Raw genomic sequence first — 55,338 nt, 5'->3', positions numbered from 1 at the left:
CGAAAACAGCACGATCAGCATCAGGCCGATCCAGAAGCTCGGGATCGAATAGAACAGCAGAGAAAACACGGACAGAAGTCGATCGGGAATACGACCGGCAAAGGCTGCCATGACCGAACCGAGTATGACGCCGAGGATGATGGCGATGCCGAGCGCCACGACCATCAGGGTCAAGGTGCCCGGCAGGCGCTGGCCGATCAGTTCGGCGACCGGCATGCCGTAACGCGGTGAAAAGCCGAGGCTGAAATGGGCGAGATTGTTGAGATAATCGCCCAGCTGCACGAGAACCGGATTATCCAACCCGAAGCGCGAGCGAATGGCCGCCATGCTTTCTTCGGTTGCCGATCCCGCCTCCCCGGCCAGCACGTCGGCGGCATCGCCCGGCGCAAGCTGGAGGAGAAAAAAGTTCAGAATAACGATTCCGAGAATGGTCGGGATGGCCTGCAGCAATGTTCGTCGCAGGGTGCGCCCTATTCGCAAGAGTGCCGGCATGAACTCCGCCTGTCTGGATTGGAACGATCGGGGCGAATGGTGTCGATCAATCGCACTGTGATTTTGATAGTTGACTAAATCTATAGGCTTTGTCAAACATCAATTAGCAAACAAAACTCACGAATGAACGTTTTTAGAAATGAACGTTTCAAAATTTCTTCTTTTCTGCCGATAATGAGCACTGGATACTCAAAATGCCGAAGAACAAGGCAAGTTTCATTGCGCAGGGCAGGCCCGCCGCGAAATGCAATTCCGCCATATCCATTCCCGGGAGAATTCAATGACGCCTGAACGAAACGCCATTTCCGAGATCTGGTACACCCGCTGTCCGGTGCCGACGCCGGTGGGTCTGGCGACCCAGTTGGGCCTGCTGCAGGGTGCTTTCGCCAGGCAGGGCGTCACGCTGAATTCCATTATCGACAGCAAGGACCGCGCCGTCCGCTCCAGCCATTTCGATCATCATCTGGCTTATTCCTTCCGCCATGGCGGCAATGTTCCGCCAATTCGCGCCCGCTCCGAAGGCAACCCGACACGGCTGGTCGGCATTACCTGGACGGACGAGTTTCAGGCGATCATCACCCTGCCAGGTTCCGGCATACGCACCACGCGCGATCTCGTCGGCCGCCGTTTCGGCATTGCCAGACGACCGCCCGGCATTGTCGATTTCATGGCGGCCACCGCCCTCAAGGGACTGGTTTCGGCGCTCTCGCTCGAGGGACTGTCACACAAGGATGTCGAGATCGTCGATATCCCGCTTGCCGATTCCGTTCTCGATGGCCGCGAAGGGCCGCAGCTTTACGGACTGCGCAACCGGCTGGCATACGGCCCGGAGATCGCTGCCCTTCTCAAGGGCGAGGTCGATGCGATCTATGTGAAGGGCACGCCCGGCATCAACGTCGCCAATCTTTTCGCCACCCACACGGTCAGCGAATTCGGCTTTCATCCCGATCCGAAAATCAGGATCAATTCCGGCTCCCCACGCATCCTGACGGTGGACGAACGGCTGGCGGAAGACCGGCCGGATCTGGTCGCGACGCTGATTGAGACGTTGCACGAGGCGGGACGCTGGGCGGAAGAACACCCTGACGAGGTGCGCCGTTTCGTGGCCCGCGAAGTCGGCGCTTCCGAAGAGGTTGTCGCGGCGGCGAATGGCCCGGACCTGCACCGCCATCTCGGCATCGGACTGGAACCTGAATTGATCGAGGCTATCGGTCACTACAAGGATTTTCTGTTCGAATGGGGCTTTCTGGCCAGTGATTTCGATGTGGATCAGTGGGTCGATCGCCGCGCCTGGGTACGCATCGATACCGCCCGCCGTGGCGTGAGGACCGGGTCATGACTGCTTCTCTCCATCATTCCGAGGAACGGGCCTCTGCCGTGCAGAAGGCCGCCGCGCTCGGCCGAACGTTTGCCGAAACTGCTGGCGCACACGACCGCTCGGGCGACTTTCCCTTCGCCAATTTTGACGCGCTGCATGCGGTGGGCCTTCTTGGCCTCGTCACGGCGCCGGAGCATGGCGGGCTTGGCGGCGGGTTGACGGACGCACTCGGCGTGATCTCGGCAATCGCCCGTGGTGATCCGTCAACCGCGCTGGTTCTTTCCATGCACTACAATCAGCATTACGCCATTCGCGCATCCGGCAGCTGGCCGGAGCACCTCGTCAAGCGCGTCACGCAGGCCAACCGTGAGGGTGTCGCGCTTCTGAACGCCGCGCAGGTCGAGCCGCGCGTAGGGTCGCCATCGCATGGAGCACCGCCCGAAACGGTGGCCCGCAAGGTTGGCAATGAATGGCAGATCAGCGGCCACAAGAATTATGCGACCGGCATACCCTTGCTGCGCTGGGTGTCGGTTCTTGCGGTCACTGATGAAGCCGAACCGCGGCTCGGCTCGTTTCTCGTGCCAACCGATGCCGCCGGCATCACCGTCGAAAAGACCTGGAACGCCACCGGCATGCGCGCCACCGGCAGCGATGACATCATCCTGAAGGACGTTGCCGTGCCGCTGGAAGACGTCATCGATCTTGCCCCGGCAAGCGAAGGTCTGAAGCGGGATCCGAAGCTTGGCGCCTGGTATTTCACGCTGGTTCCGGCCGTCTATGACGGTGCGGCAAGAGCTGCGCGCGATTGGCTGCTGGATTTCGTCACCAGTCGCGTGCCGGCGAGCCTCGGGGCACCGCTTGCCACCGTGCCGCGCATTCTCGATGGTCTTGGCCAGATCGAGGTGCTGCTCGCCACCAACCAGCGGCTGCTCCGCTCGATTGCCGAGGATTTCGATGCCGACCGGCCGTTCGGACCCGATGCGGCAGTCGTCAAACATATCGTTATCGAAAACGCCGTGACGGTGACGATGCTGGCACTCGATCTCGGCGGCAATCCCGGCATCAGCCGCGACAATCCGCTCGAGCGCCACCATCGCGACGCGCTGGCGGGACGCGTGCATGCACCGCAGAACAACCTGTTGCGCACCATGCTAGCCCGTCAGGCGGTGGCGCAGCTTGGTGCTGCTGCAAGTGTGCCGCACCCTCGCAAGAATGAGGAAGCCCCTCGCCTTACCGTCGTCAAAGCCAGCTAGGAGGCCCGCATGCCCACCGCGCCCACATCCATCTGGTACACGCGCTGCCCCGCCCCGACACCCTTGTCGATTGCCTATCAGCTCGGCTGGATCGACCAACGGTTTGCCGCCTCCGGCATCGAGGTGGCGTCGATCCGAGACAATCCTGACCCTGCCGTGCGCCAAAGCCATTTCACCCACGCGCTCGATTTTTCGTTTCGTCAGGGCGGCAATATCCCGCCCATCTGGGCGCGCGCCGGAGGCCGCGAGACACGGGTTGTCGGCATTACCACGACCGATGAATTCCAGGCTGTCATCACCTTTCCGGGCACCGGCATCAAAACCGCAAGCGATCTCAAGGGACGCCGCATCGGGGTGCCTCGCGATTCCGAGGCTGTGATCGACTTTCAGCGCGCGACAGCATTAAAGGGCATTGTTTCCGCGCTGTCTCTGGCCGATCTTTCCGCCAGCGATGTGGACCTGCACTATCTCGATACGACGCAAACCAGCCTGCTTGGAGAGCGCGGCCAATCATCCCTGCACGGACTGAAACGGCGTTACCCCTATGGGCGCGAACTGCTGGCGCTGGCAGCCGGCGAGATTAACGCGTTTTTCGTGAAGGGTGCGGAGGGCCTCGTGCTGGCCAACCAGATCGGTGCCGTGATCGTGTCCGAATTCGGCTTCCATCCCGACGCCAGAATCCGCATCAACAATGGAACACCGAGACCACTGACGGTCGACGCCCGGTTTCTTGACGAGCATTTCGATCTCGTGGTGGCGCTCGTCTCGACTGTCGGCAGGGTTGCTGACTGGGCAGAAGCCAATCCGGGCGATACGGTTCGCTTCATCGCCAATGAGATCGGCGTCGGTGAGGATGCGATCCGGGCCGCCAACGGGCCGGACGTGCACCGCAACCTGAAGCTCGCGCTCGAAGAAGAGCAGATCACCGCCTTCGCACATTTCCAGCGTTTTCTACGCGAGTGGGGCTTTATCGCCCAGGAATTCGACGTGTCGGGCTGGATTGATGTCCGCCCCCTTGAGGCGGTGGCCGGCAGGTCGGCAGCATGACGGCGGCACCCATTCTTGTGACCGGCGCCACCGGCAGGCTGGGCAGGCTGATCGTCGAAAGGTTATTGGCTCGCGGCCAGCCAGTGCGGGTTTACGCGCGACGGCCCGAAGTCGCTAAAGCGCTTTTCGGTCAGCGGGTGCAAATGGCGGCCGGTGCATTCGAAAACACGGACGCGCTCGAGAAGGCGCTTTGCGGCGTCGAACACTTGCTGCTTCTGTCGCCGATCAGCGCAGAGCTGGCCAGCCAGCAGATTGCCGTGGCAGACCGTGCCGTCGCTGCCGGTGTCAAACGGATCGTGAAAATTTCGGGATCCAACTGGACAATCGGCACCGGTGGACGTTCCATCTCGGGCGACGCCCATGCGGCCATCGAAACCCATCTGCAAAGCCTTGCCATCCCGTCGGTGTCGCTTCGTCCGAATGCCTGGATGCAGGTGTCGCTCGCCAACACGATCCGGCGTGTTCTGGCGCATCAGCCGATCCTGGCTGCCAATGCGGATGCCGGTATCGGCTATATCGATGCGCGCGACATCGCCGATCTTGCTGCGCAGCAACTCTCGGCCGAAACCGTGTCAGGACCGGTGCTTGATCTCAGCGGTCCAGCCAGCGTGACACCACATCGGATCGCCGCTCTCCTGTCCGAAAGGATCGGCCGGCCAGTGCCGATCACGCCGCCTCCAGCGTTTTCTGCGTCTTCCGATTTCGAACATCGCGCCATCGGCGAATTCGCGGCACTCATCGCAGAAGGCCGGGCCGCCTACACTACCCCGACCATATCCGATCTTCTGGGCCACTCCCCGCGCAGCGTCGAAAACTTCATCTCGGAAACAGTTACCGACGCCGCCCTTGCGGAAGGATAGGCCGCTTAACACTGCTGCCGCCAGAAAACGGTGCCGGCAATCGATCTTCAATAAGGACATGACCAACGATGACTGCTGCCGCACGCACGCTCAATCTCAATGTCGGGATCAACACGACCGGCTATCTGGCGAATGCCTGGAAATATCGCCGCGGCGATCGCCACGACATCAACGATCCAGACTATTATCTGCGGCTGACCAAGCTTGCCCATCGCGGCCTGTTCGACGCGGTGTTTTTCTCCGACCATCCGGCGCTGATGACCGATCCGAACAGCCGACCGTTCCACACGATCGATCCGCTCATCCTCTGTACAGCACTGGCGGCGCAGGTACCCGATATCGGTTTTGTCGCCACCATGTCCTCCACCTATAATTCGCCGTTCAATCTGGCGCGGCGCACCCAGTCGACCGACATCATTTCCGGCGGTCGCCTGATCGTGAACATCGTCTCGTCATTCAACCCGAACGTGGCGGCAAATTTCGGCTCCGACCCGCTGCCGCCGCGCAGCGAACGGTATGCAAAGGCCTCCGAATTTCTCGATGTTGCCAAGAAACTGTGGGCAAGCTGGGACCCGGCCCGCGAAGGGGATGTGCCGGATGACCGTTTCTGGGATCCGACGGCCGCCCACACGATCGACCATGTCGGCGACTTCTTTACCGTCAAGGGCCCGCTCAACACGCCGCGTGGCCCGCAAGGGCATCCGGTGATTGCGCAGGCCGGAGCCTCCGAAGGCGGCATCAACCTCGCCGCCCGACATGGTGAGATCATCTATTGCAACATTCTCTCGCGCGGGGCGGGGCAGGCGTTTGGCAAGAAGGTGAAGGACCGTGCTGTCGCGCTCGGCCGCGATCCGGCCGGCATTCGCATCGTGCCGGGCCTCGTCACCATTCTCGGAGAGACCCGCCAAGAGGCGCTGCGCAAGCACGAACTGTTCAGCGGCGCCGGCTCGGAAGATGGTCTGATTGCCCGTTTCATCAAGGAACACGGGATCGACCCGGACGGGTTCGACCCGGACGCGGTGCTTGACGCCGAACGTTTCATTCCTGATCCGAACCGCTTGCAGGCTGTCGGCATGGGGCTTGGCCTGTCCGATCTTCTGTCCCACGAAAAACTGACGGCGCGGCAGGCGGTGCGGCGGGCAGAAGGCAATCACCGGCTTCTTCTCGGCACACCGGAAGAGGTGGCTGACGGCATAATAGACCTGTGGGCCGATGGCACGGTCGATGGCTACACGCTGCAGCCGCCGCGCGCGCCTGACGACATCGAGGAATTCGTCGAAAAGGTCGTGCCGATCCTGCAGGATCGCGGCGTCTACCGCACGTATTACGAAGCCGGAACCGTGCGCGAACGCTACGGCCTGCCCTTTCCCATCGCCCACTGAGAAATCCTGAAAACGAAAGGCCCCGGGATGGTTTCCCATCCGGGGCCTTTTTCAACTGTGCGGTCCGCCTCGCAACAGCTGTGGTTTGAAAGCAGAGGGCGACTCAGGCCACTTCGCTGCTTGGCCCATACGGGCTGATGATTTTTCGATAACCGACAGCAACAGGCCTTTTGCCCGATACCGCAAACTCGCCGACCACACGGTCGTGATAGATGCGCGGATTGTGCGAGCTGATGGTGCGGGCGTTGCGCCAGTGCCGGTCCAGTGCCTGCGCACGTTTTGCGGCCGAGGCACCCAGCGCATCGAACAGCACCGTCGTTGCCTCCAGTATCAGTTTCGAAACGACCGTCACCGACTGACTGGTTTCGATCTCGACCACAAGATGCACATTGTTTTCGAGCGGATCGACACCCTCGAGATTGGCCTCATAGGAGCGTTGCAGCGCTTCGGCAACATTGATGACGATGGCACCGGCCGCATAGGCCGGACCGCGTACCCGGCCGACCACTTCCAGCACTTGGGGATCTTCGGCGCTGGTCTTGCCGTTTCCGCGCGGATAACTGCGCGAACGGGATGCCACATGGCGTGCAAGCTCGTCTGCAGCCGCCCGGCCAATGCCGGCAAGGCTTGCCAGATGCACCAGCTGGAAGAAGGACGGCGTATAGGGAAAGCGGCCATAATCCGGCTTGACGTGAAACTCTTCCAGCCGCACTGCCTTGAAACGCGCCGTGCCGCTGCCACTCAGCGCCTGTCCAAAGCCGTCCCAGTCATCGAGGATCTCGACGCCTTCCGCTTTGGTCGGCACAAGCGCCGCGATCGGGCCACCGGTCACATCGACGGCGGCGAGATTGATCCAGTCCGCATAGATCGAACCCGTCGTATAGAATTTTTCGCCGTCCAGCTTGTACCCCTTGCCATCCCGCACGATGCGCGTCGCATAATCGCCCGGACCCGAGCCACCGAGTTCGGAAAAACCGCTGCCGATCATCTCGCCACGCCCGACACGCCCCAGCCATTCGCGACGCCAGTCGTTGTCGGGTGCGTTGAGCAGATCCTCGGTAAAGCCCTGATGGCTGCGGAAGATGTTAGTGATGTTGGGATCGGCGGCCGAGAGTTCGATCAAAAGACCGAACAGTTCTGGCAGCGTCACACCGCTGCCGCCGTAGTCTTGCGGCACGCGCAAAGTGCCAAAACCGGCATCCCGCAGCAGGCGCACCTCTTCGTAAGGCAAACGCCGCTGTTGGTCACGGTCGATGGCGCCTGCGGCGATCTGGTCGAAGATGGGGCGAAATCGCGCCGCGATCTCCTCATAGCGGGCCGTAGGCGCCCTGCCCCATGCCTGATCGGTTTTTGTCATGGAAAATCCTCCAATGGTGTTGTCGGAAACAGCCGGCTCAGGAGACCCCGAGCCAGCCGAGCAATTGTGTGCGCAGGGCGTCGAAATCCGCGCCGCCGGCGGTGCGGGGCCGTGGCAGGTTGATGATCGCCTCATGGGCGATCGTGCCATCGCGCATCACCAGGATGCGATCGGCGAGCAGCAGCGCTTCTTCCACATCGTGGGTTACAAGCAGCACGGCCTGGCGATGTTTTTGCCAGAGGGCGGCCACCAGCGCCTGTGCCTTGAGACGCGTCAGCGCGTCGAGCGCGCCAAAGGGTTCATCGAGCAGAAGAAGGTCGGGATTGCGCACCAGAGCACGCGCCAGCGAGGCCCGTTGCGCCTCGCCGCCGGACAGATCCTTTGGCCAGGCATCGCCACGATGCGACAAGCCAACCTCGGCAAGCGCCGCCTCGGCGCCTTTCCGGCCGGTCTTCAAACCGGCGACAACATTGCTCCAGACGCGTTTCCACGGAAACAGTCGCGGCGACTGGAAGGCGACACCGCGTCGCGGCGAGACGAAGACGTCGCCTTCGATCTCCTCATCAAGGCTGGCGAGAATGCGCAAAAGCGTGCTCTTGCCGCAGCCGCTGGCCCCGAGAAGAACGACGAACTCGCCGCGCCGGATATCCAGATCGAGTTTCTCGATGACCGTGCGTCCGGCAAAGCTGCGTTTCAGGCCGCGCACGCGCACCGCCGGTGCGGCCAGATCGTTGGGATGGATCGTCATGGCTCACACTCCATCGAAATTCTGCCGCCAGCGCAGCAGGACGCGCTCCAGCAGGCGCACGACAAGATCGGCGCTTAGGCCCAGAAAGGCGTAGATGATCAGGCACAGGATGATAATATCGACCCGGTAGACCTCGCGGGCATGGGTGATCAGATATCCGAGCCCGCCCTGCGCATTGACCGTTTCGGCAAACACCAGCGCCAGCCAGGCAGACCCCAGCGAATAGCGCAGGCCAACCAGCAGGTTCGGCAACGCACCCGGAAGAATGACCTGAAAGATCAGCGCTGCCCGCGAGAAGGACAAGGTCTTTGCCACCTCGACCAGCGTGCGGTCGACATTGCGGATGCCGGCAAAGGTGTTGATGTAGAGCGGAAAGGTGACGGCAAAGGCGACGAGCGTGATCTTTGGTGTTTCGTCGATGCCGAGCCAGATGATCAAGAGCGGCACGAGACCAGCCCATGGCAGGGTGCGGGCCATCTGCATCGGCGCGTCGATAAAATCCTCACCGATTCGCAACAGACCGGACACCAGCGCAAGGCCGATACCGATCACGAAGCCGAAACTGAAACCCGTCGCCACGCGATAAAGCGACAGCGACACGGCTTCAGCAAATTCGCCGCTGGCAATCAGTTCGCCAAAGGTGATCCAGAGAGCGTGTGGTCCCGGCAGCAAGTCTTCGGAAATCCATCCGAAATGGGTTGAGCTCCACCAGAGGAAGGCCAGAACTGCCGGCCCGAGCGCCTTTCCGACGCCCGGCGGCAGGCGCGATTGGCCCCGCCCACTGGACGGCACCAGCCTGACGAGGTCCGGATGGCCTCCTTCGTGACTGACCGGCTCCGCGCGGTCGATCTCCGGAAAGCTTGAAACCGCGGCCATCAGTTGGTCTTCGCCAGCTTCTTGTTTTCCGCCTCGATGACCTCACCAAAGTCCCTGGCGACATAATCCTCGACCTTGAAGTCCTTGCGGAACTGGCCACCCTCATGGAAATAGGTCACCTGCTTCTGCCAGCCGGCAAGCGCCTGCGGATCGGTGGCCGGCGCATGCTCGACGCGCGAACGGCTGGCCTGCAGATGGGCGGCCTCGAGCGAGATTTTCGACAGTTTCGACACCTGCTGCGCCCATTCGGCCGGATGCGCGTTCACCCAGGCCTGCGCGCGCACGATGCGGGCGGTGATATCCTTGAGTGCCGCCTTGCGAGCCGGATCCTCCAGCGAGGAGGTCGGCACGTAAACGACACCGGCGGTATCGATCACCCTGCCGAGCGGCTGCAGAATGCGCGCGCCATGCTGCTGCTGCGCGATGGCGGTGTTGGGATCCCAGACAACAAAAGCATCGACCTGGCTGTTGACCAGTGCCGAAAGACCATCGGTGGTGTTGAGATTGAGGATCAGCTTGGGATCGAACGGCAGGCCGGCCTGCTGCAAGGCCGTGGCGAACTGATAATGTTGCTTGGTAAAGTAAGGAAGCGCGACCTTGCGGCCCTTCAGGTCAGCCACCGTCTTAAGGTCGGAATCGCCGCGCACCAGAACGGCGCTGCCGCTTTCCTTGCGCTCCCAGGTGGCGGCGACGATCGTCACCTTGACGCCGTTGGCGATCGCTGCCAGCACGCCGGTATCGCCGCCAGCGGCGATGTCGACATGGCCGGCGCGCAGCGCTTCGACCAGCGGCGGAGTGGAATCGAAATCCGCCCAGTTGATCTTGTAGGGAAGATTATCGACTTCTCCGGCGGCAATCAGCTGGCGGTGAAGGCCGGTCTTGTTGGGGGTGCCGACGGTCAATGTCACGCCACTGAGATCCGGTGTATCCTGTGCCTTCGCGCCGGATGTGGCGGCAATGGCAAAGCTGGAGGCCAGCGTCAGTGCCAGGCCAAATTTTTTCGCCGCTTGGCTGAAATCGCGCAATATCGTCATGCTAAGCTCCAGTGCTTGAAGGGGAGCAAGACCGGGGCTCACCCGCGCATCTCGCTGACAGACAGCCTAGGAAAACGCCGAATTGCGGTTAAGCAAGAATAGTCTATTATGTTTATGTATTTTAAAAACACCTTCCCCACTCGTGCCACATGGTGAGCCGCCTGCGCCTTCGATGAACACCCCGCCTGCCCTAGGCTCAGGTGGTCAACTCACGAAGAGGAACCTCACCATGAGCACGAAGACCATCTCAATCGAGACTTTCCGCACCTGGCTGGCCGATGGGCAGGAACTGGCCGTTCTCGATATCCGCCAGCCCGAAGAGGTCGGTTACGCCTCCCCGCTGTTCGCTACCAACCTGCCGGCGGCGAAGGTCAAGGGCGACATCGGGCGTTTCGTGCCGCGGCCGGTCACCCGCACCGTTCTTCTGGATGGTGGTGACGGACAGGCGCAACGGCTGGCGAGCGAACTGGCGGCGCAGGGACGCGGACAGGTGTTTGCGGTGGAAGGCGGCATCCCGGCATGGACGGCGCAAGGCGAACCCGAAAGCCTGCCGACCTTCGATATACCCGGCCGCGATTTCACGCTCGCCGTCAGGGACGAGCGCAACACGCCCGTCATTTCCGCCGAGGAATTGAAGGCACTGAAAGACAAGGGCGAGGACGTCATCGTCATTGACACGCGTACGGTGGAAGAGTTTGCCCGTGATCATGTGCCGGATGCGATCGGCATTCCGGGCGCCGAACTGCTCCTGCGCTTCAAGGACGTCGTTCCCTCGGAAAAGACGAAGGTCGTCGTCTCCTGCGCCGGAATTCCGCGCGCCATTCTCGGCGCCCAGACGCTGATCGATGCCGGCATTGCCAATGACGTTTCCTATCTCGACGACGGAACCAAGGGCTGGACCCGCGCCGGTCTTCAACTCGAAACCGGCAAGACCCGCACCTATGACGAACCAAGCGATGCCGCCCGCGACTTCGCGCGGGTACATCTCTCCCGTTTGACCCGTGACGACAGCTTTCCGGAAATCGACCTCTCAACCGCCCGGTCCTGGGCCGCCGATGCCGATCGCACCACCTATCTTCTTGACGTCAGGACGCCGGAGGAATTCGCGGCGGGCCATCTGCCCGACACGTTGTCGTCCGAGGGCGGACAGCTGCTTGGCGTGACCTATCGCACCATCGCGGTTCGTGGCGCACGGGTCGTGCTGATCGACGACCGGCTCGGCGTGCGGGCACGCACCGTCGCGCACTGGCTGCAAAGGCGCGGTTTCGAGATCGCCATCCTGCTTGCCGATTTCGACCGGGAAGAATTGAGTCGCGTCGCCTGACAGGCGCCTGATCCGGTTCGCCGCAGTTATCGCCCTGGCGGACCGGACACCCTCTGCGGCGAGATGGATATTTCCTGACAAAGCGCAAATTCGAAACACCGTTTCCTTGTCCGATGCGCCATCACCAATCTACTGTTTTTGTATATTTTGAGAGCACCCGCAAATCACGGGGGCCTCGCACCTCATGGGGGCTCATATGCCGATCCTTTCCCGCCGCCACCTGCTTGCGCGCTCCGCGCTTCTGCTGGCGGCAACGTCCTCGTCCGGTCTCGCCGTTGCCGGCCCGCCCGCCGCTGCCGACAGTGCCGAGCCGCAACGGGGTGGCACTCTGGTGGTCATGACGGCCGTGCAGCCGCCGCAGCTCGTTCCCTTTTCTCCGGACGGTTCGCGCAGCATCGGCCCCAAAATCATCGAAGGCCTGCTGCGTTACGATTTCGACCTGACACCGAAACCGGCGCTCGCGACCGAATGGACCGTTGCACCTGACGGACTGACCTACACGTTCAAGCTCCGCAAGGGTGTGAAGTGGCATGACGGCCAACCGTTCACCGCCGCCGACGCGGCATTTTCGATCGGACTATTGAAGCAGATCCATACGCGTGGCCGCGCAACATTCGCCAATGTCGAGAAGCTGGAAACCCCGGATGAGCACACTCTGGTGCTGCGCCTGTCAAAGCCAGCTCCGTATCTGCTGAACGCCCTGGTCGCAAGCGAGTCACCGATCGTTGCCAAGCACATTTATGAGGGCAAGGATGCGGCGGCCAACGGTGCCAACAACCGACCGATTGGAACCGGACCGTTCCGCTTCGTCGAACTGGTCCATAGCAGCCACCTCGTGCTCGAGCGAAACCCAGATTACTGGGATGCCGGCAAGCCTTACCTCGACAGCCTGATCATCCGCTTCATTTCCGATGCCGGCGCCCGCGCCATCGCGATCGAAACGAAGGAAGTCGACATTGCCGGCGGCACATTGATCCCGTTGAGCGAAGTCGAGCGCATCAAGGCACTGCCGCATATCGTGATCGACGACCGCGGCTCCGTCTTCGATTCCGGCGTCAAGCGTATCGAGTTCAACCTCGACAATCCCTATTTCAAGGACCTGCGGGTTCGGCGCGCCATTGCCCATGCACTGGACAAGACGGTAATCCGGAACGTCATCTGGTACGGGTTCGGGCAGATCGTCGCCGGCCCGATCAGTCCCGATCTTGCGCCGTTCCGCACGGAAGGCCTGCCCACCTACCCGTTTGACCTGAAAGCCGCCGAGGGGTTGCTCGACGAGGCCGGTTTTCCGCGCAAGACCGGCGGCATCCGTTTCTCGGTCATTCACGATTACCGGCCATCGACCGAAGGCGACAAGCGCACGGCGGAATACGTCAAGCAGGCGCTGGCCAAGATCGGCATCGACGTCACCGTGCGCAGTCAGGATTTCGCAAGCTACGTCAAACGCGTTTATACCGACCGCGACTTTGCCTTCACCACCAATTCGATGACCAATACATTCGACCCGACCGTTGGCGTCCAGCGGCTTTACTGGTCGAACAATTTCAAGCCGGGCGTGCCTTTCTCTAACGGCGCGCACTACGTCAACCGCGAGGTCGACGCGCTTCTGGAAAGTGCCGCCATCGAGATCGACGCCGGTCGTCGCAAAAAACTCTGGGACGAGATCCAGACCAAGGTCGTGACCGACCTGCCGGACATCAACCTCCTGTCGGATTTCGATTTCACCTATCTCAACCGCCGTGTCGTCAACGCCATCACCGATGCCTCCGGCATTTCCGGTGATTTCGCCACGACCTGGGTGAAACAGTGAAAGATGCTGCCATGACCACCGCAACCCTGACCAGACAGATCTATTACACCCGTTGTCCTGCCCCGACCGCGACAGGCGTGGGTGCCGGACTTGGCGTCCTGCAGAAAGCACTTGAGGCCAGCGGCTTTGCGCCAAGCGCACTTCAGGACGTCACCGACCCGGAGATCAGGCGCCACCATTTCGAACATGGCATCGCCAACCTGATACGCGAGGGCGGCAATATCCCGGCGATCTGGCCGAAAAGCCGCGGCGCGCGCACCCGTCTTCTCGGCATCACCTGGCTGGACGAGATCCAGGCGATCGTCGTGCGGCCCAATTCCGGTTTCCAGAGCATCAGGGATCTGGCAAGTGCCCGGTTTGCCGTGCCGGTCTCGGCCGGTGACCGGCTCGACGTTGCCGGGATTTCGGCTTTCCGCGGAATAGATCAGGCGCTCGGCACCATCGGCCGGCAGCTGTCAGATGTGAACCTTGTCGAGGTCGCGCATCGGCCGACACCACCCGGCGAACGCGGTGGCGAACATTTCGATGATGAACTCGAGGCGCTCGAGAATGGCCGTGTGGACGCGGTCTGGCTGAAAAGTGCTGTCGGCGCAGCGGCGATCATTTCCGGTCGTGTTCGGCCCGTCCTGCGGCTCGATCACGTCGTTAATCCGCTCGTCAGGGTCAACAACGGCACACCGCGCACGCTGACCTTCCATGAGGATTTCATTGCCGACCATCCGCAGGCGGTGCGCGCTGTGCTTTCGGCCGTAACGGAAGCCGTGCACGCGATCGGCGAGGATCGCCAGAAACTCTGGGCGATCCTCGCCGGAGAAACAGGACAATCGGCGGCCGATGCGGAGATCGCCTTCGGCAGCTTTTCGACCGCCAACCTGCTGCCGACGCTTGCGGAAAACAGGCTGGAAGCGCTGCAGCATCAGGCCGATTTCCTTTTCCGGCAGGGGTTTATTCCCAACGACGTCGATGTTCGCCAATGGGCGCTGCATCAGGACGATAACGCATGATTGGTCGCACGGCGGGTTATCCCTGCGCCGCCTGGTGCACCCCAGTCAGCAAGATCGCTAGCACTCCGCCCAAAGTGAGGATGCAATGACGAGACCGCGCCGCGACAACCAGCAACAGGCCAGCCTGGACCAGATCGATCGGGAGATACTGGGGATTCTCCAGAAGGATTCGACAGTCACAGTTTCCGACATCGGCGAGTTCGTCGGGGTTTCTGCCACGCCCTCCTGGCGGCGCATACAACGGATGGAGGACCGGGGCATTATTCGCCGTCGCGTTGCCATTCTTGATGCCGACAAGGTTGGGGCCGGCGTCACCATTTTCGTTTCGATCTGCGCCGCCACCCACTCCGAAGACTGGCGACGACGTTTCGTGGAAGCGATCGAGCACATACCCGAGGTAACCGAGGTCTATCGAACGAGCGGCAACACCGACTACGTCCTCAAACTGGCAGTGCCTGATCTGCCGGCCTACGACGCGTTCTGCAGAAAGCTGGCATCCCGAGTGGAGCTGAGGTCGGTCTCTTCGATGTTCGCCATGGACCGGATCAAACAGACCACGGAACTGCCACTCGGATATGTCGTGCCAGCGCAGCGTGGGCGATGAGGCATGGCACGCCGCTTTTCAGCGATGGTCATCAGAGTTTTTTCAGGAATGCAATCAGCGCATTGCGTTCGTCTTCCGTGAGCACGAACGGCGCCAGCAATGGCGACACGGACGCCATATTGCGCGCAACCGGATCGGCCTCCTCGGCCTGATCACGAACCCAGGGCGAGCCGCCGCCACGCTCGTAAAGGCGGATGACCATATCCAGATCCGCAAAGGCGCCATTGTGCATGTAAGGGGCCGTGCTTGCCACCGCGCGCAGGCTTGGCGTGCGAAACCGGCCGGCATCCGACGGATCGCCCGTGACTGAGAACCGTCCAGTATCGGCGGCCGCTTCACCGGGCATGGCGAGGCCGGTATTGTGAAACGCTTCGTCGGTGAGCGCTGGTCCCGCGTGGCACATGCCGCAACCGGCCTTACCTGAAAATATCCGCCGTCCGGCCAATTGCTGCGACGTCAGGCTTGGCTTTTCGGCCGCAGCTGCATGGCGGGAGGCTTCATCGATATCGCGAATGTAGGCTGCAAGTGCTTCCCCGATGCGCGTCAGGGTTATCTCCGGCGATCCGAAAGCCCGAGCGAAATCGCTTTCGTAGTCCTCCGCCAAGCGAATGCGGACGACCAAAGCGTCTGCGGAAACATTGCCCATTTCATCCGGGTCGAACAGCGGTCTCTGCACCGCGGCTTGAAATTCGGCCTCCGCTCCATCCCAGAAATAGGTGGCGCGGCGCGATACCGACAGCAATGTCGGCGTGTTGCGCCGCGTTTGTATTCCGCTATCGCCAATCGATCTCGCGCGACCATCCGTAAAGGACCGCGATGGCATGTGACAACTCGAACAGGCCGTCTTGCCACCTTTGGAGAGGGAGGGATCGGTGAACAGGCGCGCACCCAGTGCGGCAAGCGAGATTTTTTCCGGCGGAGTTCGGCTCTCTACCGCATCCCGTGCCACGATCGGAGTGACGCCGATCAACAGAATTAAAGTGGCAAGCCGTGATCCAAGCAATCGCCTCTTCGGCATGATGTCAGCGAACGGCAATCAGATCGCGGATTTTTCGAAACTGCGATTCCTGATGCTCGCCATAAGCGACCTTGTCGAAAAACCGGCCATGCCGGTCCATCAGGAAAATCAGCGCTGTATGGTCCATCGTATAGTTTCCGCCGCTGGTCGGCACCTTTCTGTAGGTGGCCTTGAAGGCCCGCGCCATGACGGCCACCTCTTCCACCGTGCCGGAAAGCCCGACGATGCGTTCATCGAACCAGCCCAGATATTCCTTGAGGCGTTCCGGCGTATCGCGCTCGGGATCCACGGTGACGAAAACCACCCTGAAATCCTCGGCAACGGTTCCGAGTTCGGACAGGCTCACCGAGATTTCGCCAAGCGTGGTCGGGCAGACTTCCGGGCAATGGGTGAAGCCGAAAAACAGCGCATAGGGACGACCGGCCAGATCCTTTTCCGTAAAGGTCCGGCCATCCTGGGCCTTCAGCGTAAACGGCCCGCCGAGATCCACGTCCTGCGCCTTTACTACCCCGGCAAGCGCGACCAACATTATGGCGCCCCAAAGGCCGATGACAACTCTTTTAACGGTCAGCCGTGACAATCCGGAGCCTCCTGATCGAGATAGACTTCGAAGGCGACATTGGCGGCCCAGCGGCCAATGCGGGTCTTCCACCCTTCCTTCGTATTGAAGCCGGCCACAGCCTGCCCAACTGCATTCGCCAGCGCCTCCGGCACCTGTGGCGAGACCGTGACGGCCAGAGTGGCTGGCGCTTCAGGCGGCAAGGTGGCCGAAAATTTCTGCCAGTTCTTTTCCGCAAACAGCTTGTCCAGCACGGGCTGTTCATGAATGGCTGCATCGCAGTCACCGGTGCGGACCCGCATCATGGACCGCGCCGGCGCCCGCTCTTCGCGCACCTTGGCGCCGAGATCTTGCGCCAGTTTTCTCGACCGCTCGTTTGCCTCCGCAATGCATACGGTTTTGCCGCGCAGATTTCCCCATTGGCGAATGCTGGTATCGCTGCGCATCGCAACGCTCAGTCCGGCCGTCGCACCGGCCGCAAAGGTTTTCTGGTTTTCAGCTGGCGGGCCGGTTTCGCTGCCGATTGTCAGATCCACAAGCCCCTCCGCCAGCGCTTGTTGGCGATCGCCGGCAGCAACGCGGACGAACTCGACTTCGCGCACCAACCTTTTGCCGATCTCCCGGCCAAGATCGATCTCGAAACCTTCCTCCGTATAAAGCCGCGTGTCGGTGACACGCGGTGTCGGAGGAATATAAGAAACGCCGATCTTCAGGACTTGCCCGGCGCTGGCATGTGTGCCCGTCAAAAGCGGGGTCGCGACCACCAGCATGGCAAGAATACGGCTGACCGAGGCGCCTGAGCCAATCGCAATACGCGGCATTTGCTCTGCCGCGGGCAAGGGATTTCTGTTTGTCATCCGCCGATCCTAACGTCAGGCGAAGGGCATCTAAGAGAATTATTCTTCCAGCATGACAAAGAATAAATTTGTTCGGGCGCTCGTATTCGAACAGATGCGCGCGACGATGGTGACCATTCCAAAATACGGATCACATCCGAAATGATCCGCCTCATGCAACCCTGACGAATAGCAAAATAATTCATCGACTTTTTTCGTCGATGGTTGCGCGTCTGCCGTGAAGATTGACCATCCCGAATGCAGCCAACACTCTCCGCGCCATTGAATAGCCAATGGATCAGGAGAAACCACATGTCTCGCAGCAAATTTTCCTTACGCTTCCGTGCCGCCGCGCTGGGTGCCGCAAGCCTTGTCGCAATCGCGTTCGCCCTGCCTTCCGAAAGGGCAAGCGCGGAAACGGAGAAGCTGACGCAGATCAATCTGCAACTGCGCCCATGGACAGTCGTGGCGGAAAAAAAGGGGTTTCTGAAGGAGGAATTCGACAAGGTCGGCGTACCGAGCGTCAACCTTATCGCATCAGGCACGGCCGAACTGATCGGCGCTGAAGCCGCCGCCGTCAACAATGGCGGCATCGCGATTGCCCAGCGCATGATCTATCCGGCCACGGTGCATCGCGCCAATGGCCTCGACGCGGTGATCATCTGGGAATCGGAGCCCTCCGACAAGTTCCGCACGCCGATCCTTGCCCGCGTTAACGACGACAGCATCAAGGACGTGAAGGATCTGGAAGGCAAGAAATTCGCCTCCAGCCGTGTCAGCTGCTATTTCACGTCGCCATTCGAGATATTCAACAAGGCCGGCATTCCGCTCGACAGTCGCCTGAAGGTGGGCAAGGTGCGTTATCAGTCGATCGACAATTCCGCCGCCACCAACGCCGCCCTTTTGAGCGGTGCGATTGACGCCACGGCCGCGCATCTGGCTGTCAACAGTGCTGCAGCACTCTATCTGTCCGGCGAGGTCAAGGTCGTCGGCCGTTCACCCGATGATGGTGTTTATGTCAATGGCGCGGGTCGCGTCTCCTATTTCGCCAAGCGCGATTTCGTCGACAAATATCCGGAAGCGGTAAAGGCGTTCCTGATTGCCCATGAACGCACCAAGGAATGGATTGCCGCCAATATCGACGAGTCGGCGGAAATCATTGCGGAAGGCACGCGTGTGCCGGTGCACATCGCCAAATTCCAGATCACCGATCCGTCCACCTACGAATTCATGAAGGGTGAGCACAGCGCCGATAATGCCCGCAAGAGCATCCGTGATTTCCAGGCCTGGTATGTCGCCAACGGCGACGACATCTTGACCGAGCGCGCGCTGAGCAATGAACAGATCCACGCATTCGTCGATGAGCGTTTCTTCGCCGGCGGCTCGCATTCCATCTACGAGTGATCGACAGGCGCGGCGCCATCAGGTGCCGCGCCTTGCCCTTCCCCAAGGGTAGAGCGAGTTTTCGCCGCCCGGATCGAAATCGACCGAGGACAAAATGACGAATTTGAGTATTGCGACGGATCTTCAGGCCGAGCTCGTCGGAGCCGAGCGGCGGCGCCCGAACTATTTTGGCTTTCTTTCCCATTTTAATGGCATTGGCCTCATCCTCCCGGCCATCGTTCTCGGCTTCTGGCAAGCGTCGGCCAGTTTCGGCTGGGTACCGCCGGTTTTTCTGCCGGCCCCGCTCACCGTCGTCAACGCGTTCTGGACCATGCTCACGCGCCAGAACCTGCATATCGACTTCATCGAATCCATTTCGATCGTATCGCAATCCTTCATCTATGGAGCGCTGGTCGCGGTCGCGCTGGGCGTCGCCGCCGGTCTTTCCAGCAAGGTCGAGCGGTTTTTCGGGCCGACCTTTGATACGATCCGCCACATTCCCGGCATTGCATGGCTGCCGCTGATCGTGCTGTGGCTCGGCATCGGCGCGCCCGCAAAAATTCTCGTCATTGGCAAATCGGTGTTCTTCCCGGTGTTTCTCAACACGCTGCAGGGCATCCGCAATGTCGACAAGAACCATATCGAACTGGCACGCGTGCTGACGCTGACGCGCTGGCAGTTGATCCGCAAGGTCGTGCTTCCCGCTGCCGTTCCCAGCATCATGGTGTCGTTGCGCTATTCGGCCGGCCTTGCCTGGGCTCTGGTTGTAGTGGCCGAAGGCCTAAGCGGCTTGCACGGCATCGGTTTCCTGATCTTCCGGGCGCAAGGCCTGCTTCTGACAGACCAGCTGGTGGTCTGCATGATCATCATCGGCCTTGTCGGGTTTGCGATCGACCGCGGCATGTACGCGCTGCAAAAACGGGTGCTGCGCTGGAAACAGGGTTTTGACGGCTGAGCCGTCAGGACCAACCCTCATTTCGAACGCAGCAGGAGATAATAATGGCCGATCAAGGCAATCTTGAAATCCGCAATATCGACAAGACCTATCTCGTCGACCAAAAGCCCTTTCGCGTGCTGTCGAATGTCAGTCTCGACGCACCAGCCGGCAGTTTCGTTACCATTGTCGGGCCGTCCGGCTGCGGCAAGTCGACACTTCTGCGACTGATCATCGGGCTCGATGACGGTTACGATGGCGAAATCCATCTCGATGGCAAAAAAGTGTCCGGCACCAGCCTGTCGAGGGGGATCGTCTTTCAGGATCACCGGCTTTTGCCGTGGCTGACGCTGGAGCAGAACATTGCGCTCAGTCTGGAAAACTCGACATGGAGCGCGGAGAAGAAAAAGAAGGCGATCGATGACCATATCGCTCTCGTCGGTCTGCAGGGTTTTGAAACAAGTTATCCGCACCAACTGTCCGGCGGCATGGCGCAGCGCGCGGCGATTGCACGAGGACTGGTCAATCACCCGGAAGTGCTGCTTTTGGACGAACCGCTCGGCGCCTTGGACGCATTGACACGGCAGAGGCTGCAAGGCGAGCTGGAACGGATATGGAAGGCGGAAGGCGTCACCATGATCCTTGTCACCCACGATGTCGACGAGGCCATCTATCTCAGCGACCGGGTGGTGGTGATGGCTGCAAATCCCGGCCGGGTGGTCAAGGATTTCGTGGTGGATATTCCAAAACCGCGCGACCGCGCCAGCCATGCGTTTGCCGATCTCAAACAGCAGATCCTCTCCGCCATGGGCGAAGGTGCGCAATTTGCCGAGGCTGCGGAATGAGGTCTGGTTATCGTCGGCTTGCGTCGGTTCTCGCCATTGTCGGCACCATGATGATCGCGCCTGTTGCGGGCGCGGTCGATACGCCGCCGAGCACGGACCTTCCCGATCTTTCCGCAATTCGCGCCAAGATCTATGCCGACCGCTATCAGGACGCCATCGTTGATCTCGAAGCTTTGACCACCAGCGTCAAGCATGCCGACCTCTACAACCTGCTCGGTTTTGCCAACCGCAAGCTCAAACGCTACGACGAAGCGGCAAAATGGTACAAGGAAGCCCTGTATTATGCACCGGATCACCGTCCGGCGCTCGAATATCAGGGCGAACTCTTTATCGCTCTCGGAGACCGCGATGCCGCTCAGGCCAATCTCGATCTGCTGGCCTTGTTTTGCCCGCAGGGCTGCATTGAAAAAGACACCCTTGCCAAGGCCATTGCCGCCGCGGGCGAGCACCAGCACTAAGGTCGCCAACTCAGGTCTCCATCCAAGGTGGTGGCGCGTCTTTTTTGATGGCAGGAATTTCCGCGCCAGAGACACCGGACGATATCAACCGCCTGTTGAAAAGGCCGCTGCTGGAATGCCGATCTAAATCTCTGGCGGATAATGGGCGCTCGTTGGAAAAATATTGCCATCGCACCGATTAATATACAAAATAACTGGATTATTTTTCTGGCGATGAACTCGCCTGGGCAAGGAGGTTAGGCCATGACGACCACCGATCTGCTGGCTGCCGCACGCGGACGGCAGCGCCTGCGACTGCCCACCCTGTCACGCCTTCCACCGCTGACGGCGTTGCGGGCTTTCGTTGCAGCCGCCCGTCATGAGAGTTTTTCCCGCGCCGCCGAGGAACTGCACGTTTCCACGGCCGCCATCGGCCAGCAGGTGCGTATTCTGGAAACGCATGTCGGACAGACATTGTTCAGCCGTCAGCGTGGCGAACTCGCGCTGACCGATGCGGGGGCTGCCCTTTATCCCGGCCTCGCCGATGCCTTCGAATCCATGATCGACAGCCTGTCCGGCCTTATTCTGTGCAGCGCACGGCCGTCACTGGACCTGCTGGTCGATTCCGCCTTCCTTGCCCGCGTTCTCGCGCCGCGTCTGGGGCATCTGCGCGGTGGGCTGGCGGATGTCGACATGACCATCTCGACCCGGGATTGCGGAAAATTCGATCCGGGCCGTTTCGACGCCGACGTCGCCATCCTGCCGCTGCTGGAGCCGGTGCCCGGTTTCATCTGCGAGCCGCTGTTCAGCGATGCGGTTGTTGCGGTCTGCACGCCACAATTTGCCGAGCGACATGGCCTGGAAAACGCACCCGAGCGCCTGCGCGACAGCTCCATCGAAATCCTTGCCGACGGTGGCAATGATCCTGCTTTCGACTGGTCTCACTGGCTGCGCGCCTGTGGTTTTGCCATTCGCTCGTCCAGGGCCGCTTTCCGCCTTTCCCAGCAGACCGCTCTCATCGAGACCACGCTTGCCGGGCACGGCATTGCACTGGTTCGCCAATCGCTGGTGATCGAGGAACTGGCGAGCGGACGGTTGACCTGTCCGTTCGGCTCACCGCAACCGACCCGCAGCCGCTACCATCTCATCACTAGCCCGGAACGACGCCGGCAGCCGGAAATGGCCTTTCTGCTCGCCTTCCTGCGCGGTACGGATACCCCGAATATGGCAGTCGCCTGAAACGACAGGGCCGGCATCGAAAACGCCGGCCCCTCTTGCGGTCTCAGGCGATGTTCTGCAACGCCTCTTCGCCGGCATAGAGGCTCTGCGGCCGCGGCAATCCATAGTGATCGCGCAGCGTATTGCCCTCGTAATCCTCCCGGAACAGGCCCCGCTTGCGCAGGATCGGCACAACTTCGTCGACAAACGCATCGAAACCGCCCGTCAGCCACGGCGGCATGATGTTGAAACCGTCCGCCGCATGCTGGTTGAACCATGTGGCGATCCAGTCTGCCACCTGTTCCGGCGTGCCGGCAATCACCTTGTGGCCGCGCCCGCCGGCAAGCCGGTGCAGGAGCTGCCGAATGGTCGGGTTTTCGCGGTCGATGACATCAAGCACCAGCTGATGACGGCTGCTTGCCGCGCCGGATCGTGTTTCCTCCACCATGTGAGGCGGGATCGGTTGGTCGATATCGGCACCATCCAGATCGATGCCGGTCATCCGCCGTAGCTGATTGAGCGAGAACGACGTCTGGATGAGATCGTTGAATTCCGCCTCCAGCCGTTTCGCCTCTTCCTCCGTGCCGCCGATAAACGGACTGATACCCGGCAGAACCTTGATGTGCTGCGGATTGCGCCCGAGAGCGGCGGCCCGTGTCTTGATATCGCGATAGAAGGACTGCGCGCTTTCCAGTGTCTGATGCGCAGTAAATATCGCCTCTGCATAACGGGCGGCAAAATCGCGGCCGTCTTCAGAAGACCCCGCCTGCACATAGACCGGCCTTCCCTGCGGCGAACGGGACACGTTCAGCGGCCCTTGAACGGAGAAGAATTCGCCCTTGTGCGCGATCGCATGGATGCGATCCGTCTCGGCGAACAGGCCGCTCTCTTTGTCGGCGACGATGGCGTCGTCTTCCCAGCTGTCCCAGAGTTTCGTGACGACATCGACAAATTCGGCGCCACGTCTATACCGCTCCGCATGGGCGGGATGGTGGTCAAGGCCAAAATTCGGCGCCGCATTGGCAGCCGAGGTGGTGACGATGTTCCAGCCGACACGCCCGCCGGAAATATGATCGACGGAGGCGAACAGGCGCGCCAGATTATAGGGCTCGTAATAGGTGGTCGAGGCCGTGGCGATGAAGCCGATCTTTTCGGTGACGGCTGCAAGTGCCGCAAACGTGGTGATCGGCTCCAGCCGGTGGCGTGCCGAATAGCGGATATTGCCATCAAGGGCGGGTGCATCGGCGAAGAACAGCGCATCCAGTTTGGCCGCCTCGGCGCGCTTCGCGATCTCCTGATAGAGACGGATATCGGTCACGCGTTCCGGCTCTGAATCCTTGTAGCGCCACGCGGCCTCATGATGACCACCCGGGTAGATGAAGGCGTTGAGGACAAGCTTCTCGGAATTCCTGCTCATGGCGTTTCCCTTTCCTATCGTGTTGGCGCAATGAATGCGCATCGCCGCAGCGAGACGGACCGAGGCGATGCCGCTTGATCAGCTGGTTTCTGCGAGCCATGCGCGGGCAAGATTGCTGCTGAGCCCCTCGGCCCCGAGCGCGTAATCCTTCACGCGGGCGCTGCCGACGACCGGCTGGATGGGCGATGCAAGATTGATGACGGGAAGGTCTTTCGCGACGATGACCTGAAAGTCCTTGAACAGCTGCGCCCGTTTTTCGACATCCGGCTCCACCGACGCCGCTTCGAGCAGACGGTCGACCTCGGGGTTCTCGTAATGGCTGGCATTGGAGAACGGCAGGCCGATCTTGAAATTCTTGCTCCAGTAGACGCGCTGCACGCCGGCTGTCGGATCGAATGTATTGGACAGCGATTCAACCGAAAGATCCCAGGCGCGGTCGGTGTAGACGATCTTCACATAGGTGCCAAAATCGAACTTTTCGATTTCCGCATCGATGCCGACCTTGATCAGAGCGCGGGCGATGAAATCCGAATAGGTCTGCGGGTTGAACGGGTTTGTGGTGACGCGCAGCTTGAAGCGCTTGCCGCCCTCCTTGCGCGGGAAACCGGCCTCGTCGAGCAGCTTTTCCGCAAGCGCGGTATCGAACTTGGCAAAACCGATGTCGGGATTGTGGAATTTCGCAAGGCCCGGGCTGATCGCGGTCGGCGACGGGATCGCGTAACCGAACAACACGATATTGATCAACGCCGGTACATCGATGGCATGCGCGATGGCCTGACGAACCTTCAGCTCCTTGAGGTAGCTGTTCTCGAGGTTGATCACCAACTGGTTCTGCTGGCCGGCATAGGCATAGATGCGATCGTCGACGCGCAAGGTCGAGGACGCCTTGAAACGCTCGAGATCGGCGAGCGGCACCGGATTGGGGCCGATATCCCCCTCGCCCGTTTCCAGTGCCGCCGCCCGCGCGCCGGCATCGTTGATGAGGCGCACGATGACGCGTTCCAGATAGGGGCGCGGGGCATCCCAGTAATCCGGGTTACGCTCCAGCAGGATATGGCTGCCGGGTACCCATTCCTTCAGTACGAAAGGACCGCTGCCGATGATCTGCTCGGTTTTCGGATTGTCGACCGGCTTGAAGGTCTCGAAGACGCGTTTGGGCACGATCGGCGATTCCGAACCGGCCAACGCCGTGATCAGCGCCGGCGATGGCTTGGCGAGTTTCAGTTTCGCCACCAGCGGATCGGACGTATCAATCGCCTCGACCTGCGAGAAGATGGCACGGCCACGCGGATGCGCCTCCTTGAGGCGCAGGATAGAGAAGGCAACATCGGCAGACGTAACCGGTTTTCCATCGTGGAACTTTGCCTTGGGCTGCAGATGGAAGACATATTCCAGCCCGTCGGCGGAAATGCTCCATTCGCGCGCCAGATTGGGTTTCGGGTTGAGGTCGTAGTCGTAGCTCAGCAAGCCATCGAAAATTTTCGAGCCGATGAATTGCGGACCACCGGCGCTCGTGTTGATGGCAACGAGCTGGGTCGGCTCGGGAAAGTAGACGATCTTCAGCGTGCCGCCGGAAACCGGCTCCTCGGCTGCGGCAAAGCCACCACCTGGGAGCGAGACGAAAGCGCCGGCAGCGAGCGCGATCTTGTGAAACTGGCGTCGGGAAAGAGACATGGAGGCTCCGGTCGTTGGCGGTTCAATGCAGTTGCGGAAAACCATGACGCTCTGCGAGCAGCGCCAGGATGTGTTTGGTGTCGGAAACGAAGCGCACGCCATCGTGTTCGCCGGCATCGTCCGGCACTTGGCCTTCGCCCGACAGGACGAGCAGTGGAAGGCCCTGGTTTTCCGCGCCAACGGCGGCGATGACCGCCTCACGCGGGCGCGCAAAAGGCACGCGGCGAACATCGAGCCGGCTGGCAAGATCCGGGAAACTGGCCAGCAGTCCCTCGACCTGATTGCAATAGGGGCAGACGAACTGCGTGCCGGGGCGCTTCGGGTCCTCGAAACCCGGAGCGATCAGAAAAAGTGTATCCTTGGCCATGGTCTCCAACATGCTTGGAGGAGCGTTTCCGCTCCGGGAGACAGACCTTGCCGAGCGTCGGGAGCCCGCGCCAGAAAGCTATTTTTGCAGCGGCAGCAAGAAAATATTTGTGCTGTGATTGGCGTGAAACAATGTTTTTCCGTGGATTTGCAGAGGCAACGGGAATTGCGCGCCATGGGGTGGCAGCGCAATCAGGTTTCGCGGAACTGCGATCACACGATATGGCGGCAAACCGGGCATGCCGTTGAACAAAAGCAAAAAATCCCGGCAGATGGGCCGGGATTTTTTCAAGGATAGCGATGCCGCCACGCCTCGCGGCAATGTCCTGTCACAATCTCAAACCGGCCTGTTTCATCAGGGGCAGGATGCGCTCCGCGAAATAATCGAGATCCTCGCGGAAGTCATAGAAGTTCAGCTGCACGCCATCGATGCCGGTCTTCTTCAAAGCCGCGAACTGCTCCACAACCTGTTCAGGCGTGCCGATGATTTCAATATTGCCGCCCAGATTGCGGCCCTGCTTGTGACGTGCATCGCCACGCCCGCGCCAGGCATGAGCATCACTGTCGTAATTGTTGGTGGCAAAGGCCCGCGTCGTCGGGTTGGGCTTGCCGGCCTCGATCGCATCGGCAAAGGCAAGCGCCTCCTTTTCCGTATCGCGCGCGACGACGATGGGATTGATGATCGTCTTGATCTGCCGCCCGTGGAAAGCCGCTCGCGCCTTCAACGTTGCTATATGATCCGGCAGGGTTTCCAGCGCGCTATCGATATGGGCGCCACCGGGTGACGTCACGAAAACCAGATCGGAATACCGCGCGGCAAAATCGAAGCCGGCAGGAGACCCCGTCGCCGTGACAAGGTTGGGACGACCATAGTGCGGTTTCGGTGTTATCCAGCCATTGCTGATGGCCCAAGGGTTGAGCTTGCCCTCGTAGGAGAAATTCTCGTCCGCCGTCCACAGCGTGTGCAGCACCTCGAACAGTTCCGCCGCCATCTCGTAACGTTTGTCGTGGTCGATGCGCTGCCAGCCGAACATCTCGTGTTCGACAGCCCGATGCCCCGTGACGATGTTGATGCCCCAGCGCCCCTTGGCAATATGGTCCAGCGTTGCACCATATTTGGCGAGATGAAGCGGGTGCAAAGGGCCGTACAACACGTGAATGGTGGAGATCAGCAGGATGTTTTTGGTAATCGCCGCCATCGCCCCGAGCGTGATGAAACTGTCGAGTGATGATGCGCCATCGTACCCGCCTTTCGGCAGCCATTGCGTACGGCTGAACGCGATTTCAAATCCCAACTCGTCGGCTCTCTTCACCAGCTCGGCATTGTAATCAAAGGTCCAGCTGTTGCTTGTCGGTACGCTGGAGAAATTGATGTCCTGCAAATTGAGAAACAGGCCGAGCATCAGCGGTTGCTTCGCGGCACGGCTGAGGGGGCTATCTTCGAAATCGAATGGTCCGCTGCGGGATTGAAGGCGATCACTTTGGGCGGCCAATGCCATGTTGGTATCTCCTCATTCGGGTGCTGTGAGACCGACATCACCATCCGGTGTCGGGAATTTTTTCGCTGCCGCAAAGCCGGCTGCAGATTGCCACAAGGCATTGGAACCAGAGCACGGCCATCGTGCGAGAAGGCTAGGACAATCGCCAAATAAGCTGCAGTTATTATATACTATTATCGGTCCGGAAGAGCGCTGAATATTGCGGGGCAAGTACGACATCGGGAATGATGATGCTGTCGGCGCCATCCTTCGAACACCCGATTTCCGCGCCGGCAGACTGCGGCTGGGACAACAGAAAGCGGTCCCTGCAATTATTTTCTACTCTTTTGATAGATAATTGAAACGCCGTTTTCCAACCGCTCCATTAGACGCACGTCAGCTCTTTGAACGCCACTCTCATCTCGGCGACACTGCACAGCGATCCGCATACGCACACCGTGACGCGGACAAGAACGAGCATTTTTGAAAAAAATGGGGGAGTTGAAGCGCATGTCCGAGCGTCTGCAAGTGATCGACATCCATACGCATCTCTGGCCACCGGCATGGGCACCGGGAGGCGCGCGCGCCAAATCGCACTTCAATTTCCCGAAGGAAACCCTTGACCGCATCACAAGCCCGCAGATCATGATCGATGAATTCCGGCAGGCAGGTGTTGAACTGGCTGTTGTGACCGCCACGATCGAGAGCCTCTACGGCCATGAAGGCCCTGTCGATTTCGCGGGCGTGCGGGAAGCCAATGACTGGCTGGCAAAGTTGCAGCAGGACTATGACGGCATTGTCGCATTCGGCGTCACCGATGCCTTTGTCGGCGACGAAGGCGCACGCGAAGCCGAGCGAGCGATCACCGAACTCGGCCTCTCCGGTCTGGTGCTCGATTCAGCGCGCGATGGCCGGTTTATCGGCGACACTGCCGTGAGGCCGACACTGGAGGTCGCCGCCCGCCACCGCGTTCCGGTATTCGTCCATCCGGTCTCGCATCCACAGGCAGATGTTCTGATCAAGGGTGCGGGAACGCTTGGCAATTCGGCGGGGCGCGGGCTGATCAACAGCGTCGCCTTCCTGTCGGTCATCCAGTCCACGTTGCTCGATGATCTCCCCGATCTGCATCTGGTTTTCGCGACGCTTGGCCTCGGCGGTATCGTGCAGGCATCCCGTGGCGGCCGCTACAGCCGTGCGCAACGGCAAGCAAACATCCGCCCGAACATCTATTTCGATACAATGGGCGATGATCCGGCGATCATCCGCACGCTTGTCGATTTCTTCGGCGCCGAGCGCGTGCTGGCCGGCACCGATTGGCCGATCCTGCCAGCCTTGCGACATGACAATCTGCAAGCCAGCCTGCAGGAAGCCGGATTGAACGAGGCGCAACAGCGGCTCGTTGCTGGCGGCAATGCCCGGCGGCTTCTTGATCTGCATTTGCAAATGGCGGTGGCTGCTGCAGAATGATGTCGCGTCCCCTTCCTATTGGAAGGCCCATCTGGCAGCGCAGTGAAACCATATTGATCACCTTGAAATTTTGGTAGGAAAAATGTCCATCGCCCACTCCCCGATTGCCGACAAAACAGACCCTGCCCACACGCTTCTGCATCGGCGATACGGAACAGACCAGCCGTTTGAACCAGACGCGTGGAACGACAGCCTTGAAACCATCCTCTCGCACAGGACCGTCAGGACCTACCTGCCGAAACCCGTGCCGGATGAAATCGTCCGACTGGCGGTGTCGGCGGCACAATCTGCACCCACGTCATCCAATCTGCAGGCGTGGAGCGTGGTTGCGGTCAGGGATCCGCAACGTCGTGCAGCACTCGCCGATCTTGCCGCACCAAACCCGCAGATCCTGTCGGCTCCGCTGTTTCTCCTCTGGATCGCCGACCTGTCACGATTGCGCAAAATCACCGTACAACATGGCAACTCCGGTGAAGGGCTCGATTATCTCGAAAGTTTTCTGCTGGCATCGGTCGATGCGGCACTCGCTGCCCAGAATGCATTGGTGGCGTTTGAATCACTGGGTCTCGGCACCTGTTACATCGGCGGTATGCGCAACCATCCGGCCGAAGTCGGCAAGCTTTTGAACCTGCCGCCGGAAGCTTTCGCTGTGTTCGGCATGACTGTCGGTTATCCCGATCCGGGTGTCGAAACGGATATCAAGCCACGGCTGCCGCAATCCGCAGTGCTGCACCATGAGCAATATGGTGAAACCTCTGCCAAAGATGCGCTGTCAGGCTATGACGACACCCTGCGCGCCTTCCAGAAAGGCCAGGGCATGGCCGTGCGCGGCTGGAGCGAGGTCGTCGCAGCCCGCGTTGCCGATAAAGCTGCCTTGAAAGGCCGCGACCTCCTAACCGGCATCGCTCGTCAGATGGGCTTCAAGATCAGGTAACAATCGTATCCGCCCCCGCACCGATCGGGTTGGGGGCGGCACAGTTTTGCGCGATGTGTTTTAAAGATTGCCGACGCCACCATCGACCAGCAATTCGGTGCCGACGACGAAGGATGATTCATCCGAAGCCAGAAAGACGGCGGCTTTTGCCAGTTCCAGCGGCGTTCCCAGCCGCCCGATCGGCACCAGTTGTCGGATTTCTTCCTTCAGTGCCTTTTCGGCTTCATCTTCCAGCCCAAGCTTGCCAAGGGCCGGCGTTTCGGTCGGGCCGGGGCTCAGACCGTTGACCCGAATGCCGCGCTCCTTCAACTCTCCGGACAAGGTACGTGCCAGCGAAAGAAGCCCCGATTTGCTCGCCGCATAGGCACTCGACTGCGGCAGGCCGATGTGAGCCGAAACCGAGCCGCACAGGATGACCGACGACGGATTGGCAAAGAGCGGCAGAAGGGCTCGGATGAGAAAGAAGGGCCCCTTGAGATTGGTCGCCATCAGCGCGTCGAACGCTGCTTCATCCCAGTCCGCCAAAGGCCGATGTGTGACATCACCTGCATTGACGAACAGGACATCGATGGTCTTCCAGCGGTCGCTCAATGCGTCCGCCAGCTGTTCTTGCGACTGTATGTTTCCGGCCTCGCTTTCGAGAGCCAGAATATCGTCTCCGAATTCACGCCTGACAGCGGCAAGACCACTGGCCGATCGGCCGGTGACGGCGACCTGCGCACCTTCAGCCACAAATTGCCGGGCGGTTTCAAGACCTATCCCGCTGGTGCCGCCGGTGATCAGCGCGCGTTTTCCTTCAAGCCGTCCCATATTATCCCTCGTGTTGATGATGATGGAGGGATTGTCATGCCTATTGTATCATTTGTATAGTAAGCACCAAATTGATACTAAAGGACTTTCATGAAAAAACTTTCGGAAAATGCCACACTGCCGGAACGCTGCCCGATGGTTGATTTCGTCAACCTGATCTCTGGCAAGTGGGCTATTCCCATTCTCTACCGCCTGATTGTCGAAAACCGGCCAGTGCGCTTCGGCACGCTGCAGCGTGCGGCCAGTCCGATCACCCAGAAGGAGTTGACGCGCCATCTGCGCCTGTTCGAGCAACAGGGCCTGGTGTCCCGATCGGTCTATCCGCAAATGCCGCCGCGCGTCGAATACGAGATCACCGCGCTTGGCCGGACCTTGCGGCCAACCCTCGATTCACTCGCCGGCTGGATGACGACACATGGCACAGCGATCCGTGAGAAAATGCCGGAACAAGAACAGGCCGGCAGCAATGGTCGCTAAACCACATCGCCGTCCGACAGCCGCGCACGCGCGACGTCGACGATCGCATCGATTGCGACGCGCAAACGCGGCAGCATCACGGGTGATGCCGGCCACACGGCATGGACGGGAAGATGACCGGCAACATGCCGACCGAGCACGACGACAAGCTCGCCGCTTGCAATCTCGTCGCGCACCAGCCAATGCGGCAGAAGCCCGATCCCTTGTCCGGCGCGCACAGCAGACAGTGTCAGCAAACTCCCATCAAGCAGTATCCGTGCTTTTGGAAGCAAACTGACGATGGCACCATCGCTCTGCCGGAAATGCCAGGGGCGCGATCTGCCACTGGTAGACTGGGCAATCATCTCGTGATCCGAAAGGTCCTCGATCGTTTGCGGCAGCCCCCGGTCACCGGCATAGGCACGCGATGCACACAGTACGACACGCTGGGTGCCGAGAGGGCGGGCAACCATTCCGCTCACATCCGGTAATTCTCCGATCCTGACAGCCAGGTCGATGCCCGCGGCCGCCATGTCGACAGCCGATACACTCGTTGAAATATCCAGATCGATTTCTGGCCAACGGCGGCAGAGGCAATAAAGGGCAGGCGCCACGACATGAACACCGAATAGCGGTGGCAGGCTGACACGAAGTCGCCCGGCCGGCTCACGGGCCAGACGGAAAAGCGCCGTTTCGACGCGCTCGACATTTTGCCGCGCCTCCACACAGACATCCCTGTAGACCACACCTTCCGGCGTCAGGTTCAAACGTCTTGTGGTGCGCTGAAACAGCCGCACGCCTAGCCGGCTTTCGAGACGGGAAATCGCCTTGGCGACGGCAGAAGCGGAAAGCGCCAGCCGCGTCGATGCTGAAACAAAGCTGCCGGCTGCACAGACGGCCAGAAACACCCCGATATCGTCGCCCTGTTGATGTTGCATGACCTTAATTAACGATTTTAAATCCGCAATTGAAGGAATTTTATGCGTTTTACCGAACTTGTATTACCGCAGTAGATTTCACGCATGAGCACATATCGCACCTATGCAATTATCGGGGGAACGTCCGGCATCGGCTTTGCCCTCGCCCGCAAACTTGTCGATCGCGGTGACCATGTCGTGGTCGGCGGACGTTCGGCGGAACGCCTGGAGCAGGTGTTGGGCAAGCTGGGAGCCCGCGCCTGCGGCAAAACGGTCGACATCACGGATCGCCAATCGCTTGCCGCATTCTTTTCCGGTACCTCAGCTTTGTCCGGCCTGTTCACACCGGCGGCGACATATAAGACAGCTGCCTTCTCGGATGGTGACCTCGAAAGCAGCGAGGGGTTGTTCAAGGCGAAGTTCTGGGGACAGTATTGGGCGGTTCATGCCGCCTTGCCGTATCTGACGGCCGATGCCGGCGTCGTTTTGATGTCCGGCGCGGCCTCTGCCCGTCCGCTCGGCGCACCGGCTTACGCCGCGTGCAATTCCGCAATTGAAGGCCTTGCGCGTGGACTGGCATTCGAGCTTCGACCGATAAGGGTCAATTGCCTGTCTCCCGGAACGACAGACAGCGACCTGTGGCGCAATCGCCCCGACAGCGTCAGGGAACCGGCTTATCAGGCCTGGCAATCGCTGTGTCTTGTCGGCCGGCCGGCAAGCTCCGAAGAGCAAGCCGATGCGGCACTGTTTCTGCTGGACAACGGAAACATGACCGGCAGCACGCTGTTCTGTGACGGCGGCTACACATTTCGATAGGCAGCGACCGCGGTGCCGCCGCCAATTGCGATGCCATCAGCCGCCATCTAAGCCCGCGTACCAATTCGAGCCGGGCACTATCGGGCAAGCCTCTTCGGCAGAGCGATCTGTCCCTCCAGGACCGGCAGTTCCAGATTGGAGCGGAAGTCGTCGCCGACATAATCCGTATCGATGATCTGGCGGCGCCGCAGTTCCGGCAGGAGCCCGTTGACCAGCAGATCCTCCTGATCGGGATTGCCAAAGCCGTGAAGCGAAAGCACGTCGAGAATATCGGCCCGGTAGCGTTCCTCGATAGCATCGACAAGCTGTTCCGGGGTTCCAGCAACGGACCAGTGTCCGGTCTCCTGCGCCTGAACGATCAGTTCGCGCAGGGTGAGGCCTTCCTTGGCATAACGGCGGAAAACCTCCACCCGCCCACGTCGACGATTGATGCTCGTCACCTCCGGAAGCAGAGTGTCCGGCAAAGCTTGGTCGAGCGGCAGATCGGACAGATCCACACCGCCGCCGAGCATGTCCGCCAGTTTCAGGCGGCCCTGCTCGTAATCGATCTTCTCATGCTTCTCCTTCAGCCGGCGCGCAACATCGGCGTCGCTTTCGCCGATCAGCGCATGGAAGGAATTCATGATGAAGGGCAGAGCTGCGGCACGGCCAAAACTCACCGCCTGACGGCGCAGTTCGGTGGCAAAAGCGATGGCATCGTCCAGCCGCGGCTGCGAAGTATAGACCACCTCGGCGTAACGTGCGCCGACAGTGACGCCCGCGTCCGACTGGCCCGCCTGGAACAGTACGGCTCTTCTTTGCGGCAAAGGCGGCACGTTGAGCGGCCCCTGCACATCGAAGTGCCGTCCCTTGTAGTTGATCGGGTGGAATTTTGTGTGGTCCACCGCAACGGCGCCGGAAGCACGACGCTGCACGGCATCCCGCTCATTGGCGTCGTAAAGCGCATTGACGATCTCGATGAACTCGGCCGCACGCGCGTAGCGTTCTTCCGGGCTCGGCAAAGTCTCGCCAAAATTTTCCTCGCCAACCGACGAAGTGACCGCATTCCAGCCGGCTCGACCGCCGCTCAAATGATCGAGTGTGCCGATCTGACGGGCGAGATTGTAAGGGTGATGGAAGGTGGTGGAAATCGTCGCGATGAGGCCGATCTGCGATGTCGCCTGGCTGAGCGCCGCAAGGGTGACGATCGGCTCCTGAATACCGGCCGTACCGGCAAGTCCGGCGGGGTCGATATGCAGGAGATCGGCAGTAAACAGGCCGGTGATCTTTTCCGCTTCTGCTTTTCTCGCCAGTTCGACGGCACGCGTGATGCCGGTTTTTGGCGCAAGATCGTTGGATGCCGCAATCACGCTGCTGGCACCGGTGAGCGTTTTCAGACGTCGAGGGCGGTTGAGCGCCATGATCGGTTCCTTCACAATGGATATGATTTCGTCAGTCATGCCGGATGATCATCATCCGGCTCGTATCAGGCGAGTGCGGGTACAGCGTCGATCAGGGCGCGGGTGTAGCCGTGCCGGGGTGCCGAAAACACCTGGGCCACATCGCCGCTTTCGACTATTCGCCCGTCCTTCATCACCAGCACGCGGTCGGTCAGATGGTGCACGACGCCCAGATCGTGGGAAATGAACAGGAGCGATGTGCCGGATGCCGCCTGCAACTCAGCGAGCAGATCAAGGACCTGCGCCTGCACCGAGACATCCAGTGCACTCACCGGCTCATCGGCAATCAACAGCCGGGGACGTGGTGCAAAGGCGCGCGCAATGGCGACACGCTGACGCTGGCCGCCTGAAAGCTCGCGCGGATAACGGCTGAGAAAATCACCGCTAAGCCGCACCGCTTCGAGCACTTCGACCACCCGTCCGCGCCGCTCAGGCCCGTAAAGGCCTGCAACATCGAGGCTTTCGCCGACGATCTTTTCCACGGTGTAACGCGGGTCGAACGAGCTGAACGCATCCTGGGCGATCAGTTGCATGATGCTGCGGCGAGGCCGGCGAACACTTTCGGCGACATTGCTCCACAGCTGCCCATCGATGAACACGGCCCCCTCATCGGGGTCGACAAGCCCCAGCACCATTTTGGCGACGGTGGTTTTGCCCGAGCCGGATTCGCCGACGATACCGAGTGCCTCTCCGGCAGACAGATCGAAGGAGACATCGTTGACCACAGGCGCGCTATCGCCACCGCCATAATGCTTGACGAGATTGCGGACAGACAGGACGTGATTGCCGGCATGAACAGTTCTGGCCGGCAGTGGCAGACGCGCGGCAGCACTCGCCGGCACAGCCCCGGCGCCATTGCCGACGGGCGGTGATACCGCGGCCGAAAGCCGAAAACCTTTCGACCCGGCCGATGGCACAGCATCGAGAAGCTGGCGGGTGTAAGGGTGGCGCGGGTTTCGCAACAGCTCGTCCGTCGGCCCTTCTTCGACAATGCGGCCTTCGTTCATGACAAGCACACGATTGGCAAGGCGGGAAACGACAGCCAGATCGTGGCTGATCAGCAGCAGCGTGTGCCCGGCATCGCGACGCTGCGCCAAAAGATCGAGGATCTGCTTCTGCACGGTGGCATCCAGCGCCGTCGTCGGCTCATCGGCAATCAGCAGCGAGGGATTGCGGGCGATTGCCGTTGCGATCAGCGCTCGCTGGCGCAGGCCGCCGGAAAGCTGATGTGGATATTGCTGCAGGCGCCGATCCGGGTCGGGAATGCCGACCGATTGCAACAGCGCGCGGCCATCGAAACCCGGCGGCGTGCGGGCAAACAGTTTTCGCCGGCCTGTCGCATCCGAAAGTTGCCGGGCGATCCGGCGCAGCGGATCGAGCGAGACCAGCGCATCCTGGAGAACGAAACCGATTTCCTGTTGGCGCAACCGGCGCCAGTCGGCTTCGCGAAAGGAAAGGACGTTTGCTCCAGCCACATCGAACCTGTCGGCGCTGACCGCGGCCGTCAACCCGGCAAGGCCGATCAGCGAGCGGGCTGTCACCGACTTTCCCGATCCGGACTCGCCGACAAGAGCAACGGTTTCGCCACGATGAATGGTGAGGTCGATGCCATGCACAACGGTGTTTTCCACCCCGCCGCACGGAAAACCGATCTTCAGATTGCGAACCTCGATCAATGGGGTCATGCCTGTCTCCTGCCCTCGAATGCCAGCTGCCAGCGTTTGCCCAGCACGCTGATGGCGATGACCGTGAGGGTGATCGCCACGCCCGGCCAGACGCCGATCCACCACGCGACGCGCAGATAATTGCGCGCTTCCGCCAGCATGGCGCCCCATTCGGGTATCGGCGGCTGCGGCCCCATGCCGAGAAAGCTCAGGCCCGCGGCCTGTATGATGGTTGAGCCGAGGCCGATCGTCGCCAGAATGGGTACCTGTGCAATCGCGTGCGGCAGGATGTGGCGAATGATAAGTGTGTTGCGGGTTAGTCCAAACGTTTTCGCCTGTTCCACATAACCGCTCTTGGCGATGACGAAAGTTTGCGCACGCACGACGCGGGCAAAACGCGGCACCGATGCGACACCCAGCGCGAAGATCAGATTGACGGTGCCGGGTCCGGTGAAAGAGATCAGAACCAGCGCAAGCAGAAGGTCCGGAAAGGACGATACGACATCGAGGAAACGCGAGATGACCTCGTCGACCACACCCCGCGCCAGCCCTGCCACGAGGCCGAGAAAGGTCCCGGCCAGGGCAGCAATGGCGATCGCGCTGACACCGATGAGGATCGAATACCGTGCACCGTAAACCACGCGGGCAAAAACGTCGCGACCCAGATGGTCTGTTCCGAACCAGTGTTCCGCGGATGGCGGCAGCTGCGATTTTATTGGGTCGGCGAGAAGCGGGTTGTCGCCGGTGACGAGCTGCGGCCAGAAGGTGGCGGTCGCTACGATCAGCAGGAACACGGATGACAGAAGGACACCCGGCCGGCCCAGAATTGCGCCAAGGATCTTGCGTGAACGACCGCTCTGCGCGAGTGAATTGTCAAAGGAAACGCTCATGCCGGCTGCCTCCCGCCTTCATCGCGCAATCGCGGATCAAGCATCAGATAGAGGATATCCACCAGCGTGCTCATCGCCACGTAAATGAGCGCGGACAGAATGGCGACGGCCAGCACGACCGGCATGTCATGCGCAAGCACGGCATCGACGGTGATGCGTCCTAGTCCCGGTCGCCCGAACACGGCTTCGGTGATAACGGCGCCGGACAATAGGTTGCCCACCAGCCAGCCGGCAAGCGTGACAGCAGGCAGCGCCGCATGCCGCAAGCCGTGACGCAGTCGCAAAACCAAATCGCTGGTGCCCCAGCTGCGCACCGTCAGCGCAAATGGTTCTTCCAGGGCCCGCTCAAGGCCTTCGCGCAGAACCTGCCCCAGGACCGCTCCCAATGACAGACCCAGCGACAATGCAGGCAGCACGAGCGCTGACAGGTTCCTATCTCCCGACACCGGAAAGATCTTGAGGGTGAAGGAGAACACATAGAGCAACAGGATGCCGAGCCAGAAGCTCGGAGTGGAGATCAGCGTCAGTTCGAGACCACCGGCAATGCTGCGCGGAATGCGTTTGCCGGCGGTAAGGATGGCGCTTGCCACGGCGAAGATGATGGCCACAACGAGGGCAGCAGCCGTCAGCTTCAGTGTCGGCAGGATCTGCGATGCCACAAGTCCCGAAATATCGGTCTGCAGGATATAGGACCTTCCCAAATCGCCATGCCGCAGCTTTGAAAGATAGGCCAGATACTGCTCGAACAATGACTGATCCAGACCCCATTCGGCCCGGATCGCCGCTTCCACTTCCGGCGTGCGGATCTGCTCGCCGATCAGCAGGCTGACGATATCGCCGGGCGCAAGCTGTATGCTGATGAAACTCAGCGTCACTGCCGCCCACAGGACGAGGATGCCCGAGCCGATGCGGCCGACGACCTGAAGTGGCAGGCCGCCCCGCCGCAGCACGCGCCTGCGGCGGTAAATGGCCACGGGTGCCTGGCCAAGGCTTGTCACATTGTCAGCGGTCATGCCGTCCACTCCTGAGTTGATGCCTCAGCTTGCGCTAAGTTGGATGCCGGTGGTCCGGAACTATTCGCTTTTCCAGATATCGTAGGCGCTTTCAGGCAGCTGCTTGAACGGCCGGAAACTGATGCCTTTCACGTTGCTTGCAGCTGCAACCTGATCTTCGGGCTCGTAAAGCGGGATGGCATAGGCCTGATCGACAATCGCGAAGCGTTGCAACTTGGCGTAGATCTCGAAGCGTTTGCTGGTGTCGAGGGTCGAGGCCGCTTCGTTCAGCCACTTCGCCAGTTCAGGCGCCGCTGCACGGCTGTAGTTGATCGTGCCACCCTTATCGAGTGGCAGGTAGTGGAACTCGATATCGATCGCATCGGTTGGCGTGTTGGAATTGGCGATCGAACCGAACTGGCCGGTCTTGCGGCGCTCGGTATAGGTGCCCGCATCGACGTAATTGATGGCCAGATCGATGCCTGCCACCTGCCGCGCCTGTGCCTGCAAGGCCTGTAGCAGCACGTCACGCTGGTCGCGCACCGTCGCCTGCGCCTGCACGACCTCGATTGTCAGGCGCTTGCCGTCCTTGGTGCGAAACCCTTCCGCATCCTTGGCGCTCCAGCCGGCTTCGTCCAGCAGGCCATTGGCGACTTCGGCATCGGCACCAAAACTGTTCTCGATGCTCTTGTCGTAGAATTGCGGGTCGATCGGCGAGGTGATGCCCCAGGCCCGTGTGCGTTCGCCGCGATAGACAGCCTGCAGAACCTTGTCGACATCAAGCGAGGCAAGCAGCGCCTTGCGTACCTTGACGTCCTGTGTCGGGCCCCAGGTGACGTTGAGGAACAGCGAATAGGGCGTGCCGGTGTTGAGTGCCGTCTGGTAGGTGAAGTCCGGGTTGTCCTTGAACAACGCCGCATCATTGCCCGAGATGCCCTCGATCACATCGAGCTGACCGGAGGTCAGGGCGCCTGTTCGCACCGAGGATTCCGGCAGGAAACGGTAGGTCACCTGGTCGAGATAGGCCGGCCCCTGGTGGGCAGCGGTCGATGGAGCCCAGGCATAGGCCGGGTTCTTCTCGAACTGGATTTCCTGTCCCTTGACGTAGCGCTTGAGGATAAAAGGCCCTGTACCGGCAATTTCCGGCCCGCCGGACTTCAACTGCGACGAGGCGAATGCTGCCGGCGACAGGATTTCGAGACCCGCAACGTAATCGAGGAAAGGTGCGTAGATAGCCTTGAGCGTGAAGGACACCGTATGGTCATCGACGGCCTTCAACTCGGCGATGCGCGACACCGGACCAGCGCTGACACTTGTCGAATAGGCAGGATCCTTGAGCTTTTCGAAATTGGCAACGACCGCTTTCGCATCGAACGTCTGGCCGTCCGTGAAGGTCACGTCAGGACGCAGCTTGAACGTATAGGTCTTGCCGTCCTGCGAAATCTCATAAGCAGTGGCAAGCCACGGCACATATCCGCCATCGGCCGTGCGCGCCAGCAGCGACTCATAGGCATTGCGCAGAAGAAGCTTGGTCTTGTCCTGACCGTTGAGCTGCGGGTTGAGTGTCGCCGGATCGGTTTCCACACCCCAACTCAGCGAACCGCCGCTGACCGGTTTTGCGTCCTGTGCCAGGGAAGCGATCGGGAGGACTGAGAGAGCCAGCATCGCTGTGCCGGCGAGAATGAATTGTCTGCGATCGAACATGCGTAAACTCCGTGAGAGAAATTGGACCACAGGCGGCTCAGGCGTTTTGCTGAAGCCAGATGTCATAGGCGTTTTCGGGAAGACGTTTGAATGGCCGGAAGCCGACGCCCTTGACGTCGATACTGGCGGCTATCTGGTCATCGGGCACGTAGAGCGGCAGGCCGAGCGCCTGCTCCAGCAGGGCGTAGCGCTGCAGCTTGGCGTAGATTTCAAACCGTTTTTTGGGGTCGAGTGTCGATGCTGCCTCGTCCAGCCAGACGGAGACTTCCGGGGCTTCGGTGCGGCTGTAATTGATCGACCCGCCCTTGTTGCGCGGCAGATAGTGGAAATAGATCGTGACGCCGTTTTCCTGCGTCGTCGTGGAGTTCGGGATGATACCGTACTGCCCGTCCTTCTGGCGGGTGGAATAGGTGCCGGCGTCGACATACTGGAGGGCGACATCGATGCCGGCATGCTGACGCGCCTGCGCCTGTACTGCCTGCAGAAGGATATCGCGCTGGTCGCGCACAGTCGCCTGCGACTGCACGACTTCGATGGTCAGCTTCTTGCCGTCCTTGACGCGAAAGCCTTCGCTATCGCGAGCGCTCCAGCCGGCGTCATCCAGCAGGCGGTTGGCCAGTTTGGGATCGAAACCGTAGGCGCCTTCAATGCTCTTGTCGTAGAAATCGGTATCGGCCGGGGTGAGGATGCCCCAGGCGCGCTGGCGTTCGCCGCGATAGACCGACTGCAGAATCTGATCGACATCGACCGAGGCCTGAAACGCCTTGCGTATCGCCACGTCCGCCGTCAGGGGGTGGTTGATGTTCAGATAGAGCGTGTAGGGCGTGCCGGTATTGATCGCCGTCTGGTAGGAAAATTCCGGATCGTCGCGGAAGAGACCGGCGTCGTTGCCCGGAATCCCTTCGATGACCTGCACCTGTCCTGAAGACAAGGCACCACTGCGCACCGCCGATTCCGGCAGGAAACGATAGATCACCTCATCCAGATAGGCCGGCCCCTGGTGACCGGCATTTTCCGGTGCCCAGTCATAGCCTGGGTTCTTGATGAAGCGGATTTCCTGGCCCTTGACGTAGCGGTCGATAATGAAGGGACCGGTACCGGCGATTTCCGGCCCGCCGGACTTCAATTGCGTCGAGGAATAGGATTTCGGCGAGAGAATTTCGATCGCGGAAGCGCCGTCGAGGAAGGGCGAATAGACACGCGCGAGCTTGATCAACACCGTATGTTCGTCGACAGCCACGACCTCTTTGACATGCGACAGATGGCCGGAACTGTTGCCGGTCGAATAGGTCGGGTCCTTCACCCGCGTCAGATTGAACGCCACCGCGGCAGCATTGAACTTCTCGCCGTCGCTGAACGTCACGTTGTCGCGCAGGACGAACGTGTACTCCAGCCCGTCACCGGAGATGGAATAGCTCTTGGCAAGCCACGGCACGTAACCGCCCTCAGGTGTGCGTGCCAACAACGACTCGTAAGCGTTGCGCAGGATCAGTTTTGCCTTGGCCTGCCCGTTCAGATGCGGGTTGAGCGTGCTCGGCTCCGTTTCTACTGCCCAACTCAGCGAACCGCCGCTGACGGGAGCGTCACCCGCATCTTCAGCGCCGATCGCAATGCCTGTTGATGCCAACAGCGCCGTCGCGCCGGTTGCGAGAATGAAATGACGTCTGGTTACCATGCCCAACCCCTTGGATAGCCTGTGTTCTGAAATTACGCGGCAAGCGCGCGGCTGGCCGCTGCCAGATGTTCGATTGCCTTGAAACGATGCGCGCCTTCTGAGACCGGGCAATCGACGATGAATTCATCGACGCCATGCAGGCGATGAAGATGCTGCAACTGCGCCTGAACCCTGGAAGGAGAACCTCGGAGGATCAGCGGTGAGCGTTCCTCGATGCGATAGCTGGTGGCACCGGTCTGCCGCACATATTCCAGCGCCTGCTTTTCGCTGCCGACATTGACACCCTGCCCGCCCTCGATCTCGACGCGGAAGCGCCGACCCTCGACATCGAGCGCATCGGCCGCCTGATCCGTCTCGGCCACCACGACGGCAGCAGCGAGAACTGCATAGGCGCCGCCTGCATCCCGGTACGCCGCCAGCGCCTTCGAGACCGCAGCCTCGTCGCCGTTGATGTGGCCGGCATACACGAAGTTCCAGCCCAGACTGGCGGCAAGCCTGCCGCTTTCTGGGCTGGCACCGAGCAGAAACCGGTTTGGCGGTGTTGGCGGTGTTGGATAGGCCGCGAGTTTGTCTTCCTCTGAAGCCACAGCTCCCTCGTCGCGGATAAAGCGATCGAGATCGGCAATCTGCCGATCGAATGACGGTTTGCGGGACGGATCGTAGGCACCTTGAAGCGCATGCGTCGAAAGTGGCATGCCGCCGGGCGCCTTGCCGATACCGAGGTCTACGCGTCCGGGTGCCAGAGACGCCAGGAGATTGAAATTCTCCGCAACCTTGTAGGCGCTGTAATGCTGCAGCATGACTCCGCCGGAGCCGATGCTGATCCGCTTTGTCTGCGCCAACAGGAAACCGATCAGCACTTCCGGAGACGAGCTGGCCAGCTTCGCCGAGTTATGATGCTCGGCAACCCAGAAGCGTTTGAAGCCGTGGCTTTCGGCCTTTTGGGCCAGTGCTACGGTTCTCTGAAGGGCAGCAGCAGCGCCCTCTTCTTCGTGGATCGGAGACTTGTCGAGAAAGCTCAAACCAAATGTCATCGATACTCCCTGCAGGCGGATCGGTTGAATTGATGAAAGCTATATTTTTTGTAGACTACTAATCGAGCAATGATGTTTCCTTATTCACCTGCACAATAAAACATCGTGCCGCGCCAAACCTTGCTTCCATGCTCCATGCTTTACGCGCGGCTGGGGTGAGCCCGGAGGTTCGAACAGAAGCTCGGGACAACATCATCTGGACAGCTGGCTATCGCCCTCTACGAGGAAAGCCATGCCCGACATCATTATCCGGTCTACCCTTCATGATCCTTCGACACAGCCGCTGATCGAGGGGCTGATCAGCGAATACGATGGCCGGTACGGCGCCGATAGCCGGCCCGGAGGAGCACGCACCGAGCTGTTCCGGTACCCCGACGGCATCAATACGCCGCCGCTGGGGGATTTCCTTCTGCTTCAACGTGAAGGGAAAACCATCGCCGGTGGCGCCTTCATGAGCCATGACGACGAAACCGCCGAGATCAAGCGCATCTGGACCGACCCATCGCTGCGACGCCAGGGCCTTGCCCGCCGCATCATGAGCGCCCTTGAGGAAAGCGCCGTCAGTCTCGGTTACACACGCGCCTATCTTTCGACCGGCTTTCGTCAGCCGGAAGCCGTAGCCCTCTATCTGAGCCTGGGCTACCGACCACTCTTTGATATCGACGCGAACCCCTCGTTATACCGCTCGCTTCCCTTCGAGAAACATATCGGCGCAAAGGCCGGACACACGCCTGCAACACCCGTCTATCCGCCTGCTGCCTCGTTCGAAGCTGCGACGCAGCGCGTAAAGGACCTAAAGGCCACGCAGGAGGCAAAAATCCTCGAACGGCTGACGCGCCATCGTTCGCGTTCGGCGGCATGACCGTCTGCCAGCCGTCGTCGCTCTCCCCTTCCATTTCATTATTTGCGAGTTGCCATGCCGCTCTCCCACATCTCCCGTTTTTCCTTCCTCGTTCCTGGAAACTATGATGACGACAACCCCGCCAAGGGCATCGAGGAAACGCTTAGGCTGATAGAGCTCGGCGAAAGGCTCGGTTATTCCGGCGCGCTGGTGCGCCAGCGCCATCTGGAGCGCGGGATTTCCTCAGCTGCCACCTTTCTGGCGGCGGCATCGCAGCGCACAAAGACGATCACCCTTGGCACCGCGGTCATCCAGCTCGGTTATGAAAATCCGTTTCGGCTCGCCGAGGACCTTGCAACGGTGGATATCCTTTCCGGCGGGCGCCTCAATGTCGGAGTATCGGTCGGCGCGCCACCGTTTGCCGATCTGATTGCCGATTATGTCGATGACGCGCCGCAGGCCGACTACAGCCACAACCGGGCAGAAAAACTGGCGCTCGCGCTGCAGTCGCTTCCGCTCTCCGACAGGCAGGTTTCGGGCAATGCGGCGGGTGTCCAGACGCCACGATTGCGTCCGATCGCCAGCGGCCTTGTCGACAGGCTCTGGTATGGTGGCGGTTCGCAGAATTCGGCGCGATGGGCCGGGCAGGCCGGTTTCAATCTTCTCACCGGCAATATCGTCAGCGGTGAAGGCACGGATGACTTTCTGACGGCCCAGGCTGCCTTGATCAATCGCTTCAGACAGGAATGGGCTCATCCACGTCCGCCACGCGTCGCACTCGGCCGCGTCATACTGCCAACGGACAGCGCCAGTCCGGCCACGCGCCGAAAATACGCCGATTTCGTCGCCGCCCGTACGGAACGCACCAAGACCGCTCACGGCCCGCGCCGGACCCTCTTCCTGCCCGACATTATCGGCACGACCGACGAAATCCTCGACCAGCTTTCGCGCGATCCAGTCTTGTCGCTGATCTCCGAGTTCAGGCTGGAACTGCCTTATGAATTCTCAGCCGAGGATTACGGCCAGATCATCGAGGATTTCACGCGTCTTTTTCCGGGAGCCCACGAGGTAAATCGCGGCCTGCGCAATGCCGGCTGACGCGCCCAATTCCACCCGAACCCTATTCATACGGAGTGCAACATGACGACGACGGGTATTCAAATCAGTGTCGGCCTCGATGCCGGATCCCGCAATCTTTTCCGCGACGATGTCGGACCGAATAATCTGTTGGAGAAGCTTGATGTTGAAGCCGACATCCTTGTTCTGGAAGACCGATATGCGCGGCCCGATGGCGACGGGATGGATGCCGTTTTGTTTGCAAACTGGCTCGGCGCCAGAACCCGTAACGCAGGGATTTTGGCAGGCGCGCCGGTAAACGTCCTCGAACCCTTCCATGTCTCGACCGCAATCGCGACACTCGACTATGTTACGGACGGACGCGCCGGACTTCTGGCGCAGTCGCTTGAGGGCGAACATGCCGCGTCGGCCAGACGCGCGACAGGTCCGCTGAACGGTTATCCTGCGGATGACCGCCACGCGCTTGAGCGGGATTTCGATGAGGCGATCGACGTCATCCGCCGGTTGTGGGACAGTTGGGAGGATGACGCGGTCATCCGCGACCGGGAAAGCCAGCGTTTCGTTGACGGAGCAAAGCTGCGTTATGTCGATTTTAAGGGCTCGAATTTCAGCGTGCTCGGCCCGTCCATTACCCCGCGTCCGCCGCAGGGCCAGCCGGTCATTGCCGCAAGTATCGCCGCGGCAAATGATGCTGCCGGTAAAGCCAATGTGGATCTGATTTTCCTGCGCGCGGGCATAAACGACGTACCCTCACTGCTGAAAGCGTCATCAACCGCCCGTTCCGACCTGCGTTATTTTGCCGATATCGAAATTGGCTCGGCTGTTGAAGCAAAGAAGACGGCGCGGCACTGGCAGGACGAATCCGAGCGCATAGCCGCGCGGGTGCGGGAATGGGCCGCTTTCGGACTTGCGGGCATCCGTCTCCTGCCCCGGCAACCAAAAAGCGATTTGCTTTCGCTTGTCGATCACCTCCTGCCGGCGTTGCGGGCTGCGGGAATCGGACAGGCGCGTCAGGAAACGACCCTGCGCGAACGCCTCGCACTGCCTGCCGCAGCCAATCGCTATGTCCACGCCGCCTGACGAAACCCGGAGCCGAACCATGTCGAAGAAACAAGTCATCCTTGGAGCCCAGTTTCCGGGCGTCAACAATTTCACCGTCTGGAGCGACCCTGCAGCAGGCAGCCAGATCGCGTTTTCCTCGTTTCGGCATTTTGCCGAAACCGTCGAGAGGGGAAAATTCGATTTCATCTTCCTCGCCGAAGGTCTGCGCGTGCGCGAGCAGAAGGGCCGTTTCCACGAACTCGACGTCGTCGGACGTCCCAATACGCTTTCGATCCTGACTGCATTATCCGCCATTACCCGCAATATAGGCCTGATCGGCACACTGACCACGACCTTCAACGAGCCCTATGCGCTGGCCCGTCAGCTTGCGACGCTCGATATATTGTCTGAAGGTCGCGCTGGGTGGAATGTCGTGACCTCACCTGGCGCCTTTACCGGCGCGAATTTCCGCCGAGGCGATCACCTGCCTTTTGCCGAGCGTTATGAACGGGCAAGGGAGTTTATCGATGCCGCCCGCGCGATCTGGGAAGGTGGCGATTTCGCCGTCCAGTCGAAACATTTCGATATTGCCGGCCGAACCGATCTGCCGAATTCGCCCCAAGGCGGACCGGTCATTGCGCAAGCCGGCGATTCTGACACCGGACGTGAACTGGCGGCAAGCCATGCCGACCTTATTTATTCGCGCCACGGCACGCTGGAGGAAGGGCAGGCCTTCTACCGGGATACGAAGGGCAGGCTTGCCCGTTACGATCGAGGCGAGAACGACCTGAAGATCCTCCCGGGCGCCGCCTTCGCGCTGGGCGACACACAGGAAGATGCCGAGGAGAACCTGCGAGCGATCCGCCTTCAGCAGGTCAGCCCGAAGAATGCCATCGTATTTCTGGAACAGGTCTGGAATCGAGATCTTTCCGCCTATGATCCCGAAGGGCCGCTGCCGGACATTGATCCCGAAGTCGCCTCGCCGACGCTTGCGCAGGGTCGCGCAAATCGTTTTGACGACCGGCTCGAAACAGCCCGGAAATGGCGGGAAATTGCCGAGCATGAGAAACTCAGCATCCGCCAGCTGGTGATCAAGGTCACCGCACGCCAGCATTTTGTCGGAACGCCGGAAGCCGTGGCGCGAGAAATCAACCGTTATGTGCAGGAAGACGCCGCCGACGGTTTTGTCTTCGCTCCGCACCTGACGCCCACCGGTTTTGACGAGTTCGTCGAAAAGGTCATTCCGCATCTGCAGGAATGGGGCGTTTACCGCAAGGATTATCGGCAAGGCACACTGAAGGGGAATCTCGGCCTCAGACAAGCTGCTTGACCCCGGCGGTGTCTGTTCACAAGCGTCAGTGCTCCTCTGTCTGTTCAAGAATGCTTGTCGCATCAGGAATGGGCAGACGCGTAAACAATCTCTAATTACTGCAAAATCGCAAAGGATTTTTCTGTCGGCGACAATTATCTACTGATTAAATGGCTTTTAGAATTTAGACATAACGCAGCGGAAGCCGCAAAACAGTTGAAGCTGCCAATTGATGGAGACATGATGAGCACCCTAGCCGCGTCCTTGGCAGTTGAGCCGACATTACATCTCGCAGCGCCGTCCTCCGAGGACCTTAAAGCGGTCATGCGGCACGTCGCGGGCACGGTATCGGTTGTGACCGCAGGCGACAGGGAAGACAGAACGGGAGCCACCGTAACCTCGGCAACGGCACTGTCAGTTGATCCGCCAACAATGATTGTCAACATCAACCGATCTTCGTCCACGTGGCCGGTGATCGCCAGACACGGCCATTTCTGCGTCAACATTCTCGATATCGAGGATCAGGTTGTCGCCGAGCGTTTTTCCGGCAAGGACGGGTTGAAGGGCGGCCAGCGTTACGGTGGGGCCGAATGGACCACGCTGGTGACTGGCGCCGCAGCTCTGGTCGGTTCGCTCGCATCCATTGACTGCGAGGTCGAAGAGGTCATCGAAAGGCACAGCCACGCCATCATCATCGGTCGCGTTGTGGCCGTGAGATCTCGCGGCGGATCGCCGCTGGTTTATAGCCATGGCAAATACGGGTCTGTTTTGTCCTGAATACGGGGCCTAATCCGGTCGACCAGTGGCGCGGTATCGAGTGGCTCGTCGCACTCGGCTGGACCGAAGAAGCGATTGCCGTCGCGCTGGCTCTCCCAGTCCGCCAGATCCGCAAGCGTAGCGAGCTGGCCCGGGAAGAGTTGATCGCCGAGCTCGGAAGTTGCTTTTAATGAGCCGATCTCGGGATCGAACTCGAACTCGAACTCCGGCCGGACCATGCCGCTTACCTTCAATCCTGGCCATCGGTGCTGGGCTGAGGACAACCGGGCGATCTTTCAGGCGGCTGCCCATGCGCAACGCGCGGTCATATTCCCACATAGCCTTGAGACCACCCTATCCGAGATCAAGGATGCAGCCTGATCGACTATTTGAGGAGATGCATCAAGAACGGTCGCCAGTGACGATGGCGGCCGGTTCATCCGTCCGGGCCACCTCTGGCAAGTGATCATCGGCCATCCGCAGGTCCAACGAACCCCAGATCGACGGCTTTTGAGCGCCGGTCTTCACTTTCCGGGACTGCTTGATTTCGATGATGAATGTTTTCGTCTGCTTTGCCATAAATCCTCCAGGCGACGAATCGCCCGGCAACTCTACTGAGAAGGATTGGGGCTGCAAGCCGCGTCGGCGAGGAGATTGCGAATATGAGGTGCCTTGATGGTGAACTCCGCTATCTCGCCGATCCGATACGCCGTTAAATCGGAGTATGGTGTTGCCCGCCGTCATTGCCAACTTCCTTTCCCTTGACGACAGGGCTCCATTCGCGGGCTCGATGAGGCATGTCTGGCCGCAGAACGGCTTCGCCTCAATCGTACTCCCGCAACGGCGCTCCGAGACTTTCATCCCCTGCCGGAACCCACCCCGCTCGACAGGTCGAGCGGGGACCCCAGGTCGCCATCATTCCTCGCGAAGCAAGAAAGTCTCTTCACGCCGCCCTTCACGATGTTTCGGCCTCAAGGCCCACCCCATTGCGCAGGCGCAATGGGGACCCCGGGGGGGTGCGGTCCGATCGTCACCGGCCTTTGCGACTGCCATCGAGGCCGCAATGGAGCGTCCCGAAACAGCGAAAAGGAATAGGACAATGGCTACCATCGGCACCTTCACCTACACCGAGAACGGCTTCACCGGCCAAATCCGCACTCTCGCCCTCAACGTAAAGGTCCGCATGGCCCGCATCGAAAATCCCTCCGACAAGGGACCGCAGTTCCGCATCTTCGCGGGCGCCGTGGAACTCGGCGCCGCATGGCAGAAGCGCTCGGAGCAAACCGACCGCGACTATCTCTCGGTCAAGCTTGATGACCCGAGCTTCCCCGCTCCGATCTACGCGACGCTTGCCGAGGTCGAAGGTGAAGATGGCTACCAGCTGATCTGGTCCCGCCCGAACCGGGACTGAGAAGCCGGCCCCGCCCGAAAGGGCGGGGTCATTTTCTCAATGAATACAGCATTGCTGTAATTGCCGGATTTTACAGCATCATGATCGTATGAACCGATCGACGACCCACAAGGAGTAAGAGATGCCCAGCCGAAACAGATCCTACACGACGGGCGATCTTTTGCGGAAGTCCAGGGACATCATCGCCGAGGCGCTCCGCCACCCTGTGACGATTACTCAGCACAGCAAACCTCGCCTCGTCATTTTGAACATAGATGATTACGAGCGGTTGATGAGACGCGCGGATGCCAGATCCGTCTGGACGATTAATACCATGTCCAATGGACTGGTCGCAGACATGGAACGCGCTGTCGATCAATATGCTGACGATGACGAGGTTGGGCGCTGAGCGTGTTCGACGACATAAAGACCGCGGCCGTCATTCGCTATCCTTATCTTTTGAACCGGGAAGCCGGGAAGGGAGAGACAGAGGGGCGCAAGGAGGGGCACATCGCGGTCGGAGTAAGGATCGCCCGCGCTGACCGAGACCTGATACTGTTCTTCCCTTGCCTATCACCACGAAACAGCCAGAGCGCAGCCGGTTCGCTTTCGAGATCCCGGCAATCAAAAAAAGTCGAGCCGGTCTTGATACTGACCGTCAGGTCTGGATCATCATGGGTGAGTTCAACGGCGACGTGATCGGCAACTCTTTCCATATCGAGCAGAGCCTCGATCGGTCAGTTCAGCAAGGCGTTTTTCCTGCCGATTCTGCGTGAATTCTATGCACGACATCAATCGTTCTCCGAGGTCGCCCTCCATCGCTGAGGTGACAGCTTTGATTTATCAAGACCCTGAAACGCATCGAGCCGTTCATGGATACTCGCGACCCAATTCTTCCTGAAAAGAACCATAGGGCTGATCGCGGGTCTGTACGGAACGGTTTTGCCGGGGGCGGTCGGTCCCGCCTTCCGCTGCGCGTCGCTTTGCTAAGGCTCCTGCGGCAGCCCCTGTTCCGGTCAAAACCGTGTCGAGAATTCCCGCTTTCACGCCCGTACCGGGCGTCGCTATGCTGAAAGCTCCGATACTCTTCATTATTTGCCCCGGATCTTCACCTGATGTCTTTCGATCCGGCGGCGCATCCGCGCTGTGATGATCTCGGTGACCGGTTTGCGATAGGGAGAGGTTGGGTCTGCTCTGATGCTCCCAGTTTAGCGCTGCAAGCAGCCGGCATCAAGTATGCGCGGTCCCCCGATTTTGCGAGACAGGTGATACTCGACCCACAATTTCGGCTCCCCCACTCCCCCACTCCCCCACTCCCCGGCTCTGCCGGTCGCATGCGCGATCGCTGACCCCGTCCGCTTTACGCGCTGCAGGCTCTCGTCTTTCGAAACTCAAGGAGAACGGAACGATGACGATTTCACGCGAAACACTGATTGAAGAACTGCGCGCCGACTTGTCGAATACGTGGGATCCGGCCGAGCGTCGGCTGCTGATTGCTGAGCTCGATCGCCATGGCCGAGCTTCAAGTCCTTATTTCAGACCTGTCCGGCCCACATGATACCGAGCTACCTTGTCGAAAGGCGGCAATCAAACTGAAGACATCCGGGAAGTATTCGAAGCGCAAGGCGGACTATAGCAATCGGCAGGCAACAGGCAGCTGGTGGGAGATCTTACCTGAAAAGCTTCTGATTTCGCCGTTTCTTGGTGTCGAGCCGCAGAGCGAATGTCCTGAGCGAAATCGCCTCTTGAGTGCTGCGTCCGTCTGCCGAAAACGGCTTGGTCTGAATGCCGTCTGCCGAAGGGACATCCGACCCGGTCTGAGGATGGGCAGTGGTGCCTTCCCGAAGTTCTAAAATCATGCTCACGAGGCCCATACGCAAAACCGCCTTTCCATCATGGAGCTGAAGCCTAACATGCTATTCATGACGACGGAATAGTGCCGTGCCTTCTGCCGGAATTCATACTGATCGCGTGAGCTGCAAGCCCGTTGACTTCAATGCGGTTGATCCATCGCAGTTTCCATATCGCGCAACCAGAAATAATAGCTGCAACGAATATGGCGCATGAATTTGACAAGGGTAGCACTATCGGCTTTCGTACCGATCGATCAGTTTGCGCAATTGCGCATTTTGGAGCTTCAGCTTTACGGCAAGCTGTTTGCGAAGCTCCTCGATGTCTCGATCAAGGTCGACCATCTCATCCGAGTGCGACTTGAAGCCGGTGGCCGCTTCTTGCACCGGATCGACAGCCGGAAGAGTGATTTTTTCGTCTTCCCGCGCGACGACAGGGCGCTTGGCTTTGACAGGTGATGGCGCTTTCACGACCCGCCGACGTGCCACAGGTTTGTCGGGCTCTTCGCTCGCTTTCAACGGAGAAGCCAACTCCGCCTTTTTCTCGAAGGGCACCAGCTCATCGACGGGTGTGGTCGCCGTTACAGTTCCGGCATCATCGACTGTTGCCGGGTTCATGGCGACATCGGGTTCGGAAGCAATTTCCGGTACAGACGACGCGGCGACAGCGTCTTCGACATCCGCAGGACTGGCGTCGGCGCTTGCCACGATCTTGTTCGCGTCGGCTACAGGCGGCGTTGCCTTGTCGGCACTAGCCTTGGGTTCAGTCTCGGTTTCGTCTTTGGATGATTTTCCCGACACCAGGTCCGCAAGCATTTTCCACGGTGTTCTCATCGCACTTCAACCTCGGTCTAAAGACGGGATGGCTCCCGTATCAATAAATGCCGGACCTCCAGAAAAGGTCCGGCCATATGTTCGGTCCCGATCGTGAATGTACGGCCGCGATCGAGTGGGGAAATCAGACCTTGCCCAGCTTCTTCTTGAGATCGGTGTTTTCGGCGCGCAACTTGTCGCCAAGTTCCTTGCGAAGAAGCCTGTTTTCTTCTTCGAGCTTCAGCAGGTCGGAAAACTCGTCGGATGCAGGGGCAGCAACAATTGGTGCGGGGGCGGCTGTGACGGGCTTGGTGACGGCGGCGGCACGCGGCGCCTTGGTTGCCTTTTCGGCTTTGGCGGCCTTCACCAGCTGTGCTGCAGCGACTTTTTCGCCGCGCTTTGCACGGGTCTTCTTGGCAGGTTCTTCCGCCGTGGTCGTTGTAGTAACCGCTTCGGCAGCAGGCTTTTTGCGATTCGGACCACGGGTCTTTTTCGCGACCGGCGTGGGAGTGGCAGGTTCCGGCGTAGCAGTTTCGGCGTTGACGCCAGTATTCATCTCATCAGCCATCAGTAATCTCCTTGCTGGGCAGGCCTCTCATTGATGGACATGCGCGCAGAGTCAACATGTGAAGGCAATGCGACATGTCCAGATGCTTTTTGCGGGGTTAATACTTTTTGGTCAATTGGATGCCGCTTCGTGTGCTTAGGAAAAGCGATCAATTTGCGAATATTCTTTGATCGCCAACCTATCTGGTGACATGTATGCATAGCGTTCCGGCTCTGCTGTTTCCGCTACCCGAAAAGGACCATTCGCTGCTCCTGCGTTCGATTCTACTGGGACTGCACGAGTGCCTTCTGCAGGCGTTTTATTTCTTGCCTTGGCAGGAGGCGCGATGGTTTGGTCAGAATGCTGCGTGCGGATGCCGTCGAGTTGCTGGAAACTCGCATTCGAGACGTTAGCGTCCTGCTCTTGTCACGGACTTGAACAACCATGCTGGTGTATGGTTTATGACGCGGCATGAGCTCTGATTCCAAAATCTTTGTCGGCCTGAAGCCAATCCGCAAGAAAGCCGCCCCCGCGCTGGATGTTAAAGGTCCACGATGCCAGTGGGATGGATGCAGCAAGACGGGTACGCATCGTGCGCCGGTCGGGCGCGATGCCGAAGGGCTTTATCTGCTTTTCTGTCTTGAGCATGTGAAGCTCTACAATGCCGGGTACAGTGCCACTGGGCAATCCGAAGGCCAGACCGCCCGCTATCAGAAGGAAGCGGTCTCGGGGGCACGCGCGACGCAAGGACAGGTCGCGCGCGAAGCTGAGGAAATCCCCCTCCCCTCGACGCAGCGTTCAGGCTCGGCCAAGTCATTGAACGCGCGCAGGAGTGCGGCGGAGCGTCAGGCCCAGAAGGCTGAACTCCAAAAACGGAAGCTGAAAGTGCTCGAAGCGCGCGCCTTCGAAATCCTGGGCCTGACTGAGGACGCAAGTGCAGACGAGATCCGTCTTCGCTACAAGGAAAAGCTCAAGATGCATCATCCTGACGCCAACCAAGGTGAGCGGGACACTGAGGGCCAACTTCAGGCATCGATCGAGGCGTACAGGATCCTCAAACTGAACGGTTTCTGCTGACCTTGTCGATAAGCAGTGCGCGGCTTCTGGTGTGAGCGCCGACGGTGCGTCATGCGGGCAAGCCAACTGCAGAGAATTGGTCGAAGGGCCGATTGCTTCGGCTTCCATCAACGCCACTTGTGAGATCGAAGGAAAGCAGTCATCAGCATGGTAGGCATCTCGAACTTGCAGCCCGGTTTTTCCTTGGCTGTGATTGCAAGTCGGGTCGGCATGATAACTGATCGTGGTACGGCTCGGACCGTGATGGCAGCGACCAATGCGGCTAATACGTTATCTGGTGAAGCAGACTGTACTGTTGGGTCCGCGTTTTCGCCTGAGATGAACGACTTCCAGCCTGCGGCGTCCCTTTCCCGCTTTTGCTAGTTCTCCTTAGGTGGGCTCGATGAGGCAGGTCTGACCGGCAACCGGCTTTGCCTCGATCGTCTTCCCGCAACGGCAGTCACGAGATTTGTTGCCCCGGACAGCTTTGCCGCCCTCCGCTCCATCCAACAAATCTCCTGTCCTGCCGCCCTCCATTGCATTGCGGCCCTTTGGGTGCGGTCCGATCGTTACCGGTCTTTTCGACTGCTATCGAGGCCGCAATGGAGCGGCTAGATACAGCAAAAGGAACCACGACAATGGCTACCATCGGCACATTCACCTCTGAAAAGAACGGCTTCACCGGCTCGATCCGTACACTCGCTCTCAACGTCAAGGCCCGCATCACCCGCGTCGAAAACCCTTCCGAAAAGGGACCGCTGTTACGCGTCTACGCCGGCCCGATCGAGCTCGGTGCCGCCTGGCAGAAGACGTCCGGAGAAGGTCGCGATTACCTCTCTCTCAAGCTTGACGATCCGAGCTTCCCGGCCCCGATCTATGCGACGCTGACGGAAGTTGAAGGCGAAGACGACCTCCAGCTCATCTGGTCCCGCCCGAACCGCGACTGACACCGGCCCTCGGCCCCGCCCAAGGCGGGGCCGAACCGCTTTGAAAGGCTGGCAGAAGTGATGGCAGCATCCGCCCCGCTCGACCAGTCTTTGGGCGCGATGAACGGAGCGCCAGATATTGTTCGAAGGTGAATGTTGTAGGCAATGAAGTTTGATATTTGGGTAGGGATCAGTGCGTAGGCGCTGATCCGCGTTTCGTAGGGGAATACCCTCGGCTTCGCTTAAGGCGTGTCAGGTCGAGAAACAGGATCACCGCTTCTTTTTCGTTCACGAAATAATGGGCCAGTTCCTGCCCTTGCGTTCCAATCCGACCCCAGCGGCGTCGCAGGCAGATTTCTCCGAACAGCGTGCGCTCAATGGCAAGGGTATAAAACCGCGCCATGTTCTTCCGTCGGTCGGTTCGCTCGATATAAATCCGGTAGGGTTGCGTGATCATGGCCGAGATTCGCGCATCTCGAATCTGCGGTCCAACGAGACTTTTGAATCGGTCAGGTGACATCGATTCATTCGCGTGAAGTTTTTTGCGGACTTGGCCCCGACGATGCGAAAGGCACTCTGCACTTTTGTCGGCTTCACACGCCAAGCGCAGGATAAGGTCAACCGATCGCGTTGTTCTGCTCAGCGGAGCGTCCGGAAGGCAATCGAATAGATCAACGCACTCGCAAGAGCGATGAGGGCGAACAGCAAAAACATTGCCGGACCTCCAAACGCTGCAAGTGTCAAACCGCCGATGATCGCTCCAAAGAAGTTTCCGGCATGGCTTATGGCATGCGCACCGAAGTAGCTGCCGCTCCTTGGACCGGAAACCAGTGTGTCCACCAGCACAAGTTCTGCGAGAACGACCAGAACCTCGGCAATGGACAGAAGAACCATGGACGCCATCAAAGCCGGCAAGGCGGTCGAGATGGCGAAACCGATCTGGCTTGCACATAGCATGATACAACCTGCCAAGAGTCCGGACAGGCCCCCAATGCGCGCAATCATCCGCCGGACGATCGGATTGGCCAGGAGCACAACAATACCGTTGACCGAGATCAGGATCGCATATGTTTGTGGGCCGTCTGCTGTCGTGGACATGAGGTAGGGACCCATGGTCGCAGACCAGTGACTATAGACCGAAAGCGCGAGCGCACTGCCGCAGATCAGACTGAACAAGCGCCTGTCCTTGAGTGCGTCCCAGATGATGGCGACTATCCGCGCACTCGGCGGCTGCCGCCAGACCGTTTACTTACCGCTTATGCGCTACCTCGCCGCCATCGCTGTTGCGCGATCGGGTGACCGCACCTTGCTTGATGATCTACGAAATGATGAAGGGCCGTCGCTCTGGGGGCATCGTGTTCTGCGACCAGCTGATGCGGATCCCTTTGCCGAAATGGAGCGCTGGACCACAGTCGAGAACCTGTTGGCAGCATATTCCGAGATGCCGCTGATCTTGGTGAGTGGTGATCTGGCCAGTTTTACCGGCGATACGATCTGGGGGAGCATGTCCAGTTCTTTGAATTCCGGAACAATCGGACCGGCCTCTGTGGAATGGGCGTGGTCGGGGTTCGCGTAATGAAAGCTGTCAGCGCAATAAAACGCTTGATTCCTATTGCGGCACGATCACTCCTCCGGGACAGCTTCGGCGGACGATGCAACT

At 60.1% G+C, this 55,338-nt stretch carries 59 protein-coding genes (2 of these 59 cut by a window edge); 30 read left to right on the top strand and 29 right to left on the bottom strand.

The window, feature by feature from the left end; all coding sequences use genetic code 11:
* Positions 1-492, bottom strand: partial view of an ABC transporter permease gene (locus AAIH70_RS27525; RefSeq protein WP_430037053.1) — the beginning only. The gene continues 495 nt to the left of window position 1, outside the view; the window shows 492 of its 987 coding nt (coding positions 1-492); its start codon is at positions 490-492; the stop codon falls past the left edge of the window.
* Positions 493-772: 280 nt separating this feature from the next.
* Between AAIH70_RS27525 and AAIH70_RS27520 the strand changes: the two genes are divergently transcribed.
* The 5 genes from AAIH70_RS27520 to AAIH70_RS27500 all read left to right on the top strand — a co-directional run bounded on the left by AAIH70_RS27520 (position 773) and on the right by AAIH70_RS27500 (position 6,352).
* A complete protein-coding gene (locus AAIH70_RS27520; RefSeq protein WP_430037050.1) occupies positions 773-1,831 on the top strand; it encodes an ABC transporter substrate-binding protein in 1,059 nt (352 codons plus the stop codon).
* Entirely contained in the window at positions 1,828-3,063 is a 1,236-nt protein-coding gene (locus AAIH70_RS27515) for an acyl-CoA dehydrogenase family protein (RefSeq protein WP_430037047.1), read from the top strand. Before AAIH70_RS27520 ends, AAIH70_RS27515 begins: the two co-directional genes overlap by 4 nt.
* Before the next feature lie 9 nt (positions 3,064-3,072).
* Positions 3,073-4,110, top strand: coding sequence for an ABC transporter substrate-binding protein (locus tag AAIH70_RS27510; RefSeq protein WP_430037044.1), 1,038 nt, complete (start codon positions 3,073-3,075; stop codon positions 4,108-4,110).
* Entirely contained in the window at positions 4,107-4,970 is an 864-nt protein-coding gene (locus tag AAIH70_RS27505) for an NmrA family NAD(P)-binding protein (protein ID WP_430037041.1), read from the top strand. Before AAIH70_RS27510 ends, AAIH70_RS27505 begins: the two co-directional genes overlap by 4 nt.
* A 68-nt stretch (positions 4,971-5,038) precedes the next feature.
* A complete protein-coding gene (locus tag AAIH70_RS27500; RefSeq protein WP_430037039.1) occupies positions 5,039-6,352 on the top strand; it encodes an NtaA/DmoA family FMN-dependent monooxygenase in 1,314 nt (437 codons plus the stop codon).
* Positions 6,353-6,455: 103 nt separating this feature from the next.
* Here AAIH70_RS27500 and AAIH70_RS27495 read toward each other — a convergent pair whose 3' ends face one another.
* The 4 genes from AAIH70_RS27495 to AAIH70_RS27480 are packed head-to-tail and all read right to left on the bottom strand — an operon-like array spanning position 6,456 to position 10,367.
* Positions 6,456-7,709 carry an acyl-CoA dehydrogenase family protein gene (locus AAIH70_RS27495; RefSeq protein ID WP_430037036.1) on the bottom strand — a complete coding sequence of 418 codons (1,254 nt, stop codon included), beginning with the start codon at positions 7,707-7,709 and terminating at the stop codon, positions 6,456-6,458.
* Between the two features lie 37 nt (positions 7,710-7,746).
* Positions 7,747-8,457, bottom strand: coding sequence for an ABC transporter ATP-binding protein (locus tag AAIH70_RS27490; protein WP_430037034.1), 711 nt, complete (start codon positions 8,455-8,457; stop codon positions 7,747-7,749).
* Positions 8,458-8,460: 3 nt separating this feature from the next.
* A complete protein-coding gene (locus AAIH70_RS27485) occupies positions 8,461-9,333 on the bottom strand; it encodes an ABC transporter permease (protein WP_430037031.1) in 873 nt (290 codons plus the stop codon).
* Entirely contained in the window at positions 9,333-10,367 is a 1,035-nt protein-coding gene (locus tag AAIH70_RS27480) for an ABC transporter substrate-binding protein (protein WP_430037028.1), read from the bottom strand. The genes AAIH70_RS27485 and AAIH70_RS27480 overlap by 1 nt, the downstream gene beginning before the upstream one ends.
* 229 nt (positions 10,368-10,596) lie before the next feature.
* Here AAIH70_RS27480 and AAIH70_RS27475 point away from each other — a divergent pair, with 229 nt between their 5' ends.
* The 4 genes from AAIH70_RS27475 (at position 10,597) to AAIH70_RS27460 (ending at position 15,109) form a co-directional block, all read left to right on the top strand.
* A complete protein-coding gene (locus AAIH70_RS27475) occupies positions 10,597-11,691 on the top strand; it encodes a rhodanese-like domain-containing protein (RefSeq protein WP_430037026.1) in 1,095 nt (364 codons plus the stop codon).
* A 196-nt stretch (positions 11,692-11,887) separates the two neighbouring features.
* A complete protein-coding gene (locus AAIH70_RS27470; protein ID WP_430037022.1) occupies positions 11,888-13,501 on the top strand; it encodes an ABC transporter substrate-binding protein in 1,614 nt (537 codons plus the stop codon).
* A gap of 11 nt (positions 13,502-13,512) precedes the next feature.
* Entirely contained in the window at positions 13,513-14,505 is a 993-nt protein-coding gene (locus AAIH70_RS27465; protein WP_430037019.1) for an ABC transporter substrate-binding protein, read from the top strand.
* 124 nt (positions 14,506-14,629) lie between these two features.
* Positions 14,630-15,109 (top strand): Lrp/AsnC family transcriptional regulator, encoded by a 480-nt coding sequence (locus tag AAIH70_RS27460; protein ID WP_430037134.1) that lies wholly within the window; start codon positions 14,630-14,632, stop codon positions 15,107-15,109.
* Positions 15,110-15,140: 31 nt separating this feature from the next.
* Here AAIH70_RS27460 and AAIH70_RS27455 read toward each other — a convergent pair whose 3' ends face one another.
* From AAIH70_RS27455 to AAIH70_RS27445, 3 genes are read right to left on the bottom strand one after another with little or no spacing between them, the layout of a single operon-like run.
* Positions 15,141-16,112, bottom strand: coding sequence for a cytochrome-c peroxidase (locus AAIH70_RS27455; RefSeq protein ID WP_430037016.1), 972 nt, complete (start codon positions 16,110-16,112; stop codon positions 15,141-15,143).
* A 19-nt stretch (positions 16,113-16,131) separates the two neighbouring features.
* The gene (locus AAIH70_RS27450; RefSeq protein WP_430037013.1) at positions 16,132-16,656 is read right to left on the bottom strand and encodes an SCO family protein; all 525 of its coding nucleotides are present in this window, start codon (positions 16,654-16,656) and stop codon (positions 16,132-16,134) included.
* A 38-nt stretch (positions 16,657-16,694) separates the two neighbouring features.
* Positions 16,695-17,543 carry a transporter substrate-binding domain-containing protein gene (locus AAIH70_RS27445; protein ID WP_430037010.1) on the bottom strand — a complete coding sequence of 283 codons (849 nt, stop codon included), beginning with the start codon at positions 17,541-17,543 and terminating at the stop codon, positions 16,695-16,697.
* Between the two features lie 291 nt (positions 17,544-17,834).
* Here AAIH70_RS27445 and AAIH70_RS27440 point away from each other — a divergent pair, with 291 nt between their 5' ends.
* The 5 genes from AAIH70_RS27440 to AAIH70_RS27420 all read left to right on the top strand — a co-directional run bounded on the left by AAIH70_RS27440 (position 17,835) and on the right by AAIH70_RS27420 (position 22,360).
* Positions 17,835-18,926: an ABC transporter substrate-binding protein gene (locus tag AAIH70_RS27440; protein ID WP_430037007.1), complete on the top strand. Its 1,092-nt coding sequence runs from the start codon at positions 17,835-17,837 to the stop codon at positions 18,924-18,926.
* 94 nt (positions 18,927-19,020) lie between these two features.
* Positions 19,021-19,860 carry an ABC transporter permease gene (locus AAIH70_RS27435; protein ID WP_430037004.1) on the top strand — a complete coding sequence of 280 codons (840 nt, stop codon included), beginning with the start codon at positions 19,021-19,023 and terminating at the stop codon, positions 19,858-19,860.
* A 44-nt stretch (positions 19,861-19,904) separates the two neighbouring features.
* Positions 19,905-20,684: an ABC transporter ATP-binding protein gene (locus AAIH70_RS27430; RefSeq protein ID WP_430037001.1), complete on the top strand. Its 780-nt coding sequence runs from the start codon at positions 19,905-19,907 to the stop codon at positions 20,682-20,684.
* A complete protein-coding gene (locus tag AAIH70_RS27425) occupies positions 20,681-21,142 on the top strand; it encodes a tetratricopeptide repeat protein (protein ID WP_430036998.1) in 462 nt (153 codons plus the stop codon). The genes AAIH70_RS27430 and AAIH70_RS27425 overlap by 4 nt, the downstream gene beginning before the upstream one ends.
* 243 nt (positions 21,143-21,385) lie before the next feature.
* Positions 21,386-22,360 carry a LysR substrate-binding domain-containing protein gene (locus tag AAIH70_RS27420; protein ID WP_430036995.1) on the top strand — a complete coding sequence of 325 codons (975 nt, stop codon included), beginning with the start codon at positions 21,386-21,388 and terminating at the stop codon, positions 22,358-22,360.
* A 43-nt stretch (positions 22,361-22,403) separates the two neighbouring features.
* Here the strand turns inward: AAIH70_RS27420 and AAIH70_RS27415 are convergent, their stop codons facing one another.
* The 5 genes from AAIH70_RS27415 to AAIH70_RS27395 form a co-directional block, all read right to left on the bottom strand.
* The gene (locus AAIH70_RS27415) at positions 22,404-23,756 is read right to left on the bottom strand and encodes an LLM class flavin-dependent oxidoreductase (protein WP_430036992.1); all 1,353 of its coding nucleotides are present in this window, start codon (positions 23,754-23,756) and stop codon (positions 22,404-22,406) included.
* A gap of 78 nt (positions 23,757-23,834) precedes the next feature.
* Complete coding sequence (locus AAIH70_RS27410) at positions 23,835-25,430, bottom strand: ABC transporter substrate-binding protein (RefSeq protein ID WP_430036988.1); 1,596 nt, start codon at positions 25,428-25,430, stop codon at positions 23,835-23,837.
* 22 nt (positions 25,431-25,452) lie between these two features.
* The gene (locus AAIH70_RS27405; RefSeq protein ID WP_430036985.1) at positions 25,453-25,797 is read right to left on the bottom strand and encodes a DUF3088 domain-containing protein; all 345 of its coding nucleotides are present in this window, start codon (positions 25,795-25,797) and stop codon (positions 25,453-25,455) included.
* 78 nt (positions 25,798-25,875) lie between these two features.
* Positions 25,876-26,106: a hypothetical protein gene (locus AAIH70_RS27400; protein WP_430036982.1), complete on the bottom strand. Its 231-nt coding sequence runs from the start codon at positions 26,104-26,106 to the stop codon at positions 25,876-25,878.
* A gap of 19 nt (positions 26,107-26,125) precedes the next feature.
* Positions 26,126-27,295 carry an LLM class flavin-dependent oxidoreductase gene (locus tag AAIH70_RS27395; protein WP_430036979.1) on the bottom strand — a complete coding sequence of 390 codons (1,170 nt, stop codon included), beginning with the start codon at positions 27,293-27,295 and terminating at the stop codon, positions 26,126-26,128.
* A 489-nt stretch (positions 27,296-27,784) separates the two neighbouring features.
* Between AAIH70_RS27395 and AAIH70_RS27390 the strand changes: the two genes are divergently transcribed.
* Both AAIH70_RS27390 and AAIH70_RS27385 read left to right on the top strand, forming a co-directional pair.
* Positions 27,785-28,741: an amidohydrolase family protein gene (locus AAIH70_RS27390; protein ID WP_430036976.1), complete on the top strand. Its 957-nt coding sequence runs from the start codon at positions 27,785-27,787 to the stop codon at positions 28,739-28,741.
* 82 nt (positions 28,742-28,823) lie between these two features.
* Positions 28,824-29,675, top strand: coding sequence for an NADPH-dependent oxidoreductase (locus AAIH70_RS27385; protein WP_430036973.1), 852 nt, complete (start codon positions 28,824-28,826; stop codon positions 29,673-29,675).
* Positions 29,676-29,735: 60 nt separating this feature from the next.
* Here the strand turns inward: AAIH70_RS27385 and AAIH70_RS27380 are convergent, their stop codons facing one another.
* Complete coding sequence (locus AAIH70_RS27380; protein ID WP_430036970.1) at positions 29,736-30,485, bottom strand: SDR family oxidoreductase; 750 nt, start codon at positions 30,483-30,485, stop codon at positions 29,736-29,738.
* A 90-nt stretch (positions 30,486-30,575) separates the two neighbouring features.
* Here AAIH70_RS27380 and AAIH70_RS27375 point away from each other — a divergent pair, with 90 nt between their 5' ends.
* Complete coding sequence (locus AAIH70_RS27375; RefSeq protein WP_430036967.1) at positions 30,576-30,962, top strand: winged helix-turn-helix transcriptional regulator; 387 nt, start codon at positions 30,576-30,578, stop codon at positions 30,960-30,962.
* Here AAIH70_RS27375 and AAIH70_RS27370 read toward each other — a convergent pair.
* Entirely contained in the window at positions 30,959-31,879 is a 921-nt protein-coding gene (locus AAIH70_RS27370; RefSeq protein ID WP_430036964.1) for a LysR family transcriptional regulator, read from the bottom strand. The genes AAIH70_RS27375 and AAIH70_RS27370 overlap by 4 nt on opposite strands.
* 84 nt (positions 31,880-31,963) lie before the next feature.
* Here AAIH70_RS27370 and AAIH70_RS27365 point away from each other — a divergent pair, with 84 nt between their 5' ends.
* Entirely contained in the window at positions 31,964-32,674 is a 711-nt protein-coding gene (locus AAIH70_RS27365) for an SDR family oxidoreductase (protein ID WP_430036961.1), read from the top strand.
* 77 nt (positions 32,675-32,751) lie between these two features.
* Here AAIH70_RS27365 and AAIH70_RS27360 read toward each other — a convergent pair whose 3' ends face one another.
* The 7 genes from AAIH70_RS27360 to AAIH70_RS27330 all read right to left on the bottom strand — a co-directional run bounded on the left by AAIH70_RS27360 (position 32,752) and on the right by AAIH70_RS27330 (position 42,072).
* Entirely contained in the window at positions 32,752-34,074 is a 1,323-nt protein-coding gene (locus AAIH70_RS27360) for an NtaA/DmoA family FMN-dependent monooxygenase (protein WP_430037131.1), read from the bottom strand.
* Positions 34,075-34,139: 65 nt separating this feature from the next.
* On the bottom strand, positions 34,140-35,798 hold the full coding sequence (locus AAIH70_RS27355) for a dipeptide ABC transporter ATP-binding protein (protein WP_430036957.1): 1,659 nt from the start codon (positions 35,796-35,798) through the stop codon (positions 34,140-34,142).
* Positions 35,795-36,667, bottom strand: coding sequence for an ABC transporter permease (locus AAIH70_RS27350; RefSeq protein ID WP_430036954.1), 873 nt, complete (start codon positions 36,665-36,667; stop codon positions 35,795-35,797). Before AAIH70_RS27350 ends, AAIH70_RS27355 begins: the two co-directional genes overlap by 4 nt.
* Positions 36,664-37,680, bottom strand: coding sequence for an ABC transporter permease (locus AAIH70_RS27345; RefSeq protein ID WP_430036951.1), 1,017 nt, complete (start codon positions 37,678-37,680; stop codon positions 36,664-36,666). The genes AAIH70_RS27350 and AAIH70_RS27345 overlap by 4 nt, the downstream gene beginning before the upstream one ends.
* 60 nt (positions 37,681-37,740) lie before the next feature.
* Positions 37,741-39,363, bottom strand: coding sequence for an ABC transporter substrate-binding protein (locus tag AAIH70_RS27340; RefSeq protein ID WP_430036949.1), 1,623 nt, complete (start codon positions 39,361-39,363; stop codon positions 37,741-37,743).
* A 37-nt stretch (positions 39,364-39,400) separates the two neighbouring features.
* Positions 39,401-41,038, bottom strand: coding sequence for an ABC transporter substrate-binding protein (locus AAIH70_RS27335; RefSeq protein WP_430036946.1), 1,638 nt, complete (start codon positions 41,036-41,038; stop codon positions 39,401-39,403).
* Positions 41,039-41,070: 32 nt separating this feature from the next.
* Entirely contained in the window at positions 41,071-42,072 is a 1,002-nt protein-coding gene (locus AAIH70_RS27330) for an MsnO8 family LLM class oxidoreductase (protein WP_430036943.1), read from the bottom strand.
* A 232-nt stretch (positions 42,073-42,304) separates the two neighbouring features.
* On the opposite strand from AAIH70_RS27330, the gene AAIH70_RS27325 reads away from it, so the two are divergent.
* The 5 genes from AAIH70_RS27325 (at position 42,305) to AAIH70_RS27305 (ending at position 47,117) form a co-directional block, all read left to right on the top strand.
* A complete protein-coding gene (locus tag AAIH70_RS27325; RefSeq protein ID WP_430036940.1) occupies positions 42,305-42,934 on the top strand; it encodes a GNAT family N-acetyltransferase in 630 nt (209 codons plus the stop codon).
* Positions 42,935-42,988: 54 nt separating this feature from the next.
* Positions 42,989-44,011 (top strand): LLM class flavin-dependent oxidoreductase, encoded by a 1,023-nt coding sequence (locus tag AAIH70_RS27320; protein ID WP_430036938.1) that lies wholly within the window; start codon positions 42,989-42,991, stop codon positions 44,009-44,011.
* A gap of 42 nt (positions 44,012-44,053) precedes the next feature.
* Positions 44,054-45,070, top strand: a complete 1,017-nt coding sequence (locus tag AAIH70_RS27315; RefSeq protein WP_430036935.1) for an LLM class flavin-dependent oxidoreductase — start codon at positions 44,054-44,056, stop codon at positions 45,068-45,070.
* A 19-nt stretch (positions 45,071-45,089) separates the two neighbouring features.
* Positions 45,090-46,361, top strand: a complete 1,272-nt coding sequence (locus AAIH70_RS27310) for an LLM class flavin-dependent oxidoreductase (RefSeq protein WP_430036932.1) — start codon at positions 45,090-45,092, stop codon at positions 46,359-46,361.
* Between the two features lie 222 nt (positions 46,362-46,583).
* A complete protein-coding gene (locus AAIH70_RS27305; protein WP_430036929.1) occupies positions 46,584-47,117 on the top strand; it encodes a flavin reductase family protein in 534 nt (177 codons plus the stop codon).
* Here the strand turns inward: AAIH70_RS27305 and AAIH70_RS27300 are convergent.
* Both AAIH70_RS27300 and AAIH70_RS27295 read right to left on the bottom strand, forming a co-directional pair.
* The gene (locus AAIH70_RS27300) at positions 47,081-47,335 is read right to left on the bottom strand and encodes a hypothetical protein (protein WP_430036926.1); all 255 of its coding nucleotides are present in this window, start codon (positions 47,333-47,335) and stop codon (positions 47,081-47,083) included. The two genes, AAIH70_RS27305 and AAIH70_RS27300, sit on opposite strands and share 37 nt — an antisense overlap.
* Positions 47,336-47,498: 163 nt before the next feature.
* Entirely contained in the window at positions 47,499-47,675 is a 177-nt protein-coding gene (locus AAIH70_RS27295) for a hypothetical protein (RefSeq protein ID WP_430036923.1), read from the bottom strand.
* Positions 47,676-48,195: 520 nt separating this feature from the next.
* On the opposite strand from AAIH70_RS27295, the gene AAIH70_RS27290 reads away from it, so the two are divergent.
* The 4 genes from AAIH70_RS27290 to AAIH70_RS27275 all read left to right on the top strand — a co-directional run bounded on the left by AAIH70_RS27290 (position 48,196) and on the right by AAIH70_RS27275 (position 50,044).
* Positions 48,196-48,507, top strand: coding sequence for a DUF736 domain-containing protein (locus tag AAIH70_RS27290; protein WP_430036920.1), 312 nt, complete (start codon positions 48,196-48,198; stop codon positions 48,505-48,507).
* 121 nt (positions 48,508-48,628) lie between these two features.
* Entirely contained in the window at positions 48,629-48,895 is a 267-nt protein-coding gene (locus tag AAIH70_RS27285; RefSeq protein ID WP_430036917.1) for a type II toxin-antitoxin system prevent-host-death family antitoxin, read from the top strand.
* A 157-nt stretch (positions 48,896-49,052) separates the two neighbouring features.
* Positions 49,053-49,262 carry a hypothetical protein gene (locus tag AAIH70_RS27280; RefSeq protein ID WP_430036914.1) on the top strand — a complete coding sequence of 70 codons (210 nt, stop codon included), beginning with the start codon at positions 49,053-49,055 and terminating at the stop codon, positions 49,260-49,262.
* 632 nt (positions 49,263-49,894) lie between these two features.
* A complete protein-coding gene (locus AAIH70_RS27275) occupies positions 49,895-50,044 on the top strand; it encodes a hypothetical protein (RefSeq protein WP_430036911.1) in 150 nt (49 codons plus the stop codon).
* A 526-nt stretch (positions 50,045-50,570) separates the two neighbouring features.
* On the opposite strand, the gene AAIH70_RS27270 is transcribed toward AAIH70_RS27275, so the two are convergent.
* Both AAIH70_RS27270 and AAIH70_RS27265 read right to left on the bottom strand, forming a co-directional pair.
* Entirely contained in the window at positions 50,571-51,152 is a 582-nt protein-coding gene (locus tag AAIH70_RS27270) for a hypothetical protein (RefSeq protein WP_430036908.1), read from the bottom strand.
* Positions 51,153-51,294: 142 nt separating this feature from the next.
* Entirely contained in the window at positions 51,295-51,717 is a 423-nt protein-coding gene (locus AAIH70_RS27265) for a SyrB-like regulator (RefSeq protein ID WP_430036905.1), read from the bottom strand.
* A 450-nt stretch (positions 51,718-52,167) separates the two neighbouring features.
* Here AAIH70_RS27265 and AAIH70_RS27260 point away from each other — a divergent pair, with 450 nt between their 5' ends.
* Positions 52,168-52,773 (top strand): J domain-containing protein, encoded by a 606-nt coding sequence (locus AAIH70_RS27260; RefSeq protein ID WP_430036902.1) that lies wholly within the window; start codon positions 52,168-52,170, stop codon positions 52,771-52,773.
* A gap of 617 nt (positions 52,774-53,390) precedes the next feature.
* Complete coding sequence (locus AAIH70_RS27255; protein ID WP_430036899.1) at positions 53,391-53,699, top strand: DUF736 domain-containing protein; 309 nt, start codon at positions 53,391-53,393, stop codon at positions 53,697-53,699.
* Positions 53,700-53,868: 169 nt separating this feature from the next.
* Here the strand turns inward: AAIH70_RS27255 and AAIH70_RS27250 are convergent, their stop codons facing one another.
* Together AAIH70_RS27250 and AAIH70_RS27245 are read right to left on the bottom strand one after the other, a co-directional pair.
* Complete coding sequence (locus AAIH70_RS27250; protein WP_132280309.1) at positions 53,869-54,135, bottom strand: WGR domain-containing protein; 267 nt, start codon at positions 54,133-54,135, stop codon at positions 53,869-53,871.
* Between the two features lie 182 nt (positions 54,136-54,317).
* A complete protein-coding gene (locus tag AAIH70_RS27245; RefSeq protein WP_430036896.1) occupies positions 54,318-54,854 on the bottom strand; it encodes an MFS transporter in 537 nt (178 codons plus the stop codon).
* 25 nt (positions 54,855-54,879) lie between these two features.
* Here AAIH70_RS27245 and AAIH70_RS27240 point away from each other — a divergent pair, with 25 nt between their 5' ends.
* Positions 54,880-55,254 carry a hypothetical protein gene (locus AAIH70_RS27240; RefSeq protein ID WP_430036893.1) on the top strand — a complete coding sequence of 125 codons (375 nt, stop codon included), beginning with the start codon at positions 54,880-54,882 and terminating at the stop codon, positions 55,252-55,254.
* Between the two features lie 47 nt (positions 55,255-55,301).
* Here AAIH70_RS27240 and AAIH70_RS27235 read toward each other — a convergent pair whose 3' ends face one another.
* Positions 55,302-55,338: the 3' portion of a metallophosphoesterase family protein gene (locus AAIH70_RS27235; RefSeq protein WP_430036890.1), read on the bottom strand. Its footprint extends 509 nt past the window's final position; only the last 37 of its 546 coding nucleotides appear in the window; the start codon falls outside the window, past its right edge — the gene reads right to left on this strand; the stop codon is at positions 55,302-55,304.

Source organism: Neorhizobium sp. BT27B (assembly GCF_050455485.1).
Classification (GTDB): domain Bacteria; phylum Pseudomonadota; class Alphaproteobacteria; order Rhizobiales; family Rhizobiaceae; genus Neorhizobium.
This window is presented reverse-complemented; position numbering and strand designations above follow the sequence as displayed.

Excerpts from the sequence above, each read along its gene's own strand:
- AAIH70_RS27520 (WP_430037050.1), top strand. The coding sequence starts at position 773 with ATGACGCCTGAACGAAACGCCATTTCCGAGATCTGGTACACCCGCTGT.
- AAIH70_RS27515 (WP_430037047.1), top strand. The coding sequence starts at position 1,828 with ATGACTGCTTCTCTCCATCATTCCGAGGAACGGGCCTCTGCCGTGCAG.
- AAIH70_RS27510 (WP_430037044.1), top strand. The coding sequence starts at position 3,073 with ATGCCCACCGCGCCCACATCCATCTGGTACACGCGCTGCCCCGCCCCG.
- AAIH70_RS27505 (WP_430037041.1), top strand. The coding sequence starts at position 4,107 with ATGACGGCGGCACCCATTCTTGTGACCGGCGCCACCGGCAGGCTGGGC.
- AAIH70_RS27500 (WP_430037039.1), top strand. The coding sequence starts at position 5,039 with ATGACTGCTGCCGCACGCACGCTCAATCTCAATGTCGGGATCAACACG.
- AAIH70_RS27495 (WP_430037036.1), bottom strand. The coding sequence starts at position 7,709 with ATGACAAAAACCGATCAGGCATGGGGCAGGGCGCCTACGGCCCGCTAT.
- AAIH70_RS27490 (WP_430037034.1), bottom strand. The coding sequence starts at position 8,457 with ATGACGATCCATCCCAACGATCTGGCCGCACCGGCGGTGCGCGTGCGC.
- AAIH70_RS27485 (WP_430037031.1), bottom strand. The coding sequence starts at position 9,333 with ATGGCCGCGGTTTCAAGCTTTCCGGAGATCGACCGCGCGGAGCCGGTC.
- AAIH70_RS27480 (WP_430037028.1), bottom strand. The coding sequence starts at position 10,367 with ATGACGATATTGCGCGATTTCAGCCAAGCGGCGAAAAAATTTGGCCTG.
- AAIH70_RS27475 (WP_430037026.1), top strand. The coding sequence starts at position 10,597 with ATGAGCACGAAGACCATCTCAATCGAGACTTTCCGCACCTGGCTGGCC.
- AAIH70_RS27470 (WP_430037022.1), top strand. The coding sequence starts at position 11,888 with ATGCCGATCCTTTCCCGCCGCCACCTGCTTGCGCGCTCCGCGCTTCTG.
- AAIH70_RS27465 (WP_430037019.1), top strand. The coding sequence starts at position 13,513 with ATGACCACCGCAACCCTGACCAGACAGATCTATTACACCCGTTGTCCT.
- AAIH70_RS27450 (WP_430037013.1), bottom strand. The coding sequence starts at position 16,656 with ATGTTGGTCGCGCTTGCCGGGGTAGTAAAGGCGCAGGACGTGGATCTC.
- AAIH70_RS27445 (WP_430037010.1), bottom strand. The coding sequence starts at position 17,543 with ATGACAAACAGAAATCCCTTGCCCGCGGCAGAGCAAATGCCGCGTATT.
- AAIH70_RS27440 (WP_430037007.1), top strand. The coding sequence starts at position 17,835 with ATGTCTCGCAGCAAATTTTCCTTACGCTTCCGTGCCGCCGCGCTGGGT.
- AAIH70_RS27435 (WP_430037004.1), top strand. The coding sequence starts at position 19,021 with ATGACGAATTTGAGTATTGCGACGGATCTTCAGGCCGAGCTCGTCGGA.
- AAIH70_RS27430 (WP_430037001.1), top strand. The coding sequence starts at position 19,905 with ATGGCCGATCAAGGCAATCTTGAAATCCGCAATATCGACAAGACCTAT.
- AAIH70_RS27425 (WP_430036998.1), top strand. The coding sequence starts at position 20,681 with ATGAGGTCTGGTTATCGTCGGCTTGCGTCGGTTCTCGCCATTGTCGGC.
- AAIH70_RS27420 (WP_430036995.1), top strand. The coding sequence starts at position 21,386 with ATGACGACCACCGATCTGCTGGCTGCCGCACGCGGACGGCAGCGCCTG.
- AAIH70_RS27415 (WP_430036992.1), bottom strand. The coding sequence starts at position 23,756 with ATGAGCAGGAATTCCGAGAAGCTTGTCCTCAACGCCTTCATCTACCCG.
- AAIH70_RS27410 (WP_430036988.1), bottom strand. The coding sequence starts at position 25,430 with ATGTCTCTTTCCCGACGCCAGTTTCACAAGATCGCGCTCGCTGCCGGC.
- AAIH70_RS27405 (WP_430036985.1), bottom strand. The coding sequence starts at position 25,797 with ATGGCCAAGGATACACTTTTTCTGATCGCTCCGGGTTTCGAGGACCCG.
- AAIH70_RS27395 (WP_430036979.1), bottom strand. The coding sequence starts at position 27,295 with ATGGCATTGGCCGCCCAAAGTGATCGCCTTCAATCCCGCAGCGGACCA.
- AAIH70_RS27390 (WP_430036976.1), top strand. The coding sequence starts at position 27,785 with ATGTCCGAGCGTCTGCAAGTGATCGACATCCATACGCATCTCTGGCCA.
- AAIH70_RS27385 (WP_430036973.1), top strand. The coding sequence starts at position 28,824 with ATGTCCATCGCCCACTCCCCGATTGCCGACAAAACAGACCCTGCCCAC.
- AAIH70_RS27380 (WP_430036970.1), bottom strand. The coding sequence starts at position 30,485 with ATGGGACGGCTTGAAGGAAAACGCGCGCTGATCACCGGCGGCACCAGC.
- AAIH70_RS27375 (WP_430036967.1), top strand. The coding sequence starts at position 30,576 with ATGAAAAAACTTTCGGAAAATGCCACACTGCCGGAACGCTGCCCGATG.
- AAIH70_RS27370 (WP_430036964.1), bottom strand. The coding sequence starts at position 31,879 with ATGCAACATCAACAGGGCGACGATATCGGGGTGTTTCTGGCCGTCTGT.
- AAIH70_RS27365 (WP_430036961.1), top strand. The coding sequence starts at position 31,964 with ATGAGCACATATCGCACCTATGCAATTATCGGGGGAACGTCCGGCATC.
- AAIH70_RS27360 (WP_430037131.1), bottom strand. The coding sequence starts at position 34,074 with ATGGCGCTCAACCGCCCTCGACGTCTGAAAACGCTCACCGGTGCCAGC.
- AAIH70_RS27355 (WP_430036957.1), bottom strand. The coding sequence starts at position 35,798 with ATGACCCCATTGATCGAGGTTCGCAATCTGAAGATCGGTTTTCCGTGC.
- AAIH70_RS27350 (WP_430036954.1), bottom strand. The coding sequence starts at position 36,667 with ATGAGCGTTTCCTTTGACAATTCACTCGCGCAGAGCGGTCGTTCACGC.
- AAIH70_RS27345 (WP_430036951.1), bottom strand. The coding sequence starts at position 37,680 with ATGACCGCTGACAATGTGACAAGCCTTGGCCAGGCACCCGTGGCCATT.
- AAIH70_RS27340 (WP_430036949.1), bottom strand. The coding sequence starts at position 39,363 with ATGTTCGATCGCAGACAATTCATTCTCGCCGGCACAGCGATGCTGGCT.
- AAIH70_RS27335 (WP_430036946.1), bottom strand. The coding sequence starts at position 41,038 with ATGGTAACCAGACGTCATTTCATTCTCGCAACCGGCGCGACGGCGCTG.
- AAIH70_RS27330 (WP_430036943.1), bottom strand. The coding sequence starts at position 42,072 with ATGACATTTGGTTTGAGCTTTCTCGACAAGTCTCCGATCCACGAAGAA.
- AAIH70_RS27325 (WP_430036940.1), top strand. The coding sequence starts at position 42,305 with ATGCCCGACATCATTATCCGGTCTACCCTTCATGATCCTTCGACACAG.
- AAIH70_RS27320 (WP_430036938.1), top strand. The coding sequence starts at position 42,989 with ATGCCGCTCTCCCACATCTCCCGTTTTTCCTTCCTCGTTCCTGGAAAC.
- AAIH70_RS27315 (WP_430036935.1), top strand. The coding sequence starts at position 44,054 with ATGACGACGACGGGTATTCAAATCAGTGTCGGCCTCGATGCCGGATCC.
- AAIH70_RS27310 (WP_430036932.1), top strand. The coding sequence starts at position 45,090 with ATGTCGAAGAAACAAGTCATCCTTGGAGCCCAGTTTCCGGGCGTCAAC.
- AAIH70_RS27305 (WP_430036929.1), top strand. The coding sequence starts at position 46,584 with ATGAGCACCCTAGCCGCGTCCTTGGCAGTTGAGCCGACATTACATCTC.
- AAIH70_RS27300 (WP_430036926.1), bottom strand. The coding sequence starts at position 47,335 with ATGGTCCGGCCGGAGTTCGAGTTCGAGTTCGATCCCGAGATCGGCTCA.
- AAIH70_RS27295 (WP_430036923.1), bottom strand. The coding sequence starts at position 47,675 with ATGGCAAAGCAGACGAAAACATTCATCATCGAAATCAAGCAGTCCCGG.
- AAIH70_RS27290 (WP_430036920.1), top strand. The coding sequence starts at position 48,196 with ATGGCTACCATCGGCACCTTCACCTACACCGAGAACGGCTTCACCGGC.
- AAIH70_RS27285 (WP_430036917.1), top strand. The coding sequence starts at position 48,629 with ATGCCCAGCCGAAACAGATCCTACACGACGGGCGATCTTTTGCGGAAG.
- AAIH70_RS27275 (WP_430036911.1), top strand. The coding sequence starts at position 49,895 with ATGACGATTTCACGCGAAACACTGATTGAAGAACTGCGCGCCGACTTG.
- AAIH70_RS27270 (WP_430036908.1), bottom strand. The coding sequence starts at position 51,152 with ATGCTTGCGGACCTGGTGTCGGGAAAATCATCCAAAGACGAAACCGAG.
- AAIH70_RS27265 (WP_430036905.1), bottom strand. The coding sequence starts at position 51,717 with ATGGCTGATGAGATGAATACTGGCGTCAACGCCGAAACTGCTACGCCG.
- AAIH70_RS27260 (WP_430036902.1), top strand. The coding sequence starts at position 52,168 with ATGAGCTCTGATTCCAAAATCTTTGTCGGCCTGAAGCCAATCCGCAAG.
- AAIH70_RS27255 (WP_430036899.1), top strand. The coding sequence starts at position 53,391 with ATGGCTACCATCGGCACATTCACCTCTGAAAAGAACGGCTTCACCGGC.
- AAIH70_RS27250 (WP_132280309.1), bottom strand. The coding sequence starts at position 54,135 with ATGATCACGCAACCCTACCGGATTTATATCGAGCGAACCGACCGACGG.
- AAIH70_RS27240 (WP_430036893.1), top strand. The coding sequence starts at position 54,880 with ATGATGGCGACTATCCGCGCACTCGGCGGCTGCCGCCAGACCGTTTAC.